General features: G+C 65.3%; 51 protein-coding genes and 1 pseudogene (1 of these 52 cut by a window edge). 28 read left to right on the plus strand and 24 right to left on the minus strand.

The window, feature by feature from the left end; translation table 11 throughout:
• Positions 1-123: 123 nt before the first annotated feature.
• From C4S71_RS13245 to C4S71_RS13270, 6 genes and pseudogenes are all read right to left on the minus strand, one after another.
• A complete protein-coding gene (locus C4S71_RS13245) occupies positions 124-1,122 on the minus strand; it encodes a PRC-barrel domain-containing protein (RefSeq protein WP_103969450.1) in 999 nt (332 codons plus the stop codon).
• Between the two features lie 242 nt (positions 1,123-1,364).
• A complete protein-coding gene (locus C4S71_RS13250) occupies positions 1,365-1,712 on the minus strand; it encodes a hypothetical protein (protein WP_103969451.1) in 348 nt (115 codons plus the stop codon).
• 13 nt (positions 1,713-1,725) lie between these two features.
• Positions 1,726-3,120, minus strand: a complete 1,395-nt coding sequence (locus C4S71_RS13255) for an NAD(P)/FAD-dependent oxidoreductase (RefSeq protein ID WP_103969452.1) — start codon at positions 3,118-3,120, stop codon at positions 1,726-1,728.
• A gap of 132 nt (positions 3,121-3,252) precedes the next feature.
• Positions 3,253-3,495 (minus strand): annotated as a pseudogene (locus C4S71_RS13260) (isocitrate/isopropylmalate family dehydrogenase); the annotation flags it as partial.
• A gap of 25 nt (positions 3,496-3,520) precedes the next feature.
• Positions 3,521-4,222, minus strand: a complete 702-nt coding sequence (locus tag C4S71_RS13265; protein WP_103969453.1) for a GntR family transcriptional regulator — start codon at positions 4,220-4,222, stop codon at positions 3,521-3,523.
• A gap of 102 nt (positions 4,223-4,324) precedes the next feature.
• Positions 4,325-6,058: an IlvD/Edd family dehydratase gene (locus tag C4S71_RS13270; protein WP_235014377.1), complete on the minus strand. Its 1,734-nt coding sequence runs from the start codon at positions 6,056-6,058 to the stop codon at positions 4,325-4,327.
• Between the two features lie 155 nt (positions 6,059-6,213).
• On the opposite strand from C4S71_RS13270, the gene C4S71_RS13275 reads away from it, so the two are divergent.
• From C4S71_RS13275 to C4S71_RS13305, 7 genes are all read left to right on the plus strand, one after another.
• On the plus strand, positions 6,214-7,185 hold the full coding sequence (locus C4S71_RS13275) for a tripartite tricarboxylate transporter substrate binding protein (protein WP_235014380.1): 972 nt from the start codon (positions 6,214-6,216) through the stop codon (positions 7,183-7,185).
• 30 nt (positions 7,186-7,215) lie between these two features.
• A complete protein-coding gene (locus C4S71_RS13280; protein WP_103969455.1) occupies positions 7,216-7,683 on the plus strand; it encodes a hypothetical protein in 468 nt (155 codons plus the stop codon).
• A 27-nt stretch (positions 7,684-7,710) separates the two neighbouring features.
• Positions 7,711-9,213 carry a tripartite tricarboxylate transporter permease gene (locus C4S71_RS13285; RefSeq protein WP_103969456.1) on the plus strand — a complete coding sequence of 501 codons (1,503 nt, stop codon included), beginning with the start codon at positions 7,711-7,713 and terminating at the stop codon, positions 9,211-9,213.
• A gap of 31 nt (positions 9,214-9,244) precedes the next feature.
• Entirely contained in the window at positions 9,245-10,366 is a 1,122-nt protein-coding gene (locus tag C4S71_RS13290) for a mandelate racemase/muconate lactonizing enzyme family protein (protein ID WP_103969457.1), read from the plus strand.
• Between the two features lie 24 nt (positions 10,367-10,390).
• Positions 10,391-11,308 (plus strand): dihydrodipicolinate synthase family protein, encoded by a 918-nt coding sequence (locus C4S71_RS13295; RefSeq protein ID WP_103969458.1) that lies wholly within the window; start codon positions 10,391-10,393, stop codon positions 11,306-11,308.
• 305 nt (positions 11,309-11,613) lie between these two features.
• Positions 11,614-12,015 (plus strand): UxaA family hydrolase, encoded by a 402-nt coding sequence (locus tag C4S71_RS22610; protein ID WP_200825296.1) that lies wholly within the window; start codon positions 11,614-11,616, stop codon positions 12,013-12,015.
• A gap of 55 nt (positions 12,016-12,070) precedes the next feature.
• Positions 12,071-13,051, plus strand: coding sequence for a 2-hydroxyacid dehydrogenase (locus tag C4S71_RS13305; RefSeq protein ID WP_103969459.1), 981 nt, complete (start codon positions 12,071-12,073; stop codon positions 13,049-13,051).
• Positions 13,052-13,446: 395 nt separating this feature from the next.
• Here the strand turns inward: C4S71_RS13305 and C4S71_RS13310 are convergent, their stop codons facing one another.
• Both C4S71_RS13310 and C4S71_RS13315 read right to left on the minus strand, forming a co-directional pair.
• A complete protein-coding gene (locus tag C4S71_RS13310) occupies positions 13,447-14,520 on the minus strand; it encodes a tartrate dehydrogenase (RefSeq protein ID WP_103969460.1) in 1,074 nt (357 codons plus the stop codon).
• A 24-nt stretch (positions 14,521-14,544) separates the two neighbouring features.
• A complete protein-coding gene (locus C4S71_RS13315; RefSeq protein WP_103969461.1) occupies positions 14,545-15,426 on the minus strand; it encodes an alpha/beta fold hydrolase in 882 nt (293 codons plus the stop codon).
• 104 nt (positions 15,427-15,530) lie between these two features.
• Here C4S71_RS13315 and C4S71_RS13320 point away from each other — a divergent pair, with 104 nt between their 5' ends.
• Entirely contained in the window at positions 15,531-16,508 is a 978-nt protein-coding gene (locus C4S71_RS13320) for a LysR family transcriptional regulator (protein ID WP_086511785.1), read from the plus strand.
• Here the strand turns inward: C4S71_RS13320 and C4S71_RS13325 are convergent.
• Positions 16,462-17,151: a TVP38/TMEM64 family protein gene (locus C4S71_RS13325; protein ID WP_103969462.1), complete on the minus strand. Its 690-nt coding sequence runs from the start codon at positions 17,149-17,151 to the stop codon at positions 16,462-16,464. The two genes, C4S71_RS13320 and C4S71_RS13325, sit on opposite strands and share 47 nt — an antisense overlap.
• Positions 17,152-17,228: 77 nt before the next feature.
• The gene (locus C4S71_RS13330; protein WP_086511783.1) at positions 17,229-18,257 is read right to left on the minus strand and encodes a LacI family DNA-binding transcriptional regulator; all 1,029 of its coding nucleotides are present in this window, start codon (positions 18,255-18,257) and stop codon (positions 17,229-17,231) included.
• A gap of 68 nt (positions 18,258-18,325) precedes the next feature.
• On the opposite strand from C4S71_RS13330, the gene ltnD reads away from it, so the two are divergent.
• The 10 genes from ltnD to C4S71_RS13380 all read left to right on the plus strand — a co-directional run bounded on the left by ltnD (position 18,326) and on the right by C4S71_RS13380 (position 28,653).
• The gene (gene ltnD, locus C4S71_RS13335) at positions 18,326-19,378 is read left to right on the plus strand and encodes an L-threonate dehydrogenase (protein ID WP_103969463.1); all 1,053 of its coding nucleotides are present in this window, start codon (positions 18,326-18,328) and stop codon (positions 19,376-19,378) included.
• 1 nt (position 19,379) lies between these two features.
• On the plus strand, positions 19,380-20,675 hold the full coding sequence (otnK, locus tag C4S71_RS13340; RefSeq protein WP_103969464.1) for a 3-oxo-tetronate kinase: 1,296 nt from the start codon (positions 19,380-19,382) through the stop codon (positions 20,673-20,675).
• Positions 20,672-21,319, plus strand: coding sequence for a 3-oxo-tetronate 4-phosphate decarboxylase (gene otnC / locus C4S71_RS13345; protein WP_103969465.1), 648 nt, complete (start codon positions 20,672-20,674; stop codon positions 21,317-21,319). Before otnK ends, otnC begins: the two co-directional genes overlap by 4 nt.
• 36 nt (positions 21,320-21,355) lie before the next feature.
• The gene (otnI, locus tag C4S71_RS13350) at positions 21,356-22,153 is read left to right on the plus strand and encodes a 2-oxo-tetronate isomerase (protein WP_103969466.1); all 798 of its coding nucleotides are present in this window, start codon (positions 21,356-21,358) and stop codon (positions 22,151-22,153) included.
• 78 nt (positions 22,154-22,231) lie between these two features.
• On the plus strand, positions 22,232-23,197 hold the full coding sequence (gene denD, locus C4S71_RS13355) for a D-erythronate dehydrogenase (protein WP_086511778.1): 966 nt from the start codon (positions 22,232-22,234) through the stop codon (positions 23,195-23,197).
• Positions 23,198-23,267: 70 nt separating this feature from the next.
• Positions 23,268-24,266 carry a TRAP transporter substrate-binding protein gene (locus tag C4S71_RS13360; protein WP_086511777.1) on the plus strand — a complete coding sequence of 333 codons (999 nt, stop codon included), beginning with the start codon at positions 23,268-23,270 and terminating at the stop codon, positions 24,264-24,266.
• A gap of 116 nt (positions 24,267-24,382) precedes the next feature.
• Positions 24,383-24,964, plus strand: coding sequence for a TRAP transporter small permease (locus tag C4S71_RS13365; RefSeq protein WP_103969467.1), 582 nt, complete (start codon positions 24,383-24,385; stop codon positions 24,962-24,964).
• Entirely contained in the window at positions 24,961-26,235 is a 1,275-nt protein-coding gene (locus C4S71_RS13370) for a TRAP transporter large permease (protein ID WP_086511775.1), read from the plus strand. The genes C4S71_RS13365 and C4S71_RS13370 overlap by 4 nt, the downstream gene beginning before the upstream one ends.
• A 40-nt stretch (positions 26,236-26,275) precedes the next feature.
• The gene (locus C4S71_RS13375; RefSeq protein ID WP_103969468.1) at positions 26,276-27,736 is read left to right on the plus strand and encodes an aldehyde dehydrogenase family protein; all 1,461 of its coding nucleotides are present in this window, start codon (positions 26,276-26,278) and stop codon (positions 27,734-27,736) included.
• 29 nt (positions 27,737-27,765) lie between these two features.
• A complete protein-coding gene (locus C4S71_RS13380) occupies positions 27,766-28,653 on the plus strand; it encodes an NAD(P)-dependent oxidoreductase (RefSeq protein WP_103969469.1) in 888 nt (295 codons plus the stop codon).
• Here C4S71_RS13380 and C4S71_RS13385 read toward each other — a convergent pair.
• The gene (locus tag C4S71_RS13385) at positions 28,650-29,465 is read right to left on the minus strand and encodes a M90 family metallopeptidase (protein WP_103969470.1); all 816 of its coding nucleotides are present in this window, start codon (positions 29,463-29,465) and stop codon (positions 28,650-28,652) included. The genes C4S71_RS13380 and C4S71_RS13385 overlap by 4 nt on opposite strands.
• 4 nt (positions 29,466-29,469) lie before the next feature.
• Entirely contained in the window at positions 29,470-31,041 is a 1,572-nt protein-coding gene (locus C4S71_RS13390) for a bifunctional GNAT family N-acetyltransferase/carbon-nitrogen hydrolase family protein (RefSeq protein ID WP_010626918.1), read from the minus strand.
• A gap of 278 nt (positions 31,042-31,319) precedes the next feature.
• Between C4S71_RS13390 and C4S71_RS13395 the strand changes: the two genes are divergently transcribed.
• The 5 genes from C4S71_RS13395 to C4S71_RS13415 all read left to right on the plus strand — a co-directional run bounded on the left by C4S71_RS13395 (position 31,320) and on the right by C4S71_RS13415 (position 36,668).
• On the plus strand, positions 31,320-32,516 hold the full coding sequence (locus tag C4S71_RS13395) for an ABC transporter ATP-binding protein (protein ID WP_235014422.1): 1,197 nt from the start codon (positions 31,320-31,322) through the stop codon (positions 32,514-32,516).
• On the plus strand, positions 32,513-33,847 hold the full coding sequence (locus C4S71_RS13400) for an ABC transporter substrate-binding protein (protein WP_234239489.1): 1,335 nt from the start codon (positions 32,513-32,515) through the stop codon (positions 33,845-33,847). The genes C4S71_RS13395 and C4S71_RS13400 overlap by 4 nt, the downstream gene beginning before the upstream one ends.
• Positions 33,848-34,112: 265 nt before the next feature.
• Positions 34,113-35,000, plus strand: coding sequence for a carbohydrate ABC transporter permease (locus C4S71_RS13405; protein ID WP_191223641.1), 888 nt, complete (start codon positions 34,113-34,115; stop codon positions 34,998-35,000).
• Between the two features lie 8 nt (positions 35,001-35,008).
• On the plus strand, positions 35,009-35,851 hold the full coding sequence (locus C4S71_RS13410; protein ID WP_086511768.1) for a carbohydrate ABC transporter permease: 843 nt from the start codon (positions 35,009-35,011) through the stop codon (positions 35,849-35,851).
• A gap of 49 nt (positions 35,852-35,900) precedes the next feature.
• Positions 35,901-36,668 carry a MauE/DoxX family redox-associated membrane protein gene (locus C4S71_RS13415; RefSeq protein WP_103969472.1) on the plus strand — a complete coding sequence of 256 codons (768 nt, stop codon included), beginning with the start codon at positions 35,901-35,903 and terminating at the stop codon, positions 36,666-36,668.
• A gap of 2 nt (positions 36,669-36,670) precedes the next feature.
• Here the strand turns inward: C4S71_RS13415 and C4S71_RS13420 are convergent, their stop codons facing one another.
• From C4S71_RS13420 to C4S71_RS13430, 3 genes are all read right to left on the minus strand, one after another.
• Positions 36,671-37,948, minus strand: coding sequence for a GGDEF domain-containing protein (locus C4S71_RS13420; protein ID WP_235014383.1), 1,278 nt, complete (start codon positions 37,946-37,948; stop codon positions 36,671-36,673).
• 82 nt (positions 37,949-38,030) lie between these two features.
• Positions 38,031-38,600 carry a gamma-glutamylcyclotransferase gene (locus tag C4S71_RS13425; RefSeq protein WP_103969474.1) on the minus strand — a complete coding sequence of 190 codons (570 nt, stop codon included), beginning with the start codon at positions 38,598-38,600 and terminating at the stop codon, positions 38,031-38,033.
• A complete protein-coding gene (locus C4S71_RS13430; RefSeq protein ID WP_103969475.1) occupies positions 38,597-39,496 on the minus strand; it encodes a DMT family transporter in 900 nt (299 codons plus the stop codon). Before C4S71_RS13430 ends, C4S71_RS13425 begins: the two co-directional genes overlap by 4 nt.
• A 193-nt stretch (positions 39,497-39,689) precedes the next feature.
• On the opposite strand from C4S71_RS13430, the gene C4S71_RS13435 reads away from it, so the two are divergent.
• Positions 39,690-40,118 (plus strand): hypothetical protein, encoded by a 429-nt coding sequence (locus C4S71_RS13435; RefSeq protein ID WP_140162564.1) that lies wholly within the window; start codon positions 39,690-39,692, stop codon positions 40,116-40,118.
• Between the two features lie 88 nt (positions 40,119-40,206).
• On the opposite strand, the gene betT is transcribed toward C4S71_RS13435, so the two are convergent.
• The 3 genes from betT to betC are packed head-to-tail and all read right to left on the minus strand — an operon-like array spanning position 40,207 to position 45,471.
• Complete coding sequence (gene betT, locus C4S71_RS13440) at positions 40,207-42,261, minus strand: choline BCCT transporter BetT (protein ID WP_086511762.1); 2,055 nt, start codon at positions 42,259-42,261, stop codon at positions 40,207-40,209.
• 10 nt (positions 42,262-42,271) lie between these two features.
• A complete protein-coding gene (locus C4S71_RS13445; protein WP_103969476.1) occupies positions 42,272-43,924 on the minus strand; it encodes a SulP family inorganic anion transporter in 1,653 nt (550 codons plus the stop codon).
• 5 nt (positions 43,925-43,929) lie between these two features.
• Positions 43,930-45,471 (minus strand): choline-sulfatase, encoded by a 1,542-nt coding sequence (gene betC, locus C4S71_RS13450; RefSeq protein ID WP_103969477.1) that lies wholly within the window; start codon positions 45,469-45,471, stop codon positions 43,930-43,932.
• Between the two features lie 116 nt (positions 45,472-45,587).
• On the opposite strand from betC, the gene C4S71_RS13455 reads away from it, so the two are divergent.
• On the plus strand, positions 45,588-46,499 hold the full coding sequence (locus C4S71_RS13455; protein WP_103969478.1) for a choline sulfate utilization transcriptional regulator: 912 nt from the start codon (positions 45,588-45,590) through the stop codon (positions 46,497-46,499).
• Between the two features lie 98 nt (positions 46,500-46,597).
• Here C4S71_RS13455 and C4S71_RS13460 read toward each other — a convergent pair whose 3' ends face one another.
• Positions 46,598-46,849 (minus strand): hypothetical protein, encoded by a 252-nt coding sequence (locus C4S71_RS13460; protein WP_103969479.1) that lies wholly within the window; start codon positions 46,847-46,849, stop codon positions 46,598-46,600.
• Positions 46,850-47,146: 297 nt separating this feature from the next.
• On the opposite strand from C4S71_RS13460, the gene C4S71_RS13465 reads away from it, so the two are divergent.
• Entirely contained in the window at positions 47,147-48,751 is a 1,605-nt protein-coding gene (locus C4S71_RS13465; protein ID WP_234239485.1) for a BCCT family transporter, read from the plus strand.
• Positions 48,752-48,835: 84 nt separating this feature from the next.
• On the opposite strand, the gene C4S71_RS13470 is transcribed toward C4S71_RS13465, so the two are convergent.
• The 4 genes from C4S71_RS13470 to glcD all read right to left on the minus strand — a co-directional run bounded on the left by C4S71_RS13470 (position 48,836) and on the right by glcD (position 53,305).
• A complete protein-coding gene (locus C4S71_RS13470; RefSeq protein ID WP_103969481.1) occupies positions 48,836-49,237 on the minus strand; it encodes a GlcG/HbpS family heme-binding protein in 402 nt (133 codons plus the stop codon).
• 201 nt (positions 49,238-49,438) lie between these two features.
• Entirely contained in the window at positions 49,439-50,686 is a 1,248-nt protein-coding gene (gene glcF, locus C4S71_RS13475; RefSeq protein ID WP_103969482.1) for a glycolate oxidase subunit GlcF, read from the minus strand.
• 19 nt (positions 50,687-50,705) lie between these two features.
• A complete protein-coding gene (glcE, locus tag C4S71_RS13480) occupies positions 50,706-51,797 on the minus strand; it encodes a glycolate oxidase subunit GlcE (RefSeq protein WP_103969483.1) in 1,092 nt (363 codons plus the stop codon).
• 2 nt (positions 51,798-51,799) lie between these two features.
• Positions 51,800-53,305 (minus strand): glycolate oxidase subunit GlcD, encoded by a 1,506-nt coding sequence (gene glcD / locus C4S71_RS13485; protein WP_086511792.1) that lies wholly within the window; start codon positions 53,303-53,305, stop codon positions 51,800-51,802.
• A 206-nt stretch (positions 53,306-53,511) separates the two neighbouring features.
• On the opposite strand from glcD, the gene glcC reads away from it, so the two are divergent.
• Together glcC and C4S71_RS13495 are read left to right on the plus strand one after the other, a co-directional pair.
• Positions 53,512-54,288: a transcriptional regulator GlcC gene (gene glcC / locus C4S71_RS13490; protein WP_086511793.1), complete on the plus strand. Its 777-nt coding sequence runs from the start codon at positions 53,512-53,514 to the stop codon at positions 54,286-54,288.
• A 111-nt stretch (positions 54,289-54,399) separates the two neighbouring features.
• Positions 54,400-55,053, plus strand: a complete 654-nt coding sequence (locus C4S71_RS13495; RefSeq protein WP_103969484.1) for a GntR family transcriptional regulator — start codon at positions 54,400-54,402, stop codon at positions 55,051-55,053.
• Positions 55,054-55,137: 84 nt separating this feature from the next.
• Here C4S71_RS13495 and C4S71_RS13500 read toward each other — a convergent pair whose 3' ends face one another.
• Positions 55,138-55,675, minus strand: partial view of an amidohydrolase family protein gene (locus C4S71_RS13500; protein ID WP_103969485.1) — the 3' portion only. The gene runs 374 nt beyond the window's last position; 538 of the gene's 912 nt are visible here — the last part of the coding sequence; its start codon lies beyond the right edge, outside the window; it ends in the stop codon at positions 55,138-55,140.

Raw genomic sequence — 55,675 nt, forward strand, 5'->3', positions numbered from 1 at the left:
GGGCTTAGCCGTTCTTCATGAACCGCCGTATACCGAACGGTACGTACGGTGGTGTGGGAGGGCGCCGGGGGTGACCCCGGCCCCTACCCGATTGCCGTTGGTGGCTGATGCCGGGCGGTCGGATCAGTTCAGGTTCTGCTCGCCTTCGCCCAGATTGTCGTCACCGTCCAGCTCCTCGAGGTTGTCCTGGTCGAAATCATCGACGGAGCGCTCACCGCTCTGCGATTGCAGGATTATCTCGCCTTCGGAGCGAATCTCCAGGTTGTCGATCGGGTAGGCCGCCTCGTCGCCGCCGAAGCCGAGGAAGCCGCCCTCGCTGACGATGACGTAGGTCTGGTCGGTCTGGGTATCGCGCACCACTCTCTCGACGTCACCCACTTCGTCGCCGTCCTGGGTGACGATGTCGCGGCCTTCGAGATCGCTTACCTGCATGTCCATCTGCTGGCCGACCTGATCCTGTGCGGCCTGATCCTGGCCATCCTGGTCGTCATCGAACATGCCGTCCTGGTCGCGCTCTTCGTCGGTGGCCTCGTCGTCCTGCTGGCGGATCTCGGCGCTGGCGTCCTCGGCCTCCTCGACCTGAACGTCCGCTTCGCCCTCCTGCTCGACGGTCACATCCGGCTCGGCCTGATCGACTTCGACGTCGGGCTCGGGCTGCTCGATGGTCACGTCGGGCGATTGCTGCTCTACGGTGACTTCAGGCGGCTCCTGCTCGACCTCGATCTCGGCCGGCTCCTGGTCGACCTCGACGTCGGTCTCGCCCGGACTGGCCTCTACCTGGGTATCCCCATCCAGGCCGTTGTCATCATCGGCATCGTCGGCAATGCCAATCTCTTCTTCCTCGTCCTCGAACTCTTCGTTGTCGAACTCGTCATTCTCGAATTCGTTGTCGTCAGCGTATGGCTGCTGGCCCTGGCCATGTGGATCGAAGCCGGTCTCGCCCGGTTCGCCCGCCTGCTCTTCGTCGAACTGCTCCTGACTCTGGGCGTCCTCATCGGTCATCTGCTGCGGTTCGCCCAAATGATGCTGAGGATCCTCGTCCTGGACGTCCTGAGCAAGGACGCCGTGGCTGAGCCCGGTGCTCAGGGCGCCTACTGCAATGGCAATTGCTGTCCTTTTCATGCCCTTCCTCCTTTCGTTGCGCGTTGCCCTTTCGAGCTTGCACTCATCAGGCTAGACGAGGGATCGGCAACCAAGGCCAGGGCTTACCGGGAAGTAACTAAAACAAAGCGAGAAGTTACGCGGGAGGGTTTTCGTTTCCGATAGCCCCGGCCGGACGATGTCCGGCTGGGGCAGGGAGAGCCGCGGTGCTTGTTGGGCAACCCGGCCAGGCTGCCAACCGACTTGCTTTTTCGCGGGGAAAGTCAGGCGTGTCTTGGCGACTTGCCCCGCAGCAGGTAGCTGAGCGGATGCAGCAGTAGCCAGGCAATCACCGTCAGTCCGATGAGCGCGCCGAGGAGTGCGACCCAGTCGAACACGCTGGTGACATAAGCCAAACGTGATTGGGTGAAGAGCGGAATCCACCATAGGCCGGAAAGGCCCACCGCAATCGCGGCCAGGTTGGCAGCCGGGCAGCGGTAGCCGAGAATGCGATAGCCGCGCAGGTGGGCCAGCCCTTGCACGGCCACCAGCAGCGCCGCGCCGGCTGCCATCAGCCACAGGAAGGGGGCCAGGGCGTACCACAGAATGGTCAGAGCGCCAGTTACGGTCATGTCGGTAATCTCCTTAGGCCTGGCCTTCCAGCACCGCGTAGTAGGCGGGCTGCAGCATGCGGTCCTTCATCACCCAGGCGACCCAGGATTCATCCTTGGGATCGATGAAGGGGAAGGAGGGCAGGAAAGCGAAGTCGTTGTCGTAGCCGAATTCCACCAGCATCGCCTTGCCGATGCCGGTGATCATTGGGCAAGAGGTATAGCCGTTGTGGCGGCGCGACAGCGCCTGACCTTGCATCTGCGCGATCAGGTTGGCTTCGACCACTGGAGCCTGGGCCTTGACGCTGGCGGCAGTCTTGTTGATCGGGGCGCCGATCACATCGCCGATGCCGAATACCTCCGGATACCGTTTGTGCTGCAGGGTGTGAATGTCCACCTCCAGCCACTCGCCGCGGAAGGGGCCGTCCTGGGCGATCAGGTCGCTGGCCTTGACGAAGTCCGGCGCGCTCATGGGCGGGACGACGTGGATGAAATCGTAGCTCGCGACTACCTTGCGTTCGCCCTCGCGGGAGAACTCCTCTTCGCGCAATTCGTGGTGCGAGGTGAACTCGCTCTCCGGCCCGACGAAGGTGAACTCCGCCTCACGCGCCTGCGGGTCGATGGCGGAGAGCCGATAGTGGTGGCGACGGGTCACCCCCTGATCGTCGAAGCGCTGTTTGACGAAGTCGTTGATGTAGGGCTGGGTGAAGAGCGCCGCCCCGGGGGCCATGAACTCCACCTGGAAGGCATCGCGCCGCCCGCTCGCCTCTAGGCGGGAGAGGGTGGTGAAGGTCATCTTGAGCGGAGCCCCGGCGCACTTCACCGGGGTGGGGGCCGCGGTAAAGATGCCCTTGCCGCTGCCCTGGGCGATCCAGGCGTCGATGGCATCCCGGGTGCGAGCGGCCCCCTCGATGCTGGCATAGACGCTGCCGATGCCGTGGCTGCCGACCAGCTCGGGCGTCATACCGTCGATCAGCTGGTAATTGAGCTGCAGTCCGGTGGCGACGATCAGATAATCGTAGTCGAGCCATGAGCCGTCTCCCAGCTCGACCCGGCGATTGGAGGCATCGATGCCGGCGGCGGGCTGGCGCACCCAGTCGACGCCGTTCGGTACGAAGCGGGCGTTCGGCCGCATGGTCTTGTCGGGATTCCAGACCCCCGAGGCCACCAGGGTCCAACCCGGCTGGTAGTGGTGAACCTCACGGGGTTCGACCAGGCTGATACGAGCACCGTCGAGGCGGCGCGACAGCCGGTTGGCCATGGCCATGCCGCCAGCGCCGCCACCGAGGATGACGATGCGGGCCTGGGTGGATAGGGGACGGGCCTGGAGGCCCGATGAATAGAGCAGCCCGGCTGCCCCGGCGCCAGCGCCATATTTCAGGAACTGGCGGCGATCCAGGCATGAAGGGTCGGAATCGTGTCGGGACATGAGAGGCGAGTCTCCTGCGGGATAGGTCTGCTGTGACTGTTGTTGTTATAAGCTTATAACCTATATCTTTTCCGCAGGGTTCGCCTCTGGATTCTTTTGCTACCTTGATGCAGGTCAATAAAGTGGTTTGTCCTAGCCGGCAACCCGCTCGGCAATGGCCTGACCCAGGGTCTGGGTGGTGCCCTGGCCGCGAATGTCCGGTGTCAGCACGGCCGGGTCGGCTTCCGTCAGTACCGCCTCGAAGGCGTCGACGATGGCGTCGGCGGCCTCCTTGTGGCCCAGGTGCTCCAGCATCAGGGCGCCGGACCAGATCTGGCCGATGGGGTTGGCGATGCCCTTGCCGGCGATGTCCGGAGCGCTGCCGTGGACCGCTTGAATATGTTATGGAGGCTGATAAATTTTATACTTCTCCAACGCGCAACTGATACATTCTGATGTAACTTTCCTTCGATGGTAGAATATGTTGGCGACAGAGTTCCCGCAGGGCTTGCCTGTCCTGCTGCTTTATCGCTTCAATAATGGCGATGTGCTCATCCCTAGCTCGCTTGAGACTTTCGAAGTCTGAGATGGCGGCGAATCGAATGGCATGAGCTTTCTTTGCGAAGTCGTTTATGGTTTCCGTCAGATACCTGTTGCCCGTGGCTGCGAAGAGTACTTGGTGAAAGGCAATGTTGAGCCTGAAGATGCTTCGCATATCTTGTTTGCCTACCGCCTGGGAGTGCTGGACCTGTATCTCTTCCAAGCGTTCCATAAGGGCCTCTGGCGCAGGCAGGGGCAATGCATCGATTGCGGCGAGCTCTAACAACTCACGCATGGCGTAAAGGTCTTCCACTTCTTGAGGGGTGTAGACTTTCACGAATGCGCCCCGGTTCTTGATGCGCTCGACTAAGCCGATGTCCTCGAGTTGGAACAGGGCTTGGCGAACCACATGGCGTTTGCCGCCGAACCGCTCTAACAGATCCTCTTCGACCAACCTCTCCTTGGGGTTCAGGCGACCAAGGACGATATCCTCCTCAATCGCGGCAACGATGTCTTCCACGCTTGGGGGGGCGGCTGGGGGGGCGGCCGGGACATAGTGTTCGCTGTGTTGAGTATTGGCCATGCTTCGCATCCTAGCCGAGTGGTTTCGATCGCATCATCGTGACTGGCGCTCATGCCCGTCAAGCGCCAGCCATGTTACCTAAGTTCAGACACCAAGAAAGCGTCAGCTTCTCCTTGGAATCTTGCGGGTGGACTCGGGGCGGCAGTAGCGGAAGTCGCAACCTTCTTCAGCTTGAAGGATTTGTTCCAGGAACAGGCGCCGGTAGCCGCCCGTCTGAGGAGGAGCTTCCACCGGCTTCAATGCTTGGCGCCGCCTAGCCAATTCGTCCTCTTCCACCAAGAGTTTCAGGCTTCGGGCACCCACGTCCAACTGGATTATATCGCCGGTATGTACCAAGGCCAGGGGACCATGGACGGCTGCTTCCGGTGAGACATGTAGAACGATGGTGCCCGCTGCCGTCCCACTCATGCGACCGTCAGAAATGCGGACCATGTCTTTAACTCCTTGCGCTGCAAGCTTCTTTGGAATGGGAATGTAGCCCGCTTCAGGCATGCCAGGTGCCCCCTTGGGCCCGATGTTCTGCAGCACCAGTACATCATCGGCTTTGACGTCCAGCTCAGGGTCGTCGATACGCATGGCCAGGTCCTCCACAGAGGAGAACACTACGGCGCGTCCGGCATGCTTCATGAGCTCGGGAGAGGCGGCCGATTGCTTGATGATGGCGCCACGAGGGGCGAGGTTGCCTTCCAGTACGGCGATGCCGCCTTGGGCATAGATGGGGTTGTCGCGTGGCCTGACCACTTGCTGGCTTATGATACGTGTCGAGGCCTCAAGGTTTTCACCCAGCGTCTTGCCATTGATGGTCATGGCATCAAGATGTAGAAGAGAGCGAATTTCGTGCAGTAGCGCCGCCAAGCCACCGGCGTGATGGAGATGCTCCATGTAATGTTCGCCGGAGGGTTTGAGGTTGACCAGTACCGGGGTTTCCTGGCTCATGCGATCAAAAGCGCTAAGGTCTATATCGATGCCCAGCCGCCCGGCGATAGCGGTGAGGTGGATCAGGGCATTGGTTGAACCACCTAGGGCCAGCAATACGCGTAGTGCGTTTTCCAGGGCCGACTCGGTCATGATGCTTGCCGGCGCGATATTTTCCACTGCGATACGTACGGCCTCGGCGCCGGTGTGTTCGGCAATTCTCCGGCGATCGGCATATACCGCTGGGGCTGTGGCACTACCCGGCAGCATCATGCCCATGGCCTCCGCCAGGCAGGCCATGGTACTGGCAGTGCCCATCACCGAGCAGGTCCCTACAGTCGGAACCAGCTTGTCATTGACCTCGACGATTTCCTGATCGTCAATCTCCTGACCTCGATAGGCAGCCCAGTAACGACGACAGTCTGTACAGGCGCCGACTCGGGTTCCACGGTGCGAGCCGCTGAGCATGGGACCAGTCACTAACTGGATGGACGGTATGCCGGCACTGGCGGCAGCCATGAGCTGTGCAGGCACGGTCTTGTCGCAGCCGCTGATCAGCACGACTGCATCCATGGGCTGGGCTCGGATCATCTCTTCCGTATCCAACGCCATCAAATTTCGTAGATACATGCTGGTGGGGTGGGAGAAGGATTCGTGCAGCGAAATGGTAGGAAAGTCGATGGGCAGGCCGCCGGCGAGCATGACACCGCGCTTCACACTCTCTACCAAGGCATCCACGTTGCCATGGCATGCGTTGTATCCACTGTAGGTGTTGGCAATCCCGATTACGGGGCGAGAAAGAGCATCGTCCGTATATCCCATTCCCTTAATAAAGGCTTTGCGCAAGAAAAGTGAGAAGCCTTCATCGCCGTAGTTGGTAAGCCTTCCTGACATCCCCTTCGGATCGTTGTTCGGTTTCAAGATGGATCTCCTTGGTCCTTACGTTGGTAGAATTAGACTTTAGTCTGATTGGCAACAATATTATTGACAATCTTGTTGCCAAGGTACTAGGTTTTGCAAGGTATGCCAAACAAAACATGTGATGCCTTACAAAACCATAAGCAAAGGTAGTGATAATGAAAAATCCGCTCATGCCCGTTTCGATTTCTCTATTCACGATCATGTCTGCATTTTCTGTTGTTGCGAGTGCAGAATATTCCGTTACTGACGAGATTAGAGTCCTGCAGGGATTCCAGGCAGGTGGTGGAAGTGATGCTCTCGCGCAGTTGGCGCATCCCTATCTGAGGGAAATCCTAGGGGTCAATTTTGTTAATGAGTACATACCGGGAGCCGCCGGGGCGATCGCCTGGAATCGATTGGCCCACCAATCGCCTAAAGATGGTTCGGTCATTAGCATTACTAATACGCCAATGTTGATGACCAATTACATTATCAATGAGGCCGTGTCCTATAATATCGATCAGCTTACTCCTATCGCCAATGTTATTACCGACCCAGGTATTATCGTCGTGCATCCCGATAGCCCCTATCAAACTGTTGATGATTTGTTTCAAGCGGCTAAAGAGAACCCTGGACGAATTACGATAGGCAATTCGGGGGTAGGGGGGGATGATTATTTTTCCACGATCATGGTGGAGAACGCGGTTGGCGTTAAGTTCGAAAAAGTTCCGTTCTCCGGTGATGGCCCCTCCGCAACGGCCGCCATGGGCGGGCAGATCGACGCCAGTTTCAACAACGTGGGGATTGTTTACGGCCATATACAAGCCGAGAGCCTGCGCCCTTTGGCTGTGTTTGCCGAAGACCGCTTGCCGATGCTGCCCGATGTGCCAACGCTCAAGGAAATTGGCTATGAGGTAGTTAACGGATCATCCCGGGGCTATAGTGCACCGTCCGGCATTCCTGACCAGGCTCGCGATGAATTGATAGCGGCTTTCGAGGAGTTAGCTAGAAATGAGGAGTTTCTTCAGGAGGCGGAACGGCGTGCTTTCTACATCGACATTGTGACTGGTGACGATTACATGGACATGATGAGGCGCATGGAAGAAACATTCATCGATATTTGGGCGGAAGTGCAAGATGACGTCTGACGAAACGTCACTGATGCGGAGGTTGATGATATGAATGTGAGTCGCCTGGCATTGGGTGTCTTCGGTTTTTTTTTGGGAGTTTTTTTCTTTTTGAATAACATGGGGTATCCAACAAGGGCGGCTCAAATGCCATTGATATTTGCAACGACGGTGGGGTTGCTATCACTGGGCTTGATTGTTCAAGAAGTCGTGGTTTACAAAAGGATGGTCCGTATTTCTCCTGCAGAATCCGCCTTGTCTTGGTGGAAGCCGCAACGGATGAGTAAAGGTTTTTTCAGGGCCTCTCTAGTTTACTTTTTTGCGCTTCTGTATGTCTACAGCATTAGTCTTGTAGGCTACTTCATAGGCACGGCGGTATTCCTGGGGGGGGCTTTGTTTATCATTCGGGGTGTAAGCGTCAAGTATGCGTTTGTCGGTGTCGCTTGCTTGCTGATCGTCATCGGGTTGGTGTTCTTTCGTTTTTTAGGACTCAATATGCCGGCATTGCCTTCCTTATAACATCAATGTTGAAAGATGGAGTGAGTCATGGATACAGGCATGTTGCTTGCTGGAATAACAAATGTTCTGTCATGGGGCAACTTGCTGCTTATTATCGGTGGCACCTTGCTTGGCATGTTCGTAGGCGCCATGCCTGGCCTTTCCGCCACCATGGCCTTGGCGTTGCTGCTGCCGATTACCTTCAGCATGGACCCGGGGGCCGGGTTGAGCATGCTGGCTTCCTTGTACGTAGGAGCATCCTATGGGGGATCGATCGCAGCCATCTTGTTGAATACCCCCGGGACGCCGGCTGCTGCCGCCACCGTGCTTGACGGCTACCCCCTCTCCCAACAGGGCAAGGCCGGAAAGGCGCTGGGCATTTCACTGTTCGCTTCCTTCTGTGGTGGGCTCATGAGCGGACTGGCGTTGCTCGTGGCGGCTCCCTTGCTGGGTATTCTGGTGTTGAAGTTCGGTCCGGTCGAACTGTTCGCCGTCGCCGTGCTGGGCATCACCATCATTGGGTCTCTTTCGCAAGGCTCGGTAGTGTCCGGCCTGCTATCGGGAGGAATCGGTCTGCTGGTGAGCACGGTGGGCATGGATCTGATCACCGGAACGCCGAGGATGACGTTTGGTCAGATGAACTTATTCTCGGGAATCAGCTTTACGGTGGCGCTCATCGGCCTGTTCTCCATTCCCCAGGCATTGCTCTTGATCGAAAAGAACGGACCAAACGTCAAGAAGGTAGCCAACAAGATTACCGACCGACTCCTGCCAAAGGCAAAGGAGATCGTGTCGCTGATGCCTAATATCTTCCGTTCGGGAGTGATAGGCATCGTCACGGGGCTGATCCCCGGCACTGGCGGTGATACAGCCAGCTGGTTCGCCTATAACGAGGCCAAGCGTTTTGCCAAGGATAAAAGTCGTTTTGGCAAGGGGGACGTTGCCGGCCTTGCCGCACCGGAGTCGGCCAATAACTCGGTGGTGGGCGGTTCGCTGATTCCGACCATAGCCCTTGGCATCCCGGGAAGCTCCTCCACCGCCATCCTGCTGGGGGCATTGATGGTCCATGGAATATTGCCAGGTCCCAATCTGCTGACCGAGCACGGTGAAGTGACCTATACCCTTATCTGGGCCGTCATCTTGGCTAACTTTGCCTTACTGGTGGTCGGTCTCATGTTCACCCGTCTCTGTGTCAGCGTGACGAAGGTGCCTGACGGTTTCGTGGCATGCGCCATCATCGTGCTGTGCGTGGTCGGTTCCTTCGCCATCAACAATAGCTTTTTTGATGTGGGCCTAATGTTTGCCTTTGGCCTGTTCGGCTACTGGATGATCAAGGCAGGTATGTCACCCGCCCCGATGGTGGTTGGCCTGATTCTCGGGCCGGTCATGGAAACCAGTTTCCAACAGTCGATGCTGATTGGCGGCGGTAGCTTCCTGATCTTCGTCAAGAGCCCGATAGCGTTCGGATTGCTGCTGCTGGCGCTATTTTCCATCCTCCAGGCCACTCCCCTGCTGAGCGCTACGTTGTCCCGTTTCAGGAAAGCCGCTTGATTACAATGCCAAATCACGAGAGCGATGCACTATGACTACCATCATTGACGTCAAGGCGCGCACGGTTAGCGTGCCGCTGGACAACCCGACGAGCTTCTCCAACCGCCGCGTGCTCAAGCGCGATTACGCCCTGGTCGAGGTCACCGGAGACGACGGCTACAAGGGGATCGGCTTCTGCTACGGAGGCAGCAACGCCGGTCACCTGGTCGTTCATGCCGTGCGTGACCTCCTCAAGCCGTTGCTGGTCGGCCAGGATACCCATCGCGTGGAAGGACTGTGGCGCGAGATGTATCAGGAAGCGCTATTGCATGGTCGCACCGGCTCGGTGATGCGTGCCATCAGTATCCTCGATACGGCGCTGTGGGACCGTAACGCGCATGCCGCCAACTTGCCCCTTTATAAACTGCTTGGGGCCAACGAGACCGAGAGCGTGCCGGCATATGCCAGCGGCGGCTACTATCTGGACGGCAAGACACCACAGCACCTGGCCGACGAGATGCGCGGTTACGTGGAGCAGGGCTTCTCGGCGGTGAAACTTAAGGTCGGCCGAGAGGGTCTTGCAGCGGAAGAGGCGCGCCTGGCCGCTGTGCGCGAGGCGATCGGCCCCCAGGTGCTGGTGATGATGGACGCCAACAACGCCTGGCGCGATCTGCCCTCGGCGCTCGCCTTCATGCGCATGGCCGAGCCCTATGACCCGTACTGGATCGAGGAGCCGTTCAGCCCCGACGACATCGACAACCATCGTCGCCTGGCCGAGCGCACCCCGGTGCCGGTGGCGACCGGCGAGATCGAGGCCGGGCGTTGGCGCTTCAAGGAGCTGCTCGACAAGGAGGCGGCGATGATCCTGCAAACGGACGCCGCCGTGTGCGGCGGGATCACCGAGTTCCGGCGCATCGTCGCCACCGCTGCTAGCTACGGAGTCGAGGTCTGCCCGCACTGGTTCCACGACCTGCACGTGCATTTGGTGGCCGCAGCGCCCAACGCACCTTTCGTCGAGTACTTCGCCGACGATCAGGTGCTCAATTTCCGCCGCCTGATCGACACGCAGCTCGAGTTCGTCGACGGCCGCCTGAGATTGCCGACCATGCCAGGGCTAGGTTTCGGCTTCGACGCCGAGGCGCTCGAGCGATATGCCGCTGATGACTGGCAGTAACCATCACAACAACGAGGACGCTATATGAACCCGCCCCGCACAGGCCGTGTATGGTCGCCGGTCGTCACTCCCTTCGCCGATGACCTGGCCGCCGACCTCCGGCGCTTCACCGCGCACTGCCGCTGGCTGCTCGACAACGATGTCGGCCTGGCCGTCTTCGGCACTAACTCCGAGGCCAATTCGATGACCGTGGGCGAGAAGCGCGCGCTCATCGATACCCTGGCCGAGGCTGGCATCACCGGTGAGCAGCTGATGCCCGGCACTGGCAGCTGCGCCATCGGCGATGCGGTCGAACTCACCCGCCACGCCGTCGACAACGGCTGCGCCGGGGTGCTGATGCTGCCGCCGTTCTACTACAAGGGCGTGTCCGACGAAGGGCTCTATCGCTACTTCGCGGAGGTCATCGAGCGCGTCGCGTCGCCGTCGCTCAAGGTCTACCTCTACCACATCCCGCCGGTCTCCCAGGTACCGCTGACACTGGATCTGATCGAACGCCTGCACAGGACCTATCCCGATACCATCGCCGGCATCAAGGATAGCTCCGGGGAGTGGAGCAATACCCAGGCGCTGATCGAGGCCTTCGGCGGGGAGATCGACGTCTTTGCCGGCAGCGAGCATTTCCTGCTCAATACCCTGCGCGCCGGTGGTGTGGGGTGCATCAGCGCCACGGCCAACGTCAATCCCGGGCCGATTGCCTCGCTCGCCCACACCTGGCAGGAGGCCGATGCCGATACGCGCCAGGCGGAGCTTACCGCGCTGCGTCGTGAATTCGAGCGCTTCCCCATGATCCCGGCGCTCAAGGCGGCTACCGCCCTGTATGCCAATGATGCGGCCTGGCGCCGGGTACGCCCGCCGCTGGTCGAGCTCGATGACGCCCAGTGCCAGGCGCTCAAGCAGGCGCTCGACGCCCGGGGCTTCGCCATGCCCGGCCGTGCCGGCTGACATCCGGCCGGCTTTCATCGCCATTCCGCCCCGTCCGGCGACTCCGCCCGGGGCCTTCGCCAGAGAGACTGACATGACGACCCTAGTCCAGGCCGCCGAAAAGCGTGTCGCTGGCCCCATCATTCTCCTGCATCCCGACGACAACGTGGTGGTTGCCTGCCAGGAAGTGGGCATCGGTACCTTCCTGCCCAGCGAAGGCGTGACTAGTCGCGCCCAGGTGCCAGCCGGCTACAAGCTGGCGACCCGCGCCATTCGTCAGGGCGAGCCGATCCTTAAGTACAGCGTGACCATCGGCTTCGCCTCCCGTGACATCAAGCCGGGCGACATGGTGCATAGCCACAACATGGCCTTCGAGGAGGTCGACCGCGCTTATCGCCACGCCGGGCTACGACCCGGTATCGATTACCGGACAGATCGCAGGAGGTGTCAACCTGATCTCCTTCACCACCGGACGCGGTTCGATGTGCGGTGCCAAGCCGACGCCGAGCCTCAAGCTGGCAACCAACACGCCCATGTACGAGCGGCTGCGCGACGACATGGGCCTCAACTGCGGCGAGATCCTCGAAGGCAAGTGCGATATCGAAACCATGGGACAGCGCATCTTCGAGCTGATGCTGGCCACCGCCTCGGGGCAACGCTCGAAGAGCGAACTGCTGGGGCTCGGCGACAACGAGTTCGTGCCGTGGCACATCGGCATCCTGAGTTGAACGAGGCGAGTCGAGCAGTGTTGGTCGGGCGGTGTTGGTGAACAAGGAGGGTGCCATGCGCAAACGGGTCGTGGCGGTGCGTCGTCTGCATGAAACGCATCTCGCGCAGCTCGAGCGCGAGTTCGAGGTCGATTACTTCCCCGATCTCGGCGAGGAGAACCAGGCTGCTTTTGGCGAGGCACTGAGCCGCGCCCATGGGCTGGTCGGCGGCAAGCTGTCCATCACGCCGGAGATACTGGACGAGGCGCCGAATCTCAAGATCATCGCCACCATCTCGGTCGGCTACGACAACTTCCCCGTCGAGGCGATGACGCGGCGTGGCATCCTGCTGTGCAACACGCCCGACGTGCTGACGGAGACGACCGCCGACACTGGCTTCGCCCTGATCATGGCCGCGGCCCGGCGGGTGCCGGAATTGGACCGTTTCGTGCGCCGAGGTGAGTGGCAGACGCATATTGGCGAGTCGCATTTCGGCCGCGACGTGCACGGCAAGACCCTGGGACTGGTCGGTCTGGGGCGGATCGGCGCCGCCGTGGCACGTCGCGGCGCGCTCGGCTTCGGCATGCCGATCCGATACAGTAACGCCTCGCTCAAGCCCGTGCTGGGGGTAGAGCTAGGCGCGCGGCGCTGCTCGCTCGATGAATTGCTCGAGACCTCGGACTTCGTCTGCGTGACGGTGCCGCTCACGGCCGAGACGCGCCACCTGATCGATCGCGACGCCTTCCGGCGCATGAAGCCCTCGGCGATCTTCGTCAACGTCGCCCGCGGGCCGGTGGTCGACGAGATGGCCCTGGTCCAGGCGCTACAAGAGGGCTGGATCGCCGGTGCCGGGCTCGATGTCTACGAGTGCGAGCCGTTATCGGCGGATTCGCCGCTGCTGCAGTTGGCGCAGGTCGTCACGCTGCCGCATATCGGCTCGGCTACCCACGAGACGCGCGCTGCCATGGCGCAGCGCGCCGTGGACAACCTGATCCTGGCGCTCAAGGGCGAGCGGCCGATCGATGTGGTCAACGAGGAAGCCTGGGGGGCGAGCTGATTCATGCGCCGGCGGTATCGGGAAAGGACATACAGCGAACAAGACGACTGGCGAGGATATACAATCTCCACGATTTCGAGTGCCGCGAGGCACCATCTTACTCAACCCATTTTCGAGTATGTAGTGTGATGTTTTTAGACATCAAGCACTAGTTGAACGAGAGTTTCAGCGCCTAATCGCCACTGTCTATTGTCCGGTGCACGTCTCGTCTTTATCGGCGTTCATTCAATGATATCTTGGTCTATGCTGGGGAAGTGGGTGTCGCCCAAGTCGTGGACCTACTCCAAAAGAAGTGGCACGCAAACATGATGCTATTGGGCGTCACCTGTTATGGATGCGCTTGGACAGAAGCATTTGCTCCTGTCCAAGCGCATTCGTATTGACCCCAGCTAGGATCAATTCGCAACCCGCTCAGCAATGGCTTTGCCCAGGGTCTGAGTGGTGCCCTGGCCGCGAATGTCCGGCGTCAGCACCGCTGGGTCGGCCTCCGTCAGCACGGCTTCGAAGGCATCGACGATAGCCTTGGCAGCCTCCTTGTGGCCCAAGTGCTCCAGCATCAGGGCGCCGGACCAGATCTGGCCGATGGGGTTGGCGATGCCCTTGCCGGCGATGTCCGGAGCGCTGCCGTGGACCGGCTCGAACAGGCTGGGGAACTTGCCCTCGGGGTTGATGTTGGCCGAGGGTGCCACGCCGATGGTGCCGGTGCAGGCCGGGCCCAGGTCGGAGAGGATGTCGCCGAACAGGTTGCTGGCCACCACCACGTCGAACCAGTCGGGGTGCATGACGAAGTTGGCGGTGAGGATGTCGATGTGGAACTTGTCGACGCTGACCTCGGGGTAGTTGCCCGACATGGCCACGACCCGCTCGTCCCACCACGGCATGGTGATGGCGATGCCGTTGGATTTGGTGGCCGAGGTGAGCTTCTTCCGCGGCCGGCTCTGGGCCAGCTCGAAGGCGAACTTGAGCACCCGGTCGGTGCCGTGGCGGGTCATCACCGTCTCCTGGATCACCACCTCGCGCTCGGTGCCCTCGAACATCTTGCCGCCGACGCTGGAGTATTCGCCCTCGGTGTTCTCGCGCACCACGTAGAAGTCGATGTCGCCGGGCTTGCGGTCGGCCAGCGGGCTCTTGATGCCCGGCAGCAGCTTGCACGGGCGCAGGTTGATGTACTGGTCGAACTGGCGGCGGAACTGCAGCAGCGAGCCCCACAGCGAGACGTGGTCCGGCACCGTGTCGGGCCAGCCCACCGCGCCGTAGAAGATGGCGTCGAAGTCCTTGAGCTGCTCGAACCAGTCGTCGGGCATCATCTTGCCGTGCTTGGCGTAGTAGTCGCAGCAGGCGAAGTCGAAGTGCTCGAAGGCCAGGTCGATGTCGAAGCGCTTGGCAACGGCTTCGAGCACGCGCAGGCCTTCCGGCATCACTTCGTTGCCGATGCCGTCGCCGGGAATGACAGCGATACGATGGGTCATGGTGGGGTCCTCGGGTGGTGTTGGTCAGGCGTGGGTCATGAAACGGTTGATACGGTCGAGCAGGGCCTCTGGCGCCTCCTCGGGGATGTAATGGCCGCAGGGCAGTGCCTCGCCCTCGACCCGTTCGGCCACGGCGCGCCATTCCGCCAGTGGATCGAAGCAACGCTCGATGATGCCGTGCTTGCCCCACAGCACGCTGACTGGGCAGGCGATACGGCGTCCCGCTTCACGGTCGGCGCGGTCGTGTTCCAGGTCGATGGCGTTGCTGGCGCGATAGTCCTCGCACAGGGCATGGGCGGCGCCGGGCTGGGCCAGGCAGCGCTGGTACTCGGCGATGGCTGCCGGATCGAAGGCGTCGAGGCTGGCATGCCGCCCGCCCATGGTGCGGGTGATGTAGTCGTTGGGTGAAGCCTCGATCAGGGTTTCCGGCAGCGGCGAGGGCTGGATCAGAAAGAACCAGTGGAAGTAGGCGGTGGCGAAGGTACGGTCGGTTTGCTCGTACATGGCAAGCGTGGGGGCAATATCGAGCAGCATCAGCTTGTCTACTCTGTCCGGATGATCCATGACCAGGCGGTGGGCGACACGCCCGCCGCGGTCGTGGCCGCACAGCAAGAAGCGCTCGAAGCCCAGCTCACGCATCACTGCGACCTGATCCTCGGCCATGGCGCGCTTGCTGTAGTTGGCGTGGTCCGGCTCGCCGGGTGGCTTGGACGAATCGCCATAGCCACGTAGATCGGTGGCCACCACCGTGAAGCGGCTTGCCAGCGGTTCGGCCAGACGGTGCCAGATCACATGGCTCTGGGGGTGACCGTGGAGAAGCAGCAGCGGCGGTCCAGAGCCGCCGATGCGGCCATGGATGTTGATGTCGCCGCAGGCGATGTCGAACGTGCGGAATCCCTCGAACATGAGTGCTTCCTCCGAATCTTTGGCTGTCCCCAGTCTAGCCCTTGGCTTGGTGGGAATAATCAGGCTATATGGAAATGTATTGTTGACTGAAAGTGGAGAGTCGCATGGCTCAGCTCGACGACCTGGTTTTCTTCCGCCAGTTGGCCCTGGCGGGCAGCCTGACGGCCACGGCGCGGGAGCTGGGCCTGTCGCTGTCGGCGGTGAGCAAGCGCCTCAAGCAGCTCGAGGCGCGCCTGGGCGTCGAGCTGGCCAGCCGCACCACCCGGCGCCTGACGCTGACGGCGGAAGGGGAGCGCTATCTCACCCGCGGCTCGGCGATCCTCGAAGAGCTCTCCGAGCTGGAAGAGGCGCTGGGCGAACAGCAGGCGGCGCTCTCGGGGCCGCTCAAGGTGAACGCCACCTTCGGCTTCGGCCGCCGCCACGTGGCGCCGCTGCTGTCGGCGTTCTGTACCCTCAATCCCGGCGTCGAAGGGGTGCTGGAGCTCACCAACTATCCGTTGAGCCTTGGCGAGCAGGGCTTCGATGTCGGTATTCGCGTCGGTGAGCCGCCCGATTCGCGCCTGGTGGCGCGACGCATCCTGACCAATCGACGGGTGCTGTGTGCCGCCCCCGACTACCTGGCACACATGGCAGCGCTGACGACACCGGCGGATCTTGCCGCGCATCCCTGCCTGATACTGCGCGAGAACGACAGCGACTACGCCGTGTGGCGCTTTCAGCACCGCGACGACCCGCTGCGCGAGCAGGCGGTCAAGATAGCGGGTCCGCTGGCCAGCAACGACGGCGAAGTGATCGTGCAGATGGCGCTCGATGGCCACGGCGTGGCGCTGCGCTCCTGGTGGGACGTGCATGAACACCTGGCCAGCGGCTCGCTGGTCGAGCTGCTGCCGCAGTGGCGGGGCATCTCGGCCGACTTCCATGCCGTCTATCAGCAGCGCCGGCACGTGCCGGCACGCCTGCGTGCCTTCGTGGCGTTTCTCGAGGAGCGGATGCCCGAGCGGGTGCCGCCGATGCCCGATGCTGGGCCCTCGGCAATCAGGCGCGGCGGCGCCGTCGCTGACGGGCATCCGCATAGCGCTTGAGTCCGTAGAGCAGTGCCAGGGCGAGCACGATGCCGGCGGCGGCCCAGGCCAGCTCGCGGCGGTCCTCGGCGGTCAGCAGGGTGCCGAGCTGGCTGCTCAGCAGGATGATACCGGCCAACCCCGGGGTGGCGCCGATGAAGGTGCCCAGCATGTAGTCGCGAAAGCGGATGTGAAAGGCCCCGGCCAGCAGGTTGGTGAGGGTGAAAGGTGCCAGGGGCAGCAGGTTGAGCACGGTCATGGTGCGTACCCCGTGCCCGGCCAGATAGCGCGACATGTTGATGAGGCGCGTGCCGCCGTAGTACAGCAGGGCATCGCGCCCGAGCCTGCGGCCCAGCCAGTAGGTCGCGATCGAGCCGACCAGCGTGCCGATCAGCGAATAGAAGAACCCCCACCACGGGCCGAACAGCAGGCCCGCCAGTACCACCAGCACGCTCAGCGGGAACAGGGTCAGCGAGGCGGCGAGAAAGGCTGCCACCACCACCACGCCGGCCCAGGGCGTATCGCGCCAGGCCAGCGAGCCTTGCAGCAGGGCGAAGAGGGTGTTGGCGTCGAACAGGTCGTGCGCGGCCAGCCAGCGCCATAACAAGCCCAGCAGGGCGAGAGCCACCAGGGCGGCGAGGACGAGAAGCACCTTGCGGGACATGCGGGCTGCCTGCACGGAAACGTGGCTTCAGCATAGGCTGCCCCTTCTGCATTGACCAAATGGTGACGGCGTGCGGTTCAGGTGCTCTCGCCCACCAGCAGCTCGAAGCCCACGTCGTGCTGTCGGCGTAGCACACGCTGGCCCTCGAGGCGGCGAATCACCTCCGTGGCGGCGAGTTCGCCCATGGCGTGGCGCGGGGAGCGAATGGTGGTCAGGCGCGGGGTCACGTGCTGGCCGATGGGCAGTCCGTTGAACCCGGCGATGGCTATCCTTTGCGGCACCGCGAGGCCCAGGCGCTGGGCGTGGAGCAGGGCGCCGGTGGCCAGGTCGTCGTTGGCGAAGTGGATCGCCCCGATGTCGGGATGCTCGGCGAGCGCCCGTTCCAGCCCGGCGGCGCCGGCGTCGAGCCCGCCCCGTTCGAGTTCGAGCAGCGGTGCGGTGAGGCCGGCCTGCTCGAATATCTCGCGATGGCCCTCGTAGCGCATCCCGGCGCGATAGTCGCCGGCCAGCCGTGCGCCGATGAAGAGCGTCTGGCGATGGCCCCGCTCGAGCAGGTGGCGCGCCATGCAGCGGCCGGCTTCGGTATGGTCCAACCCCACGTTGAGATCCCGCGCCTCGCCCAGCTCCATGACCTCCATGATCGGCTTGTCGCAGTTGGCGAGCAGGGTGCGGCAGGCCTCGTTGTGGCGCAGCCCCGCGGTGACCAGCGCCGAGCAGGACCAGCCGAGGAAGGTGCGAATCAGCTGGTATTCCCGCTCCAGGTCGTACTCGGTATTGCCCAGCAGGATCTGGTAGCCCTGGGCCTCGAAGGTTTCCTGCAGCCCCTGGATCACCTCGATGAACACGCTGTTGGCCAGCGAAGGCACGATGACGGCAATGAAGCGCGAGCGGGCCGATGCCAGGCTGCCGGCCACCAGGTTGGGCACGTAGCCCAGGCGCTCCACGGCCTCGAGAACCCGCGCACGGGTGAGTTCGTTGACCTGATCGGGGCGATTCAGTGCGCGCGAAGCGGTGATGGCCGAGACGCCGGCAGCGTCGGCTACCTCTTTGAGCGTGGGCTGCTCGGTGCTGCGTCGTCGACGCGAGTTGTGCGCATCGTTAGACAATGGTCGTATCCTCCTGGCCGCCCCTTGCTGCGAATCGGTGAATCTACTACAACGATGTTAGCGCTAACATGATAGCGCTAACATATCGGATTCGGCCAGCACTGAAAAGACACCGGAAGTTGCGGTCGTCGAGCGGATGGAGTGGGCAGAACGGTAGCGCGAACAGGCACATAGGCAAACAGGGGAGAGCGGCGGTGAGCGACGGTACGACTCCAAGAGTGGGCGTCATCGGCCTGGGCGCCATGGGGCTGGGTACGGCGACGGCGCTGCACGAACGTGGCCTGACGGTGGTCGGCTGCGACGTCGCCGAATCGGCCTGCCGCGCCTTCGAGGCGACCGGCGGACGCTGCGCGGCGACGCCCGCCGAGCTGGCCGCGCAGTGCGACGTGGTGCTGGTCGTGGTAGTCAATGCCGCCCAGGTCGAGCAGGTGCTGTTCGGCGAGAGCGGGCTCGCCCACGCTCTGGCGCCGGGTGCGCTGGTGATCCAGTGCGCCACCGTGGCGCCGAGTCTGGCCGAGCGGCTGGGCGCCCGGCTGGCCGAGCGTGGCCTGCTGATGCTCGACGCGCCAATCAGCGGCGGGGCGGCCAAGGCGCGGGCAGGGCGGCTCTCGGTGATGGCATCCGGCAGCGCCGAGGCCTTCGACAAGGCCGGCCCGGTGCTCGATGCCATGGCCGAGATCGTGCATCGGCTGGGCGATTCGCCGGGCATCGGCTCCAGCATGAAGCTGGTCAATCAGTTGCTGGCCGGCGTGCATATCGCCGCCGCCGCCGAAGCCGTGGCGCTGGGCATTCGTATGGGGCTGGAGCCGCGCCGCGTGTACGAGGTGATCACCCAATCCGCCGGCAACTCCTGGATGTTCGAGAACCGCGTGCCGCACGTTCTCGAGGGCGACTACACCCCGCTCTCGGCGGTGGACATCTTCGTCAAGGACCTCAACATCGTCCACGAGACCGGCCGCGAGCTGGCCATGCCCACGCCCGTCGCCGCCAGCGCACTGCAGCAGTTCACCGCCGCCAAGGGTGCCGGTTTCGGCCGCGAGGACGACTCGGCGGTGATCAAGGTCTACCAGCGCCTCTCGGGCATTGCCCTGCCCGAGGCGGCCAACGACGAGGGAGCTTGAGATGGCGATCGTGCTGGGCGCCATTGCCGACGACTTCACCGGCGCCACCGACCTGGCCAACAATCTGGTGCGCGGCGGCATGCGCTGCGTGCAGCTGATCGGCGTGCCCGAGCGCCCCCTGGCCGAGCTGGTCGAGGACGTGGAGCGGATCGATGCGGTGGTGGTGGCGCTGAAGTCGCGCTCCTGTCCGGCCGACGAGGCCATACGCGATTCGCTGGCGGCGCTGGAGTGGCTGCGCACCGAGGGCGCGCGTCAGCTCTTCTTCAAGTACTGCTCCACCTTCGACTCCACCGAGGCCGGCAACATCGGCCCGGTCGGCGAGGCGCTGCTGGAGCGTCTCGGCGCACCGCTGAGCGTCATGGTGCCGGCCTTTCCGGCCAACGGTCGCACCGTCTATCAGGGCTACCTCTTCGTCGGCGACAGGCTGCTCAACGAGAGTGGCATGCAGCATCACCCGCTCAATCCGATGCACGACGCCGACCTGGTCCGCGTGCTGGCGCGTCAGAGCCGCCACCCGGTAGGGCTGCTGCCGTGGCCGACGCTGGCCCAGGGTGCCGAGGCCGCCCGGGCACGGCTCGACGAACTGGCCGACCAGGGCGTGCGGCAGGTGATCTGCGACACCCTCGACGAGCGCGACCTGGCCGTGCTGGCCGAGGCGACGGCCGACCTGCCGCTGGTGACCGGCGGCTCGGGGCTGGGCCAGACGCTGCCCGCCGCGTACCGCCGGCGCGGCTGGCTGGGCGAGGGCGCGGCGGCGGGGTCGCTGCAACCGGCATCGGGCAGCGCCCTGGTGCTGTCGGGTAGCTGCTCGCGGGCCACCCTGGCCCAGGTCGATGTCTTTCTCACGCGCTTTCCTGGTTTTCCCCTCGATCCGGTTTCATTGGCCGAAGGGCCCGATCATCTGGAGCGGGCGCTGGCCTTCGCTCGCCGTCACCTGGCCGGTGGCCGTCCGGTGCTGATCTATGCCTCGGCCGATGCTGAGCAGGTGCGTCGGGTGCAGCAGATGCTGGGACGCGAACGGGCCGGTGAGCTGGTGGAGAAGGCGCTGGGCGAACTCGCTCGACGGCTGGTCGACGAGGGCGTGGGACGCCTGGTGGTGGCGGGCGGCGAGAGCTCCGGTGCCGTGGTGTCGGCGCTGGGTCTACGCGCCCTGCGCATCGGCGAGCAGATCGACCCCGGCGTGCCCTGGACCCAGGCCATGCTTGCCGGCCGCCAGGCGCCGCTGTCGCTGGCGCTGAAGTCGGGCAACTTCGGCGGCGAGGACTTCTTTCTGCGTGCTTTCGAGGTGCTGCCATGAGCGTCCACGACGCGAATCGCCTGCGCGAGCAGATCGCCACGCTCGGCAAGTCGCTGTTCGATCGCGGCCTGACCATGGGGTCAAGTGGCAACATCAGCGTGCGCCTGGACGACGGCGGCTGGCTGATGACGCCGACCAATGTCTGCCTGGGCCGGCTCGATCCGGCACGGATCTCGCGCCTCGACTGCGACGGTCGCCTGCTCGACGGCGACGCCCCGACCAAGGAGCACTTCCTGCACATGGCGATGTACGCCGAGCGTCCCCGCGCCGGCGCTATCGTGCACCTGCATTCGACCCATTCGGTGGCGGTCTCCTGCCTGCCCGACGTCGACCCCTGCGACTGCATCCCGCCGCTCACCGCCTACTACGTGATGCGGGTGGGGCGCCTGCCCCTGGTGCCCTATCACGTGCCGGGAGACCCGGCGCTGGGCGATGCCGTGCGTGGCCTGGCCGGCAAGCACAGCGCCGTGCTGCTGGCCAACCATGGCCCGGTGGTGGCGGGCAGGAACCTGGAGGCGGCGGTCTACGCCACCGAGGAGCTGGAGGAGACTGCCAAGCTCTATCTGCTGCTGCGCGGCCACAATCCGCGCGGGCTGACACCCGAGCAGGTCGCCGAGCTCGAAGCCCGCTTTCCACGTGACTGACGCCGCCACACGACCCAAGAACACGAGACGCGAAACATGATTCGACTGGCCGCCAACCTCAGCATGCTGTTCACCGAACACGACTTCCTCGACCGCTTCCGAGCAGCGTCGGCGGCAGGTTTTCGCGGCGTGGAGTACCTGTTTCCCTATGCCTACGCATCCGAGGAGCTGGCCGCTGCGCTGAGGGAGGCCGGCGTCGAACAGGTGCTGTTCAACATGCCGCCGGGCGACTGGGAGGCCGGTGAGCGTGGTCTGGCCAGCCTGCCCGGGCGCGAGGCGGAGTTTCGCGATGGCGTGGTCGAGGCGTTGCGCTACGCCGAAGCCCTCAGCTGCCCCCGGGTGCACGCCATGGCCGGGCTGCTGCCGGTTGGCGCCGATGCCGAGACGCGGGCGCGCCATCACGCCACCTACGTGAGCAATCTGCGCTTCGCCGCCGCCGAGGCGGCCAAGGTGGGATGCCAGGTGCTGATCGAGCCGATCAACACCCGCGACATGCCGGGCTACTTCCTCTCACGCCAGGCCCAGGCCATGGCGGTGCTCGAGCAGGTCGGGGCCAACGGCAGCCTGCGTCTGCAGTTCGACCTCTATCACTGCCAGATCATGGAGGGCGACCTGATCCGTCATCTGGAGCGGCAGTTCACCGCCATCGCCCATGTCCAGATCGCCGGCGTACCGGAGCGCCACGAACCGGACGTCGGCGAGGTGCACTATCCCGCCTTGTTCGAGCGGCTGGAACGGCTCGGCTATCGGGGTTGGATCGGCTGCGAGTACCGCCCGGCGGCGGGCACCCGGGAAGGGCTGAGCTGGGGGCGCGACTACGGGCTCACGGTCTGAGCGCAGCGACAAGAACAAGCCGCACGACAAAACACAGCGACAAAACACAGCGACAACGACAACAACAGGATGCCAGACATGCACATCGTCATTACCGGCGGCGCCGGTTTCCTCGGCCAGCGACTTGCCGCGCGCCTGCTGGCGCGGGGCGAGCTGAGAGGTGAGGCCGTTCAGCGCCTGACGCTGGTCGATCAGCTCGAGCCGCCGTGCCCGCCCAGCGACACGGTCGATGTCGAAGGGCTGGCGCTGGACATCACCGAGCCCGGCGCGCTGGACTCGGTGCTCGATGCGCGCCCGCACGTCGTCTATCACCTGGCCGCGGTGGTCAGCAGCGCCGCCGAGGCCGATCTGGATCTCGGCATGGAGGTCAACTTCGATGCCACCCGGGCACTGCTGGAGGGCTGCCGCGAGCGGGGGCTGGCCAATACCCGTCTGATCATGGCCAGCTCGGTGGCCGCCTACGGTGGCGAGCTGCCCGCGGTGCTCGACGACATGACCGCGCTGCAGCCGCAGAACTCCTACGGCACCCAGAAGGCGATGTGCGAGCTGTTGATCAACGACTACAGCCGACGCGGCCTGATCGACGGCTGCGTGCTGCGCCTGCCGACCATCATCGTGCGTCCGGGGCGACCCAACGCCGCCGCCTCGAGCTTCGCTTCCAGCATCCTGCGCGAGCCGCTCAACGACGAGGAGGCCATCTGTCCCGTGGCTCCGTCCCTGGAACTGTTCGTGATGTCGCCGGCCAAGGTGATCGAGGCGCTGGTGCACGGCGCCGAGGTGCCGGGTGAGGCGCTGGCGCCGTTTCGCGCCTTCATGCTGCCGGGCATCACGGTCAGCGTGGCCGAGATGCTCGATACCCTGCGTCAGGTGGCGGGTGACGAGGCGCTGGCGCGGGTGCGCCACGAACCCGATCCGCGTATCGAGGCGATCGTCGCCAGCTGGCCGGCACGCTTCGAGACCCGCCGGGCGCAGGCGCTGGGCTTCGCCGGCGACCGCAACCTGCACGATATCGTCATGGCGTTCCTCGAGGAGCGCAGCCGATAGCGAGCACAAAGCCGCGGCCGACAGGCCGCCGACAACCACCGAGGTGTTTTACGACGAAGAGGTCACAACAATGAAAACGCAGTTCGTACGCCACGCCCTCACCGCTGCCATCGGCGGCATCACCGCCGCCGCTCTGGTCGCCAATGCCCAGGCCGCCCAGGAGGTAAGCCTGGGTCACACCCTCTCTTCCACCTCCCACTATGCGGTGGGTGCCCGGGCCTTCAAGGAGACCCTGGAAGCGCTCAGCGACGGCGCCTTCACGGTCACCGAATACGCCTCCGGCGCGCTGGGCGGCGAGCGCGAGATGATCGAAGGCCTGCAGATCGGCACCGTAGACGTGGTCATCACTTCTACCGGCCCGCTCGGCAACTTCGTGCCGGAGACCTACGTGCTCGACCTGCCGTTCCTGTTCGAGAGCTACGATCAGGCGCGCTGCGTGCTCGACAGCGAGCTCGGCGACGAGCTGCTGGAGAAGATGGGCCAGCACGACCTGGTCGGCCTGGCCTGGTCGGAGAACGGCTTCCGTCACCTCACCAACAGCCGTCGCGAAGTGACCAGCCCCAGCGATGCCGAAGGGCTGCGGGTGCGCACCATGGAGAACGAGGTGCACCAGGAGGCGTTCCGTCAGTTGGGCGCAAGGCCCACCCCGATGGCCTTCCCGGAGCTCTTCACGGCGCTGCAGCAGGGCGTGGTGGACGGTCAGGAGAACCCCATCACGGTGATCGTCGCCACCAACTTCTGGGAAGTGCAGGATCATCTCTCGCTCACTGGGCACGTCTATTCGCCCGCCGCCGTGCTGGGTTCGCCGCTGCTGCTCGATGGGCTCAGCGACGAGGAGCGCGAGTGGTTCCACGAAGCCGCCCGCGCCTCGGCCGAGGCGACCCGCGGCGAGGTATCGCGGCTCGAGGAGGAGGGCGTGGCCCTGCTGCGCGACAACGGCATGACGGTCAACACCGAGATCGACATCGGCCCCTTCCAGCAGGCGGTCGAGCCGGCCTACGAGATCTTCACCCGCCAGCACGGCAGCGAGATGCTGGAGAGGATCCAGGAGAAGGCGGCCAGCTGCTGAGCAGAGCGTGAACGCCTGTGCGGCGTCGCCGCGCCGCGCGGGCCTTCTCTAACGCTGAGTTTCCCAACTGCGCTCCCGGTGTATAGCGGGAGCGCGTCGGCAGGAATCGTGAGCCCATGGTGGATCTCTTTCTTCGTTTCGAACGTCAGCTGACGCGCCTGGCCATGGTCGTCGCCGTCGTCATGCTGGTGGTATCGGTGTCGTTCAGCTTCTATCAGGTGCTGACCCGCTTCGTCTTCAATGCGCCCTCCACCTGGACCGAGGTGGCGGCGCGCACGGCGATGATCTGGTGCGTGTTCATGGCCGCGGCCGCGACCTTTCGCGGTGGCTACATGATGGCCGTGGAGGCGATCTACAAGGTGGTGCCGCAGCGCCTACTGCTGGTGCTCGAGATCGCCATCGTGCTGTGCTGCCTGCTGGTGCTGGCGGTGCTGGTCCACTACGGCATCCTCATGACCCGGCGCGTCGCCAACCAGACCATGTCGGGCATGAACATCTCCATGGCCTACGCCTATGCCGCCATTCCCATCGGCGCCGGCTTCGCCATCGTCTCGGTGATCGCCCGGCTGCTGGCCCAGCTGACCGGCCGCGAGGCGGTGGGGCCCGACCTGGGCGAGGCCGAGGTGGAGATGCACGACCTGCGCCGTGCCATGCCCGAGACCGCCGAGGACGTCGAGCGCGGAGGGCCGCGCTCATGAACCTGGTCATCGGTCTGTCATTGATCATCCTGTTCGCCTTCGGCGTGCCGATCGCCGTGTCGATCATGCTGGCCTCGATCATCGGCATCGAGTTCTTCACCCGGCTGCCGCTGCTGCTGGTGCCGCAGCAGATGTTCATCGGCATCGACAAGTTCCCGCTGATGGCGATCCCGTTCTTCATTCTCGCCGGCAATCTGATGGCCGCCGGCGGCATTTCCCAGCGCCTGGTGGACCTGGCCAAATCCATCGTCGGCGGCGTGCAGGGCGGGCTGGCGATGACCTGCGTACTGACCTGCATGATGTTCGCCGCGGTGTCCGGCTCCAGCGTGGCGACCACCTTCGCCATCGGCGCCATCCTGATTCCGGCCATGGTGCGCCATGGCTACCCCAAGCCGCTGGCGGCCTCGATCCAGGCCTCGTCGGCGGAGCTCGGGGTGCTGATCCCGCCATCGATCCCGCTGATCCTGTTCGGTGTGAGCACCGACACCTCCATCGGCCAGCTGTTTTTGGCCGGGGTGGGGCCGGGCCTGCTCATCGGCACCGCCTTGATCCTGTTCCTCTATTTGTTCTGCAAGGTGCGTGGCTTCGGCCTGGAGGACCACAAGGACAGCACCAGCTTCGTGATCTCGTTCAAGCGCGCCTGGGCGGCACTGCTGATGCCGGTGGTGGTGATCGGCGGGATCTACGGCGGCGTATTCACCCCCACCGAGGCTTCGGCGGTGGCAGTGTTCTACGCCCTGCTGGTGGGCGGGCTCTACTACCGTGAGCTCAAGGTCGCCGACCTGTGGCCGATCCTGCGCCAGAGCGTGATCTCCACCGCCGCGGTGATGCTGATCATCGCTGCGGCCTCGCTGTTCAGCTTCCTGATCAGCCGGACGGGCCTGCCGGGCCATATCGCCGGCTGGGTGACCGGTGTGTTCGACAGCCCCATGACCTTCCTGCTGGCGGTCAACGTGCTGCTGCTGATCGTCGGCATGTTCATCGAGACTTCCGCCGCCATCCTGGTGCTGGCGCCGATCCTGACGCCCATTGCCATCCAGTTCGGCGTCCATCCGGTGCACTTCGGTCTGATCATGGTGGTCAACCTGGCGCTGGGCATGATCACGCCGCCGCTGGGGGTGAACCTGTTCGCCGCCTGCGCGGTGGCCAAGATCTCCATCGATCAGATGCTGCCCTGGCTGGTGCGCTTCGTGCTGGTGGTGCTGGCCTGCCTGGTGGCGATCACCTACATGCCGTGGATCTCGCTGGGTCTGGTGAGACTGGTCTACTGAGAAACGACCTCAAGGACAAAGACAACGACAAGGAGGATGTATGACCGTTCTACCCGTGATACCGCCCCGACACGCCCTGATCGGTGGCGAATGGGTGCCGACCCAGGCGCTGCTCGACGTGCAGACGCCCTCCAGCGGCCGGACCATCGCCCAGATCGCCCGCTGTCAGGCCGAGGAGGTGATGGTGGCCGTCGACGCCGCGCGCCGCGCCTTCGCCGGCAGCCTTGGCGAGTGGGCACGCTGGAGCGCGAAGCGCCGCGGCGAGTGGCTGCTGCAGTTCGGCGACGCCATCGACGCCGACCACGCCAACCTGGCGGCGCTGGAGTGCGCCGATACCGGCAAGCCGATGAGCCAGGCCGAGGCCGACATTCGCGCCTGCGCGCGCTACTTCCGCTTCTACGGCGGCGGTGCCGACAAGCTGCATGGCGAGACGCTGCCCTTCGACGAAGGCTTCACCGTGCTCACCCTGCGCGAGCCCTATGGGGTGTGCGCACAGATCATCCCCTGGAACTATCCGGCACAGATCTTCGGACGCTGCGTGGCGGCGGCGCTGGCCACCGGCAACAGCGTGGTGCTCAAGCCAGCCGAAGACGCCTGCCTGAGCGTGCTGCGCCTGGCCGAACTGGCCTGCGAGGCGGGCCTGCCGCCCGGCGTGCTCAACGTGGTGCCGGGGCTGGGGCGCGAAGCGGGCGCGGCGTTGGCTGCGCACCCGGCCATCGATCATCTCTCCTTCACCGGCTCGCCCGAGACCGGCACTCAGGTGGCCCAGGCCGCCGCGGCGCACCATGTGCCGGTGACCCTGGAGCTGGGCGGCAAGTCGCCGCAGATCGTCTTCGCCGACGCCGACATGGACGTCGCGCTGGATGCCGTGGTGCGCGCCATCATCCAGAACGCCGGCCAGACCTGCTCGGCCGGCAGTCGCCTGCTGGTGGAGGCGAGCTGCGCCGAGGCGGTGCTGGGCGAGCTGGTCGAGCGCTTCTCGGCGCTGCGCTGCGATGCCGGCGAAGCCAACGCCGACTGCGGCCCCTTGATCAATGCGCGCCAGAAGGCCGGCCTGGAGGCACGCCTGGAAGCCGCCCAGGCCGACGGTGTGCGCGTGGCGGCGAAGGGGGCATTGGCCGCCGGAGCCCCCGAGGGCGGCCATTTCGTGGTGCCCCACCTGCTCACCGACATCCCCGCTGGCCATGCCGTGCTGCGCGAGGAGCTGTTCGGCCCGGTGCTGGCGGTACAGGTCTTCCGCGACGAGACCGAGGCGCTGCGCCTGGCCAACGCCACCGACTTCGGCCTCTGTGCCGGTGTGTGGACCCGCGACGGCGGCCGTCAGCTGCGTCTGGCCAAGGGCATCCGCAGCGGTCAGGTTTTTATCAACAACTACGGCGCCGGGGGTGGCATCGAGCTGCCGTTCGGTGGCGTGGGGCGCTCCGGGCACGGCCGCGAGAAAGGCTTCGAGGGGCTGCGCAGCTACACTCGGCTGAAGACCGTGGCGATCAAGCACGGCTGAGCCGCTCATTCGTAAGCTAGGAGAAGGTCATGAAAGAGACACGCCGGGTCGGCCTGATCGGGGTCGGCCTGATGGGGCACGGCATTGCCGCCAACATTCTGCGCGGTGGCCATGCGCTCTGCTTTCTGGATCATCCGGGCAACCAGCCGGTGGAAGACCTGCTCGGCGCCGGTGGGGTGGCCAAGGGCAGCGGACGCGAGGTGGCCGAGGCCGCCGAGGTGGTGATCCTCTGCGTCACCGGCTCGCCCCAGGTGGAAGCGGTGCTGTTCGAACCGGGCGGGGTGCTCGAGGGGCTGGCGCCCGGCACGCTGGTGATCGACTGCTCCACGGCGCTGCCGAGCTCCACCGAACGAGTTGCCGCCCGGGTGGAGGCCGCCGGCGGGCGCTTCATGGACGCCGCCATGACCCGCACGCCCAAGGAGGCCGAGGAGGGGCGGCTGAACCTGATCGTCGGCGCGCCCGAGGCGCTGTTCGCCGAGGTGCGACCGCTGCTCGAATGCTTCGCCGAGAACATCGCCCACGCCGGGCCGGTGGGGGCGGGGCATACCCTGAAGCTGCTGCACAACTTCGTCTCGCTGGGCTTCACCGCGGTGCTGGCCGAAGCCGCGGCGGCGTCGCGCCGGGCCGGCATCGACGATGCGGCGCTGCTCGACGTGCTGGGCAAGGGCGGCGGCGGGGGCGTGGTGCTGGAGCGGCTGCGCCCCTACCTCGAAGCCGGCGACCCTTCGGGATTTCGCTTCAGCGTAGCCAACGCGCTCAAGGACATCGGCTACTACCGCACCATGACCGAGGACCTCGCCGCCGAGGGCGGAGTGGCCGAAGCGGTACTGGCACTCTATCGCCAGGCCAGCGATGCCGGCCATGCCGATAAAGCGGTGCCGGAGCTGGTCGGGTTGCTGGAGCAGGGCAGAGTCTAGGCTTCCTCGAGCTCGAGCGGTGGAAGACGCTTCAACGGGTCCTGACGGAAGTAGCGGGTGAGCAGGTCATAGAGCTCAGGGTAGGCGCCGCTGAGCACGTCCGGGGCGGAGAAGAAGGCCTCGCAGCATACGGCGAAGCACTCGCCGGGGTGGGTGGCGGCGTAGTCGTCGATGGGCGGCTCTTCGCCGCGCTCCAGGTGCGTCTGCAGGTCGTCCCACACCGCGGTGAAGACGCGGTGCCACTCCTTGGGGTCCATATCCCGGGGCAGCGGCGGGAAGCCGTCGACGTCGAGCGAATTGCCCATGTCGAGCTTGTGGGCCAGCTCGTGTATCACCACGTTGAAGCCGCTGAAGTCGCCGCTCTCCATCAGGTCGGGGAAGGCCAGCACCACCGGCCCTTGGGCCGAGGTCTCGCCGGCGCGCTCGTCCTCGTAGGCGTGCATCACGCCGAACTCGTCCATTTCCTCCACCTGACGGTGAAAGGCTTCCGGCAGGATCAGGATCTCGTGGAAGCCGCTGAACGCCTCGTCATGGTCGTCGTCCGACCAGCCCAGCGTCAGCAGGCAGGCCTGGGCCGCCAGGGCGAGCTGGGCGGGCTCGTCGAAAGTGGTGTGGGCGGCCAGATCGGGATGCATGCTGGTGCGCTTGGCATGCAGGAAGTGCCAGGCGCGCCGGCCCAGGCGCTCGGCCTCCTCGTCGCCGAGAAAGGTCAACAGCGGCAGGCGCGAGCGGGCCTCGGCCCAGGCTGCCTCGGGAAATGGATGACGGGCCTCGAAGCGCTCGGCCCGCCAGCGGCGCAGGCGGCGAAACATGGCGTCAGCTCTCTTCCTGGCGTGAGCCGGACTTCCACGACCAGTCGCGCCAGCGCAGGTCGAACAGATCCTTGCGCCGGTCCTTGAGATTGGTCACCGAGCCCTCGGCGCGCACCACGGTGAGCCGGGTGAGGTCGAGGTCGGAGAAGATCACCATCTCGGTATTGGGCGTGGTCTCGGAGAGCACCGCGTCGTGGGGAAAGGCGAAGTCCGAGGGCGTGAACACCGACGACTGGGCGTACTGGATGTCCAGGTTGCGGATCGACGGTACGTTGCCCACGCTGCCGCACAGCACCACGTAGCACTCGTTCTCGATGGCCCGCGCCTGGGCGCAGTGGCGCACCCGCAGGTAGCCGTTCTTGGTGTCGGTCCAGAACGGTACGAACAGGATGTCCATGTCCTGATCGGCCAGCAGCCGGCCGAGTTCGGGGAACTCCACGTCATAGCAGATCAGGATGCCGACACGACCGGCATCGGTCTCGAACACGCGCAGCTCGTCGCCGCCCTCGATCACCCACTCGCGGCGCTCCTGGGGCGTGATGTGCAGCTTGGATTGCTTCTCGACGTCGCCGTCGCGATGGCACAGGTAGCTGACGTTGTAGAGCCGGTCGTCCTCGCCCACCTCGATCATCGAGCCGGCAATGATGTTGATGTTGTAGGAGACCGCCATGCGCGAGATTTCGGTCTTGAACTGCTCGGTGAAGCCGGCCAGGTAGCGGATGGCGGCGAGCTGGTCCTGCTGGGTGGCGCGATCCTGCAGGCCCATCACCGGGGCATTGAACAGCTCCGGGAACACCGCGAAATCGCTCTGATAGCTGGAGATGGCATCGACGAAATACTCCACCTGCTGCAGTACCGACTCCACCGAGGCGCACTCGCGCATCTGCCACTGCACGGCGCCCACGCGCACCTGGGTGGGGCGGTTCTCCAGCACCCGCTCGGCGGGCTCGTAGAGGATGTTGTTCCACTCCAGCAGGGTGGCGTAACCCTGGGACTTTTCGTCCTCGGGCAGGTACTTGCGCAGCAGTCGCTTGACCTGGAAATCGTTGGCCAGCTGGAAGGAGAGAATCGGGTCGTAGATCTCCTTGCGCGCCACCCGCTCGATGTACTCGGCGGGCGAGAGTTCCTCGGCGTGCTCGTGATACTGGGGAATGCGCCCGCCGGCCAGGATCGAGCGCAGGTTGAGCGAGCGGCACAGCTCCTTGCGCGCCTCGTAGAGGCGACGGCCCAGGCGGTAGCCGCGGTAATCGGGGTGGATCAGTACGTCCAGCCCGTACATGGCGTCGCCTTCGGGGTCGTTCAAGATGATCTCGCGGTTGCCCACCAGGTCGTCGTACTTGTGCGGGTTGGAGAACTCGTCGTAGTCGACCCGCACGGTGAGCGCCACGCCCACCAGCCGTTCGTCATCCTCGATGGCGATCTGGCCGTCGGGGAACTCCTGGATCAGCCGGTCGATGGAGTGCTGCGGCCAGGCGCCGCCGATGTCGTCGTAGACGGCATCCATCAGCTGCTTGAGCTGAGGGTAATCGTCCTGCGTCAGGTTGCGGAGATTGAGGTGCAGGTCTTCAAGGGACATTGCGCTCGGTTCCTGATCAGGGGAAAGCCAGCAGTCTAGCATGCCGGGCTCGCTGCCTCCGTAACATGGCCGAGTCGTCACCGTGTCATGGCGCTGTCATCGAAAGTCGTCAGCATGGCCGCACTTCGTCGAATTAGCGGCTACGCTGAGTTTCGGGAGAGTCGATGACAGCCATGCCACGCCTTCACGGGCAACGCGGAAGCAGTATGAACCCAGACAACAATAATCAGGGGCAGGAACAGAGCCCGCAGCGCCAGCCATCCGGCTCGCACGTCCCCATGCGAGATCACCAGCGCATCCGGCTCGAGGCCGTGAGCAAGCGCTGGGGCGATACCGCTGCCGTCGACGCCATCGGCTTCGACGTGGCGCCGGGGGAGTTCGTCATCCTGCTCGGCCCCTCGGGCTGCGGCAAGTCGACCACGCTGCGCATGATCGCCGGGCTCGAACAGGCCACTGCCGGTCGCATCGAGATCGGCGGGCGCGACGTTACCCATCTGCCGCCGGGCGACCGCGGCATCAGCATGGTGTTCCAGTCCTACGCGCTATTTCCCCACCTGAGCGTGGCCGACAACATCGTCTTCGGCCTGCGTAGCCGCAAGGTGCCCAAGGCCGAGCGCCGCGAGCGGCTGGCGCGGGTGGCCCAACTGGTCGATCTCGAAGCCTATCTCGAGCGCAAGCCGGCCCAGCTCTCCGGCGGCCAGCGCCAGCGGGTCGCGCTGGCCCGGGCGATCATCTCCGAACACCCCATCTGCCTGATGGACGAGCCGCTGTCCAACCTCGACGCCCGCCTGCGCGGCGAGATGCGTCGCGAGATCAAGGCGCTGCAGCAGCGGCTCGGCATGACGGTGATCTACGTCACCCACGACCAGGTCGAGGCGATGAGCATGGGCGACCGGGTGATCCTGATGCAGGACGGCCGCATCATGCAGGATGCCACCCCGAGCGAACTCTACGAGCGCCCGGCCAGCGCCTTCGCCGCCGGCTTCATCGGCAGCCCGGCGATGAACCTGGTGACGCTTTCCGCTGCCGCGGACGGCGCGGTGATCGACGGCGAGCCCCGCTGCAGCGTGGCACCCCACGAGGCCCAGGGACACTGGCTGGGCCTGCGCCCGGAGGAGATCCGCCTGCTGCCGGCCGACGCTCCCGGTGTGCCCGCCGAGGTGATCGATGCCGAATACCTCGGTGCCGACAGCATCGTGCGGCTCAAGGTCGGCAGCCAGCAGCTGCGCGCCCGCCTCGACGGCAGGCCGTCGCTCGCTGCCGGTTCGCCCTGTCGGCTGCAGTGGCGGCGCGAGACGGCGCACTTCTTCGATGCAAACGATGGACAGCGGCTGGCGATAACGGGGCACGACCTGGCCGCACCGCCCGGGCGCCATCGCTTCGAGCCGGGCCTTGCCGGCGCTTCGACCCAAGACCGCGAGGCGCGAGCCTCGTCCTATCCCGCAGGGAACGACTCTTCAGGAGTGAAACGATGAACGCACGCTTCTCTCTAGCAGGTGGCTGTCCAGCCGGTGGCAGTCTCGTCAAGGGCGGCAGGCTGGGTGCCGCGGCGGTGGCCGGGCTGTTGGCCGCCGGTTCGCTGAGCGCTCAGGCCCAGACCGAGCTGACCATGTACTACCCGGTGGCCGTGGGCGGCGCCCTGACCGACGTGATCGACGGTCTGGTGGCCGAATTCGAGAACGAGCATCCGGATATTTCAGTGAATGCCATCTACGCCGGCAACTATGACGACACCCGGGTACGGGCGATGTCGGCCATCGAGGCGGGCAATGCGCCGCAGCTGTCGGTGCTGTTCTCCATCGACCTGTTCGACCTGCTGGAGCAGGACGCCATCGTCTCCTTCGACTCGGTGATCGAAACCGACGAGGAGCGTGAGTGGCTCGATGGCTTCTACCCCGGGCTGATGGAGAACGGCCAGATCGACGGTCAGACCTACGGCATTCCCTTCCAGCGCTCCACCATCGTGCTCTACTGGAACAAGGACGCCTTCGAGGCGGCCGGGCTCGACCCCGAGACGCCACCCGAGAACTGGGAGGAGATGGCGGAGATGGCCGCCGCGGTGCGCGAGGCCAGCAACGGCCAGCAGTGGGGCGTGATGGTGCCCTCCACCGGCTATCCCTACTGGATGTTCCAGGCCTTCGCCTTCCAGAACGGCCACCGGCTGATGAACGAAGAGGGCACCGAGGTCTACTTCGACGACCCCGCCGCCATCGAGGCGCTGGAGTACTGGGTCTCACTCTCCCAGGAGCACCAGGCCATGCCCGACGGCACCATCGAGTGGGGCACGCTGCGCCAGAACTTCATCGAGCAGGCCACCGCCATGATGTGGCACACCACCGGCAACCTCACCGCGGTGCGCAACGAGGCCGGCTTCGACTTCGGCGTGGCGATGTTGCCCATGAACACCCAGCGCGGCAGCCCCACCGGCGGCGGCAACTTCTACCTGTTCAAGGACAGCACCGAGGAGGAGCAGCGCGCGGCGATGACCTTCATTCGCTGGATGACCGACCCCGAGCGCGCCGCGGCCTGGTCGATCGAGACCGGCTACATGGGCGTGAGTCCGGCCTCCTACGAGACCGAGGCGCTGCGCAACTACGTCGAGGAGTTCGCGCCGGCGGCGGTGGCCCGCGACCAGCTCGAGCACGCCACCGCGGAGCTGGCCACCTACCAGGGCGGACGGGTGCGCCGGGCGCTGGACAACGCCGTGCAGGCGGCACTGACCGGCCAGATGTCGCCGGAGGAAGCTCTCAAGCAGGCCCAGGCGGAGGCTGACGCGGCGTTGCGCCGCTACGCACGCTCTCGCTGAGGAAACACTGACAAATGGCTGCGGGAGCGAATTGCTGACTCAGCCATTAGAAGTAAAGGGCGCCGGGGGCAAGGTCGAAGAGGAGGTCATTTGCCATGGGTGAGGAGCATTGCTCCGAACGGGCTGGCCATGGATGGCCAGCACCGGCCCTGCAAGCGGAGCAGGATGCGAGAGCGCCGCAGGGCAAATGTAGCGTCCAGGGAAGGATTCACAGCGCCTCCTCGTAGGCTTTGCCGCCGGATAGCCCCGATCCCCGGGAAGGGCCATGATGATCCAGAATGCCGACCGACGTATGCAGATCTACGGTGCGCTGTTGCTGCTGCCGGCGGCGGTGCTGCTCGGCACCTTCGCCTATCTGCCCACCGTGGCGACGTTGATCAACAGCTTCTTCCTGCCCGGCTTTCGCGGCGCGCCGCCGGAGTTCGTCGGGCTGGAGAACTACGCCATGCTGGTGGAGGACCGCACCTTCTGGCGGGTGGCGCGCAACAACCTGATCTATGCCCTCGGCACCATTCCCACTTCCATCGCCCTGGCGCTGGGCATGGCGCTGTTCGTCAATGCCCGCCTGCCGGGGCGCGGCTTCGTGCGTATGGCCTATTTCACCCCGACCATCCTGCCGATGATCGCCGCGGCCAACATCTGGATGTTCTTCTATGCACCGCAGATCGGCCTGTTCAACAAGCTGCTCGGCGCGCTGGGGCTCTCCGGGGTCAACTGGCTGGGCGACCCCAGCGTGGCGCTGACCTCGGTGATCGTGATGACGGTATGGAAGGAGGCCGGCTTCTTCATGATCTTCTACCTGGCGGCGCTGCAGAGCATCCCGCCGGAGCTGAAGGAGGCCTCGGACCTGGAGGGCACCAGCCGCTGGAGCTTCTTCTGGCGGGTGACCTTCCCACTCTTGATGCCGACCACGCTGTTCGTGCTGATCAATGCCCTGATCAACGCCGTGCGGGTGGTCGATCACCTGTTCATCCTGACCAAGGGCGGGCCCAACAACGCCACCAACCTGCTGCTCTACTACGTCTACGAGAATGCCTTCTCGTTCTTCGACCGCACCTATGCCGCCACCATCACCGTGGTGATCCTGCTGGTGCTGGCGGTGGTGGCCACGCTCAAGTTCACCGTGATCGACCGCAGGACGCACTATCAATGAACCGCGCAATGAACCGAGCCATCAGCCCCGCCGCCAGCCGCTTCGCCCTGCGCGTGCCGAGTCTCGAGACCACGGCCGCCTGGCTGCTGGCCATCATCTGGATCTTTCCGCTGCTCTACGCCATCTGGGCCGCCTTCCATCCGCCGGCCTACATGGTGCGCTTCGATCTGTTCGCTCCGATCACGCTGGACAACTTCGCCAACGCCTGGGCCCAGGCGCCGTTTGCCCGCTATTACCTCAACACCTTCCTGCTGGTCACCGGGGTGGTGCTGGCGCAGTTCGTGGTCTGCACCCTGGCAGCCTTCGCCTTCGCCCGCTTTCCCATTCCCGGGCGCGACGTGCTGTTCATGCTGGTGCTGATCCAGCTGTTCGTGTTCCCCGAGGTGCTGATCGTGGAGAACTACCGTATCGCCAGTGGGCTGGGGCTGGTCGACACCATCACCGGCATCGGCCTGCCTTACGTGGCCAGCGCCTTCGGCATCTTCCTGCTGCGCCAGACCTTCAAGACCATCCCCCGCGAGCTGGAGGAGGCCGCCCGGGTGGAGGGCTGCGGCTGGATGGCGATCCTGCTCAAGGTCTACGTGCCCCTGGCCAAGCCCACCTACCTGGCCTACGGCCTGGTCTCGATCAGCCATCACTGGAACAACTTCCTGTGGCCGTTGGTGGTCACCAACTCGGTGGAGAGCCGCCCGCTCACCGTGGGGCTCGGCATCTTCTCGGCGCCGGAAACCGGCGTCAACTGGGCCACCGTCAGCGCCGCCACGCTGCTCAGCATCGCGCCGCTGCTGGTCGCCTTCCTGCTGTTCCAGCGCCAGTTCGTGCAGTCGTTCTTGCGGGCGGGGATTCGCTGACGGCTCCATTGACTACCCTTGGGGGTGAATGCACCCAAGGAGAGATGCCATGGCTCAAGGACAGTCAGTGGGGCAGGGCAAGCAGGCCAAGCTATACCGCATGGTCATGCAAGAGCACCTGTGCCCCTTCGGCCTGAAGAGCAAGGACCTGCTGGAGCGCAAGGGCTTCGAGGTGGAGGATCACCATCTGACCACGCGGGAGGAGACGGAGGCGTTCAAGGAAGAGCAGGGCGTCGATACCACGCCCCAGGCCTTCATCGATGGCCAGCGTATCGGCGGCTACGACGAGCTGCGCGAGCATTTCGGGCTGGATTCGCCGGGCGAGGATGAGACCACCTACCAGCCGGTGATCGCGCTGTTCGCCACGGCGCTGCTGATGGGCTTCGCCGTGAGCTGGGCCGCAACCGGCTCGCTGGTGAGCGCGAGAATGCCGGAGTACTTCGTGGCCATTGCCATGACCCTGCTGGGGCTGCAGAAGCTCAAGGACGTGGAGAGCTTCAGCACCATGTTTCTCAATTACGACCTGCTGGCTCAGCGCCAGGTGCGTTATGGCTACGTCTATCCCTATGCCGAGACGCTGGCAGGCATTCTGATGCTGGCCGGGGCGCTGGTGTGGCTGGCCGCTCCCGTGGCGCTGTTCATCGGCACGGTGGGCGCCGTCTCGGTGTTCAAGGCGGTCTACATCGACAAGCGAGAACTCAAGTGCGCCTGCGTGGGTGGCGACAGCAAGGTGCCGCTCGGCTTCGTGTCGCTCACCGAGAATCTGATCATGATCGCCATGGGGCTATGGATGCCGCTGCGCATGTACCTCCTGTAGCCTCAGCGCTTCGTCTCGGCATCGGGTGCCGGCAGTGGCTCGGCATGAGGCATGTTCCGCTGCGCCTGTGTCGAGGGGCCGCCTTCCTGTAGCTGCGCCAGTACGCAGCGGTTACGCCCTTCGCGCTTGGCCTGATAGAGCGCTTCGTCGGCTAGCGACAGCAGCGTCGAGGGCGGCATGGCTGAGGTGGGGCGGGCCACGGCAACACCGATGCTGATCGTGACCACCGCTGAGTGGGGTACGCCTGCGTTGGGTATGGCCAGGGCTTCGATGCCCTGACGAATACGCTCGGCGGCCTGGAACGCCGAGGAGGCCGAGGCGTCGGGCATCAGCACGACGAATTCCTCGCCGCCATAGCGCACCACCAGGTCGAGCTCGTGGCGCACATGGTGCTGTATCTCCTGCGCAACCTGGCGCAGGCAGACGTCTCCCTCGAGATGACCATAGCGGTCGTTGTAGTTCTTGAAGCAGTCGATATCGAGAACCAGCATGCCGAGCATCGTTCGCTCGGCAATGGCCTCGTTCCAGCGCTGCGCCAACACCTCGTCGAAATGGCGACGATTGGCCACCCCGGTCAAGGGGTCGGTGGTCGAGATCCTGGCCAGGGTCTGGTTGTCCTGCAGCGTGGCTTCGTTGCCGAGTCGTTCACGCAGCAGCAGCAGATAGGCCTGGCGCTCGCTGAACTCCAGTCGGTAGTTGGCCAGCAGCGTGAAGACGGCACTCGAGGCAAAGACGACCAATGTGTTGATCTTCACGGCATTGTCGGTATGCCCATAGGGAATCACGAAGCTCGTCATGATGACGGCGCAGAGCAGCGATGAGGCCAGGGCGAAGCCGAAGCGCAACGAGAAGACGATGTTCCCCACCAACAGGATCAAGCCGAACGAGAAGGTATCGAGAAACGAGTAGGGGGAATCCGAGAGGTAGAAGTTCACGCTGGAGAGCAGCATGGCGATGACGATGGTGGCCGCCATGGTCGCCTCGCGCAGGATCGGCGAGAGTCCGCGGTAGACGGCGTAGAGGGCCGCCAGGCCCAAGGGCGTCATCAGGCCGAAACGCAGCCAGGCCGCGGTCAGCAGGGATTCGGGCCTGATAACATAGTCATTGAAGATGTACAGGTTGTAGATGACCAGCGCCAATAGGCCGGCGATCACCAAGAGACGGCTGCGCCGGGCGGAGGTGTCGGCCTCGAAGCGGGCCTCTACCGCAGGGCTGAAGCGCAGGCGATACCAGGGCCTGAGCAGGTCGGCCTCTACGGCGCTCAATAAGGTGTCTTTCACGGCCGGTCCCCCATCGCTGGCACCGTTCTCGATCATGGTGCTCTGGAAGGGATATCGGCCGCTCGTTACCTAACTTAACTTATTATGCCTCTGTTATGCCTCTTACACGCGCTGCCAGCCCGAAGACGTGCCGGTCCTCGGCGCCGAGCTCTTCCAGAGCATCGGCCAGATGCAGAAGGTAGTCGCGGTTGGCGCCGCTGGGGCCGTGAGCGGCGGCGATCTGGTGGGCCATCTCGTCGAGGGGGGCGGCGCCGAGAAAGGCGGCATTGTCCGCCGTGGCCAGATAGATCAGCCCCTCGGCATGGTCGCCCTCGGCGAAATGCAGCGTCACCCGCTCGCGTAGGTAACCGTTCTTCTCGCGCACGTCGAGCGGGCCGAGTACCTCGGCATCGATGCGATAAGCCATGCCCTGGCAGATCGCACCGGGCGACTCGATCAGCGTTGCCACGCGGCCCGGCGCCTCCGGCGTGCCGCGATGATCGTGAGAGCCCTGCCAGAAGCGTCGCGCCCAGCCTTCGATATGGGCGGGGCGGCGTTCGTGGAAGGGAAATTCGGCCTTCCAGATCAGCGAGCCGTAGCCGAACAGCCACAGCGTCTGGTCGGCGTCGAAGAAGTTCCTTTCCCGGTTGAGTCGTGTGGTATCGAGCGTCATGGGCTGCGGGCGGCTCTGCGGACGAGCGGTTGGGTCAGGGTCTGGGCCATGAGTACCCCGGCCAGCACCAGCACGCCACCGACCAGATGGAACAGGGCAATGCGTTCGCCGAGGTAGGCCATGGCGATCAGCGCGCTGAACAGCGGCATCAGGTTGATGAAGATGCTGGCCTGGCTGGCGCCGATCTGGCGGATGGCGCGCATCCACAGATAGGTGGTGATGATGGAGGCGGGGATGCCGGCATACAGAATCAACCAGACGTTGTGGCCGTCCACCGGGGTCATCGGCCCCATCAGGTAGGGCGGCAGCAGGAACAGCACGGCGAACACCACCTGGGCGTAGAGCAGCACCCAGGGCGGCAGGTCCAGCGGCCAGCGCTTGAGCATCACCCCGTAGAGCGCGTAGCAGGTCGCCGCCACCACCATCAGCAGGTCGCCGAGCGCCACTTCCAGTTCCAGCAGCGAGAGCGGGTCGCCACGACCGAGCAGTACCAGCACGCCGAACAGGGCGACGAGCCCGCCGACGGTGCCGCCGAGGCTGGGTGCTTCGCGCAGGATCAGTGCACTGAGCAACACCGTGAGCAGCGGCACCATGGCGGCCAGGATGCCCATGTTGGTGGCCGAGGTGGTCTCGGCGGCCACGTAGGCCAGTCCCTGCCACAGCCCCATGCCGAGCAGGCCCAGGATGGCGAGCTTGGCCCATTCGCGGCGGATGGTTTGGCGATGACGCCAGGCGGCCGGCAGCAGGAAGGGCGTGAGCACCAGCAGCGCCAGCAACCAGCGCAGGAAGGCGATGCTGCTGGGGGCGATGGCGCCTACGGTGAGCTGATTGATGGTCATGTTGCCCGACCAGATCAGCACGGCACCCAGCGGGGGCAGGAAATAGAGCAGCGGCATGGTGCCTCTCGACATGGTGTGGCCCCGCGGTGCAGGGGCTCGCGAAAGCCACATGATATCGGTCTGGTGCCTGGGTGCAAATCATGAGGAAGCTAACCGGTTGCCAGGCGTCGGGCTGGCGTTCGCTGGGTTTGGTCTACCCTGATAAGGGCGAATTATGCCAATACACACAACGCTAACGTCGAGGTGAACCATGGAGCATCGACACTACGGATGGATGGCACTGTGTACCGCACTGGGGCTGATCGTCTTCGCCGGCCACGTGCAGGCCGAATCGCACGGCGACGACCCTGCCCTCGAGGACGCCGTCGCCTATGCGGGCCGCTGGGCGACCGAGCCGGCCCTGTGTGCGCGAGACGAGGAGGAGGATCAAGCCATCACGCTTGGTCCATCGCACTTCGAGGGGGGCGGGGCCTCGTGTGACATGGAGGTCGCGGAAGAGGGCGACAACGTCTGGGAGGCCCAGCTCGATTGTCCGGCCGACGACATGGCCACGGACGAGCGGATCCGCATGTCGCTCGAAGCGGGAGACGAGGCGGAAGATGACGTACTGACGCTGACCTACCTCGATCGCGAGGACTTCGAGGTCACCCTGATGCGCTGCCCCGGGCCCGGCGAGTGACCGACGCCCACGCTGTGCACGGACTTGAACGCAGCGAGCCCCACCGAGGTGGGGCTCATTTCGTCATGGCGTGTGGACCAAGGGCCGACTAGCCTGCGGGCTCGGCCTCAGCGTGGGTATCTCCGCGGCTGGGTCTGCTGGGGATGTTGGCCAGGTACCCTTCCGCGCTGGCATGGGCCAGGAAGCGCAAGTGGCGCTGATACTCGTTGAGCGCGTCATGCACGACCTGGAGCCGGGTATAGCCGTTCAGGTCCTGCCCCAGGCCGCCTTCGGCCAGATGAACGTCGAGCCGCAGATAGTAGTCGTCATCCGCGGGCAGGAAGCTCGGTGGCCGCATGCGCTGCGGGCGTATCGCGTAGATGAAGCTGGGGGCGCCTTCGAAGTCGACCTGCAGGGTGGGACAGAGCAGTTGGGTGCCCTCCACCTGCCGTTCGGTGACGCTGGCCTGTTGGCCGCGGCGGGTGAGCTCCTCGGCCAGCTCGAGCAGCGCCGGGCGAATGGCGTGGCGCAGCGTGGCCTCGGCGCCGTTCTGCGTCGTGCCATCCAGGGTGCGGTCGAGACGCTCGCGCCAATCGCTGTTGGCGGCGGCGCTGGCCACCACCTGGTGACGGACGTCGGCCTTGCCGGTCTCGACCTTCAGCGAGCGGTACATGCTGAACATGGTCAGGAAGATGATCGCCGAGAACGGCAGGGCGGCGATCACCACCGCGCTCTGCAGGGTGCGCAGGCCGCCGGCGACCAGCAGGGCCAGGGTGATCAGTCCGATGATGGCCGACCAGAAGATGCGCAGCCGGGCGGGGGCGTCGTGGTTCACGTCGCGTAGCACGTAGGTGAAATTGGACAGCACCAGCGCGCCGGAATCGGCCGAAGTGACGAAGAACACGATGCTCAGCATCAGCACCAGCGAGGCGGTGACGCCGACCATGGGCAGCTGCTCGAGGAAGGTGTAGATGGTGGCCGGGGGGCGGTTCACGGCCTGGTCGCCGAGTACCACCAGGCCCTGTTCGACCATGTCGATGCCGCTGTTGCCGAACACGGACATCATGAGCATCACGAAGATGAGCGGGATGAACAGGGCGCCGGCGACGAACTCGCGGATGGTGCGGCCGCGTGAGATGCGTGCCAGGAACAGACCGACGAACGGCGCCCAGGCGATCCACCAGCCCCAGAAGAACACCGTCCAGCCGCTGAACCAGCCCTGCGCTTCGGGAGCATAGGCGTAGGTATCGAAGCTCTTGCCTGTCAGTGCCACCAGGTAGTCGCCGGTATTCATGACCAGGGCGTTGAGCAGTCGGAGCGTATCGCCCTGCAGCAGCACGAACAGCACCAGACCCGCCACCAGCAGCAGGTTGAGCTCGGACAGCCGGCGTATGCCGCGCTTCACGCCGCTCACCACCGACAGCGTGGCTAGGGTCACCACCAGCAGGATCAGCCCGATCTGCGCAGGCAGCCCCTCGGGTATGCCGAACAGGTAGGTCAGCCCGTAGTTCATCTGCATCACGCCGATCCCCAGCGCGGTGGCGATGCCGAACACCGTGGCCAGTACCGCGGCGATGTCCACGGCATCGCCGATGGGGCCGTAGATACGCTTGCCCAGCAGCGGATAGAGCGTCGAGCGGATCGCCAGCGGCAGGCGATGGCGGTAGCTGAAATAGGCCAGCGCCATGCCCATCAGCACGTAGAGCCCCCAGCCCGAGATGCCCCAGTGCAAGAAGGTCTGCACGATGGCCTGCCGCTGCGCCTCGGCGGTGCTGCCTTCGCCGAGGGGCGGGTTCAGGTAGTGGGTCAGCGGTTCGGAAACCACGAAGAAGAGGATGGCGCCGCCCAGCCCGGCGGCGAACAGCATCGCCGACCACGACAGCAGCGAGAACTCCGGCCGCGAGTGGTCGGGACCCAGGCGGATCTTGCCGAAGCGCGAGAAGCCGATCAGCACCACGAAGAGCAGATAGGCGACGACCGCCAGCATGTAGTACCAGCCGAAGGTGTTGCCGATCCAGTCCAGCCCGGCATTGAAGAAGGCCGTGGCGTGGTCGGTGAAGGTGATGGCATAGATCAGGAAGAGCAATATGCCGGCCACCGAGCCGTGGAACACGGCCGGGTTGAGTCGATTGACCGACTCGCCGTCGGGATGCGGATGTGTCATGGGGAAAGCCTCATATTGTTATTGCCATTGGCTTGTGGTGGGGCCGGTCGTTCTCGTCAGCGACGAGGCCGGCGCGTTGCAAGCAGGCCAGGACGTCGGGCTTGGTCCCGGCCAGGTACAGCCTCCCGCCCCGAGCCCGGCAGCGACGGGCCTGGTGCTGGAGCAGATGGATACCGCTGAGGTCGATGAAGTTGATGCCCGCGGCCAGCACCACCAGGTTCGGCCGGTCGTGCGACTCGAGCTGCCGGGCAACCGACTCGCAGGCGCCGAAGAACAGCGAGCCGTCGATCCGCACGACGCTGCAGCCTGGCTCCGTCAGGGCCTGCTGAAGCTCCGCGGGGGCTTGGGATAGCGCACAGACGACCACCGGTGGGCGGGTGGTGCGGCGCAGGTAGACGACAAGCGAAGCCAGTACGCCGAAGTAGATGGCGAACTCCAGCGCTAGCAGCAAGGTACTGAAAAAGGTGATCAGCAGGATTGCCGTTTCCGAGCGGCTGATCTTCAGAGTCTCGCGAATGCTGTTTCGGTCGACCAGCTTGGCGGCAACCAGCAGCAGCAGGCCGGCCATGGCCGACATCGGCACGTGGTGCAGCAGAGGGGCGGCAACCAGCAGTATCGGTATCAGGAACGCCGCGGATAGCACCGCCGCCAGCGGTGAGCGGGCTCCGGCGCTGGCGTTGAGCCCCGAGCGGGTGAACGAGCCCGACGAGACGTAGGCGGAGAAGCAGGCACCGCCGATGTTGGAGAGCCCCTGGCCGATGAATTCCTGGTTGCTGTTCAACCTTTCGCCCGAGCGTGCGGCGAAGGCCCGCGCGATCGCAGCGGCCTCGACCAGGCCCAGCAGCCCCAGGGCGATGGCGCCGGGCGTCAGCAGACGCAGGGTGTCGGTGGAAACGTCGGGCAGCGCGAGCGGCGGCAGGCCTGCCGGCACCTCGGCGATGCGCAGGATCTCGCTATGCGTCGGGTCGAGCCAGGCGGCCAGCAGCGACGCCGCCACCAGCGACAGCAGCATGCCCGGCCAGCGTGGCAGCCAGCGCTGGAACGCCAGGCAGAGGGTGAGCGTGGTGGCGGCGATCAGCACGGCATCGGGGCGGATGTCGCCGACCCGGGCGAACAGCTGGGGCCAGAGGTCGATGAAGCCGCCGCTCGCCATGGGAGCCAGTCCCAGCGCATGGGGGAGCTGGCTGGTGGCGATGATCAGCGCCGCGCCGGCGGTGAACCCGGTCACCACCGAATGCGAGACGAGATCGACCAGCACCCCGAGCCGCGCCAGGCCCAGCAGCAGCTGGAAGACCCCGGCCAGCAAGGTCAGGGTCAGCACCAGGGCGATGAATTCGCCGCTGCCCGCCTCGGCGAAGGGCTGCAAGGTGGCGAACAGCGCGATCGACAGGGCCGCCGTCGGCCCGCTGACCATCTGCCGCGAGGAGCCGAACAGGGCCGCCAGCACCGTCGGGACGATGGCGGTATACAGGCCGTACTCGGGCGGCAGCCCGGCCAGCAGGGCATAGGCCACCCCCTGGGGCACGACCAGCACCGCACCGGTCAAGCCGGCGACGGCATCGGCGCGCAGCGAGCGCGACGTCTGCTGCGGCAGCCAGTCGAGAAACGGCAGCCAGCGCTTGGGTCTGGCCGGATGCCGACCAACGTCGGTCGCGGTTCCCATCACGGCTATTCGACGCTGGCGGCCGGGAAGCGCGCGCGCCGCTCGAGATCGTCCAGGTCGATGGTATTGCGCATGTACTGGGTGCTGGCGTCGAACGTCGGCTGGTGATCCCAGGGCGTGACCCTGCCCTTCATCAGCGCACGGGAGACCAGCTTGCGCCGCCGCTGGCTGGCGATCACCTCGGCGTGCAGCCGTGCATAGTCCCAGCGGCTGGCGACCTCGTCGCGGAACTGCTTGCACAGGTCCAGATAGGCGGGTTCCTGCGCCAGGTTGTGGAGCTCCAGCGGGTCGGCCTCGAGGTCGAACAGCTGGTCCGGGTCCGGCGCGCTGTGCACGAACTTGTAGCGCCCGCGGCGGATCATCAGCAGCGGCGCGATGGCGCCTTCGCCGAGGTACTCGCCGATCACCTCGTCGTGACCGCCACTGCCGGTCAGGTGCGGCAGCAGGCTGCGGCCGTCGATGGGTACGGCGTATTCCGGCGCGACACCGCCATGGGCGAGTTCGGCAAAGGTCGGCAGCAGGTCCATGGTCGATACCGACTCGCGCACCCGGCCCGGGGTGAAGCGGCCCGGGGCGTGAACGATCATCGGCACCCGCGCCGAGCCCTCGAACCAGCTCATCTTGTACCAGAGACCACGCTCGCCGAGCATGTCGCCGTGATCGCCGGAGAAGACGATGATGGTGTCCTGGTCGAGTCCGGTCTCCTCGAGGACTTTCAGTACGGCGCCGAGCTGGTCGTCGACATAGCTGATCGCTCCATAGTAGGCGTGGCGCGCGTTGCGGATCTGTGCGTCGCTGAGGGTGTCCTCGTCGAGCTGGTAGACATGGCGTAGACGCTTGGAGTGCGGGTCCATCAGTTCGCGCGAGTAGGGCACACGCGGCATGTCGATGGCGTCGTGGTCGTAGCGGTCCCAATACTCCTGCGGGATGGTGTAGGGGTCGTGGGGATGGGTCAGCGACACGGTCAGGCAGAAGGGGCGTTGCTCGCCGCCACCCACCGCACTGTTGCGGGCATAGTCGTAGAGGAAACGCTTGGCGCGGAAGACCACCTCGTCGTCGAAATCGAGCTGGTTGGAGCGCACGCAGGGGCCCGCCTGAGTGACCGAGGACATGTTGTGGTAGTAGCTCGGCCGCTCGTCGAAGTTTTCCCAGTCGACGAACCAGCCGAAGTCCGCCGGATAGATGTCGGTGGTCAGGCGCTCCTCGAAGCCGTGGAGCTGGTCGGGGCCGCAGAAGTGCATCTTGCCCGACAGGGCGGTGAGGTAGCCGGCATCGCGCAGGTAGTGGGCGTAAGTGGGAATGTCGGCGGCAAAGTCGGCGGCATTGTCGTAGGCGCCGATGCGCGACGGCAGCTGGCCGGCCATCAGCGTGAAGCGCGAGGGGGCACAGAGCGGGCTGTTGCAGTAGGCCGAGTCGAATACCACGCCTTGTGCCGCCAGGCGTGACAGGTTGGGGGTCTTGACCAGCGGATGGCCGTAGATGGGTAGCGCCGAGGCCGTCATTTGATCGGCCATCAGGAACAGGATATTGGGTCGCTTGTCGGTCATGGGGCTTCTCTTGTGGGGCTGACGCTGGTGTAGTAACTGGCTTTTGCGACAGTCTCCCTGCTAATCTCAGCCCCTGTAAACTCGCTGAATTTTTATGGGAATCATTAGGTGAGCTAATGTCGTGGATGGCTAGGTCGGCGTCGCTCAACGGCCTGCGGGTGTTCGAGACGGCGGCCCGACACCTGAGTTTCACTGCGGCGGCACGTGAGCTGCGCTCGACGCAGTCGGCGGTCAGTCAGCAGGTTCGGGCGCTGGAAGAGCAACTGGGTCTGCCCTTGTTCGAGCGGATCTACCGGGGCGTGAAGTTGACCGAGGCGGGACATACGCTGTTCGTCAGCGTGCAGGAGAGCTTTGCGGGTATCGATCGCACCATCGAGCGGCTTCAGCACAGGCACCGTCACCCTCACGTCAACATCCTGACCGACTTCTCCTTCGCCGCGTATTGGTTGATGCCGCGGCTGCCGAGCTTCCGCGAGCGCTACCCGCACGTGGACGTGCGCATCGTGACCAACCAGGGCGTGCTCGACTGGCGCACCCAGGAGGTGGACGTCGCCATCGTGTTCTGCGACGAGCGGGCGCTCGCCGGCGGCGTGCCGCTGCTGTTCCACGAAGATGTCTTTCCGGTCTGCAGCCCCGGTTTTCTGCAGCAGCATGGGCCGATCGAGAGCATCGAGGCGCTCAGCCGGGCGCCGCTGCTTACTCTGACCGCCGACCAGGGACAGCGCTGGCTGGACTGGCCGAGCTACTTCCGGCAATTGGGCGGCATCGCCTATCACGAGTCGTCGGAGCTGACGTTCAACAACTACACGCTGCTGATTCAGGCGGCGATCGCCGGGCAGGGCATCGCCATGGGCTGGAGCGGCCTGGTCGACGACCTGCTGGATAAAGGCATGCTGATCGGCCTGAGCGACATGAGGCTGCGCTCGGCACGCGGCTATGGCGTGGTCGATGCGCGCCCGGATGCACCGGGTGAGGCGAAGCGGGCGCTATGGGAGTGGATCCTGGAGTGCGCAGCCAGGCAGACATAGGCCGGCAGGCGACGCCGGGGCGGTACGGAAGTCAATGCAGCGGTCGGGTAATGCAGAAGTGAGTGCCGGGCGCCGAGAAGAGGCGCCCGGCACAGCGTTCAGACGCCGAGTATCTCCTTGGCCTCGTTCAGCGCCTCTTCGGACTGGGCGTGGTCGCCATCGTTGTGGTACTGCTCGCCCTGTTCACGCAACTCGCGCACCCGCGCGAGTTCGTCCTCGCTGAGCTGGGCGACCTTGGCGTCGTCCGCCAGCGCTTCGTCTATTTCGGACATGAGCATGGGGCACTGGCCGGCCCAGGCGGGCGCCATGAAGGCCATCAGCACCATGGCGGCAAAGAGCTTCTTGATCATCGTGGGTTCCTCCCGTCGGGCGCAGCCCCGTCATTGCATTCGGCCGGCCCTGCAATTTGTCGATATCCCGCTATCGTCCGGGCGCCACCTCAGGCCGGTGACGCACCGTGTTCTGGTCTGGCGCTGTCAGTATAGATGGCCGCTGCGCTTCCTACCGAGACGATGAAACGGCAATCGACAGGAGCTTGTGACAGGAGGGTAGGGTCAATAGGGTGTATAATAAATTCTTATTTATTTTGGGTAAAAGGGAAGAATATCGTTATGGGTAGTCCAGGCGATCCAGCATCGACCAGCGACATGCATACGGATTACACCGTGGGTCAGGACAACATCGAGGGGCGGCTGGGACCTATCGGCTTCGACATCCACAACCGGGTATTCGCCGTCTCGGCGCTCGCCTCCGTCGTCTTCATCATTCTCACCCTGCTGTTCCCGGAAAGAGCGGGTGCCATCTTCCAGGCCATCGTCGGCTTCGCCACCGGCACCCTCGACTGGTACTTCATGCTGGTGGTGGATTTCTTCATCCTGTTCTGTATCGCCCTCGTCCTGCTGCCCTACGGCTCGGTGCGCCTGGGCGGGCCCGATGCCCGTCCGGATTACGGCTATCTCTCCTGGTTCGCGATGCTGTTTTCCGCCGGTATCGGGATTGGCCTGCTGTTCTTCGGCGTGCTGGAGCCGGTCTATCACGCCAACGTCTCCCTGCCGCTGGGCATCCCTTCGCCGTTCGGCGCCGACGGCGAGCTAGACCCGGCGGCCATCCCCGAAGCGACGGCCCTGGGCCTGGCCGGCACCTACCTGCATTGGGGCATTCACGGTTGGGCGGTCTACGTGGTGATGGCGCTGGCACTGGCCATCTTCACCTACAACAAGGGCTTGCCGTTCTCCATCCGTTCGGCCTTCTTTCCGATCCTGGGCGAGCGGGTGTGGGGCTGGTGGGGGCACGTGATCGACATCCTGGCGGTGTTCTCCACGCTGTTCGGGCTGGCCACCTCGCTGGGGCTGGGCGCGCAGCAGGCCAATGCGGGGATGAACTTCGTCTTCGGCCTCGAGGTCAGCGCCACGGCCCAGGTGATCATCATCCTGCTGGTCACGGCGGTGGCCCTGGTGTCGGTGTGGCGGGGGCTGGAGGGCGGGGTGAAGAAGCTCTCCGAGTTCAACATGATCATGGCGGTGCTGTTCTTCTTCTTCGTGCTGCTGGCCGGGCCGACGCTGGTGGCGCTGAGCGGCTTCTGGACGGGGCTTGCGACCTACGTGACGGAGTTCGTGCCGCTGTCGGCTCCCTTCGGACGCGAGGATGACGCCTATCGTCAGGACTGGACGATCTTCTACTGGGCCTGGTGGGTGAGCTGGGCGCCGTTCGTGGGCATGTTCATCGCCCGGGTCTCGCGTGGACGCACGGTGCGCGAGTTCGTCATCTGCGTGCTGCTGATCCCCAGCCTGTTCATCTTCATCTGGATGGGGGTGTTCGGCAGCGTCGCTCTCGATCAGCTCTATGCCGCGCCGGAGACCAGCCTGGTCAAGGAGTACGTGATCGACAGCTACCGCCCCGAGCTGTCGCTGTTCGGCATGCTCAACGAGCTGCCGCTGACCGCGCTGATGTCGACCGTCGGCATCGTGCTGGCCTTGATCTTCTTCGTCACCTCGTCGGATTCCGGCTCGCTGGTGATCGATACCATCACCGCCGGCGGCAAGATCGATGCGCCCCGGCCGCAGCGGATGTTCTGGGCCGTGGTAGAGGGACTGGTCGCCATCGTGCTGCTGCTCGGCGGTGGTCTTGCCGCGCTGCAGGCGGGGGTGACGGCCACGGCGATTCCGTTCTCCATCGTGATGCTGCTGATGTGCTACACCATCATCAAGGCGTTGAACGGCGAGCTGCGCCACCGGCGCCCCGGCAGGGCGTGAACCCGCGCCGCGGTTGCCCATGAAAAAGGCCGGCCGCGGCTCCCTGTCGATCAGGGTGCCGCGGCCGGCCCGTTCGGCTTCGCCTCAGGCGACGGCGGCGATGCCGGCCTTGGCGATCTGTACGTCCTGGTCGGGCTTGACGCCCGATACCCCGACGGTACCCGCGACCTCACCGTCGACCAGCACCGGAACACCGCCGGTGAGCAGACCTGAAAGGGGGGCGGAGAGGAAGGCGTTGCGCCCGCCGTTGATCATCTCCTCGAAGACTTGGGTCTCCTTGCGGCCGAGAGCGGCGCTACGCGCTTTCTGTGTGGCGACATCCGGCGTCATCGGCGCGGCACCGTCGAGGCGGCGCAGGCCGAGCAGGTGGCCGCCGTCGTCGGCCACGGCGATGGTCACCGCCCAGCCGTTGGCTTCGGCTTCTTTCTGGGCCGCGTCGAGGATGGCGTTGACGTCGGTCAGGGTAAGTACGGGTTTGGTCTTCATGGGGCTCTCCTTTTGAAATAAAGAACATTGGCGATGCGGAGCTAGCAGCTCTCCCGGTGAAGCACGGGGCTGTTCCGGCGACAGGCCTGCGAGGAGGCGCTGTGAACCCATCCCTGGGCGCTACCGATGCCATCCATGGCATCGGACCTCCTCTTCGGCCTGTCCCCGGCGCCCCTCGCCTTGGGCGACTATTCGCAGAGGCTAGCTGCTTAGGGGCGTTGGCAGGGCCTCATCGACAATCTCTATCCAATGCCTGACCGGCGTGCGCCCCGCGCCGTTGAGGTGCGTCTGGCAGCCGATGTTGGCGGTCACGATGGTTTCCGGGGTGCCGGCCTCGAGGGCGTTGAGCTTGTTGTCGCGCAGTTGGGTGGCCAGCTCCGGCTGGGTGATCGAGTAGGTGCCCGCCGAGCCGCAGCACAGGTGGGCGTCCTGGACCGGCGTGAGGGTGAAGCCGAGCTTGACCAGCACGCCCTCCACCGCGCCGCCGAGCTTCTGCGCGTGCTGCAGGGTGCAGGGGCAGTGGAACGCCAGCCGGCGGCCCTCGTTGACCTCGAGGCTCGCCAGCTCCTCGTCGCGCAGCACCTCGACCAGGTCCTTGGCCAGCTCGCTCACGCGCCTGGCCTTGTCGGCGTAGGCGGGGTCGTCCTTGAGGATGTCGCGGTACTCCTTGACGAAGGCGCCGCAGCCGCTGGCGGTCTGCACGATGGCTTCCGCGCCGGCCTCGATATGCGGCCACCAGGCGTCGATGTTGGCCCGCGCGCGGGCGCGGCCGTCGTCCTGGGCGTTGAGGTGGAAGTCGACGGCGCCGCAGCAGCCCGCTTCGGCCACCGGCGTGAGGCCGATGCCCAGACGGTCGAGCACCCGCGCCGTGGCGGCATTGGTGTTGGGCGAGAGCCCCGGCTGCACGCAGCCTTCGAGGATCAGCATCTGGCGTGCGTGGCGCTTGTGGTCGGGGCGCGTGCCGGCATCCACCGGCTTGGGCGGCAGCTTGTCCTTGAGCTTGCCGGGCACCAGCGGCTTGAAGGTCTGGCCCAGCTTGAGCAGCGCCTGGAAGCGCTTCGGCTCCACCAGGGCCTTACGCAGGGCGTAGCGCTGGGCGCGCTCGGCGGTGCTGCGCGGCACCCGACGCTCGATCTCGGCGCGGCCGATGTCGAGCAGCTTGTGGTACTCCACGCCCGAGGGGCAGGTGGTCTCGCAGTTGCGACAGGTCAGGCAGCGGTCCAGGTGCAGGCGGGTCTGCTCGGTGACGTTTTCGCTGTCGTCCGGGTTTTCCAGCATCTGCTTCATCAGGTAGATGCGCCCGCGCGGCCCGTCGCGCTCGTCGCCCAGCAGCTGGTAGGTGGGGCAGGTGGCGTTGCAGAAGCCGCAGTGCACGCAGCTGCGCAGGACGCGGTCGGCCTCCTGGATGTGCGGCTGCTTGAGGGCTTCCTCGGTGAAATGCGTCTGCATGTCGAAAATCCTGTGCGTCTCAGAGCGCCGCGTAGAGCCGGCCGGGATTGAAGATGCCCTTGGGGTCGAGCTGAGCCTTGAGGTTGCGGTGATACTTCATCAGCACCTCGGGCAGCGGCGTGAAGGGCTCCACGTCGGCCGGGCGCGGGCCATAGCAGGTGGCGTGACCGCCGGCGGCCTGACAGGTGCGGCGCAGGGTCTCGGCATCGAGCTCGGCGCGCAGCCAGCGCTGGGCGCCGGCCCAGTCGTGAATCATCAGCCGCTCGTCGACGTCGGGCAGTTCCAGCGCCGGCGTGCGGTGGGGCAGCGAGAGCCGCCACAGAGGCGCCCGACCTTCGCTGAAGAAGGGCAGGCGCTGGTCGCGCAGGGCGGTCCAGAAGCCGTTGTCGAGGTCGTCGCCGCCGATGCGTGCGCGGGTGGCGGCCACCGAACTCGGCCCGCCCTCCAGGCGCAGGTGCAGGGCGCCGTCGAGCCAGGCGGCGGCGCTGATCGGCAGTGGCTCGCGACCCCACTCGGCCAGGCGCAGGCGGGCCTCGTCGAGAGAGAGCTCCAGGTGCAGGCTTTGGGTGGCGCCGGGAATGGGCAGCACCTTGAACGAGACCTCGGTGATCAGCCCCAGGCCGCCCTGGGCGCCCACCATCAGCCGCGACAGGTCGTAGCCGGCGACGTTCTTCATCACCTCGCCACCGAAGCGCTGTTCGATGCCTTCGTGATTGATCACCCGCGTGCCGAGCACGAAGTCGCGCACGCTGCCGGCCCAGGGGCGGCGCGGGCCGGAAAGGCCGGTGGCGACCATGCCGCCCACGGTGCTGGCAATGCCGTAGCGGGGCGGCTCGAAGGGTAGCATCTGGCCCTGTTCGGCCAGCGCCGCCTCGAGTTCGGCCAGCGGGGTGCCGGCACGCACCGAGACCACCAGCTCCACCGGATCGTAGAAGCTGATGCCGCGGTGCTCGTGGGTGGAGAGTTCGCTGCCCTCCACCTCGCGGCCGTAGAAATAGCGGGTGTCGCCACCGATGATGCGCAGCGGCGTACCCTCGGCACTGGCCTGGCGAATGCGCTCGGCCAGGTCGGCGCTGGCGTCATGATCCCTGGGAGTCGTTGCGTTGGTCATGGTCACTCCTGTCCGCCCTGCTGCGCGCCGGGGGCGGTGTCGGCCGCCGCGCTCTTGATGGTGCGGAACTCCGAACAGCGTGCCGGGGTGGGGATGTTCTTGCCCGGGTTGAGCAGGTCGTGCGGGTCGAAGGCGGCCTTGGCGGCGCGGAAGGTGGCCAGTTCGTCGGGGCGGAACTGGGCGCACATCTGATTGATCTTCTCGCGGCCGACGCCGTGTTCGCCGGTGATGGTGCCGCCCACCTCGACGCACAGCTCGAGGATCTCGCCGCCCAGCGCCTCGGCCACGGCCAGCTCGCCCTCGCGGTTGGCATCGAACAGGATCAGCGGATGCATGTTGCCGTCGCCGGCGTGGAAGACGTTGGCCACCTTCAGGCCGTAGCGCTCGGAGAGGTCGCTGATGCCCTTGAGCACCCGTGCCAGCTCGCGTCGCGGGATGGTGCCGTCCATGCAGTAGTAGTCGGGCGACATGCGCCCCACCGCGGGGAAGGCGTTCTTGCGCCCGGCCCAGAACCTGGCGCGCTCGGCGTCGTCGCGGGCCTGGCGGATGCCGGTGGCGCCGGCCTTCTCCAGCACCTGGCGCACGGTCTCGCAGTCGTCGTCGACGTCGGCCTCGACGCCGTCGAGCTCGCACAGCAGGATCGCCTCGGCGTCCACCGGGTAGCCGGCGCCGATGAAGTCCTCGGCGGCGATGATGGCGAGCTTGTCCATCATCTCCAGGCCGCCGGGAATGATACCGGCGGCGATGATGGCGCCGACCGCGTTGCCGGCCTTCTCCACGTCGTCGAAGCTGGCCATCAGCACCTTGGCCACCTCGGGCTTGGGCAGCAGCTTGACGGTGATCTCGGTGACCACGCCGAGCATGCCCTCGGAGCCGTTGAACAGCGCCAGCAGGTCGAAGCCGGGGGCGTCCAGCGCATCGCTGCCCAGCGTCATGCGCTCGCCCTCGATGGTGAGCACCTCGACCTTGATCACGTTGTGCACGGTGAGACCGTACTTGAGGCAGTGCACGCCGCCGGCGTTCTCGGCCACGTTGCCGCCGATGGAGCAGGCGATCTGCGACGAGGGGTCCGGGGCGTAGTAGAGGCCGTAGGGCGAGGCCGCCTCGGAGATGGCCAGGTTGCGCACGCCGGGCTCGACCCGGGCGATGCGCGCCTCGGGGTCGATCTCGAGAATGCGCGAGAAGCGCGACATCACCAGCAGCACGCCGTGGGTGAGCGGCAGCGCGCCGGCGGAGAGCCCCGTGCCGGCGCCGCGGGTGACCACCGGCACGCCGAGGCGATGGCACTCCACCAGCAGGCGCTGGACCTGGTCGAGGGAGTCGGGCAGCGCCACCAGCAGCGGCAGGGTGCGGTAGACGGAGAGGCCGTCGCACTCGAAGGGACGCATGTCCTCTTCACGGTGCAGCAGGGTCATGCCCGGGATGGCCTTCAGCAGCGCGTCGCGGATGCCGGCCCTGTCCATCTCGGGGGCCGGGCCGTCGAGCCGTTCGTCATAGAGGATGTTCATGAGTGCCTCTCTGCGAGTCATGCGGCAGGGGGTTCGTACGCCAAGCGCCCAATGTGCGCTCTGGTACGCCCCCTGTCCAGCCTGCGGTCTACTGGTATGACCAGTTGTTCGGCGCTATATTGGAAATTATTTTCATGATACAGCATGGCAGCTACGGCGCTTAAGCGCCAGGTTAGCAAGCATGCCTGTGAACCCTGGGAGAACCAATGCAGCAGGAACATGAGCGCGTCTCAGCGACGCTGACGCCCGATGCGGTGGCGGAACGCCTGGAGCGGATGATTCTCGACGGCGTGTTCCGCCCCGGGCAACTGCTGCCTTCGGAGCGACGCCTGTGCGAGCGCCTCGGCGTGTCGCGCACCTCGCTGCGCGAAGGGCTGCGCGTGCTGCGCAGCAAGGGCATCATCGTCACTCGTCAGGGGCGGGGCTCGGTGGTGGCCGAACTGGTGGCCGGTCGCGATGACAGCCCGCTGATGCATCTCTTCCGCGACCACCCGCGCACTCTATACGACCTGCTGGAGGTGCGTTCGTTGCTGGAAGGGGAGTCGGCCCGCCTGGCGGCCGAGCGGGCCACGCCGGCGGATCGGGTGCTGATCCAGCGTCGCTACGAGGCGATGGCGGAATACGTCGAGGCGGGTCAGGCGATAGACGTGGAGCGGCTGGCCCACCTCGACCACGCCTTTCACCTGGCGATCTGTCAGGCCTCGCACAACCCGGTGCTGGTGCATACGCTGCAGTCGCTGACCGATCTGCTGCTCAGCTCCGTGTTCGCCTCGGTGAAGAACCTCTATCATCGTGAGAGGCCGCGAGCCATGATCAATCGTCAGCATGCGCGGCTCTATCGGGCCGTGATGGAGGGCAAGCCTCAGGCTGCCCGGCGTGCTGCGCTCGATCACCTCCACGGCATCGAGGCGCAGCTGCGCGAGATCGAGGCCGAGGATCAGCGCCTGGAGCGCTCGGCCATGCGTCTCGACGAGTGGGGCTGAGAGTGGCGGGCTGAGAGGAGGGTTGAGTGGCGGGCTGAGAGCGTCGCCTCAATTGACGCTCCTTTTTTTTGAATGCATAATTAGATTTATTCGTTATAGAAGTGAAGTCCAATGGACAAGATCAGGCAGAGTACGCTCCACGGTGAGGTGGCGGAAAGGGTGCGCGATCTGATCGCGCAGGGCGTGTTGGCCCCCGGCAGCCGGGTTCCCGAAAAACAGCTGTGCGAACAGTTCGGCGTCTCCCGTACCCCTTTGCGCGAGGCACTCAAGGTGCTGGCTCACGAAGGCTTCGTCGAGCTGCTGCCCAATCGGGGCGCGCGGGTCGCCAAACTGACCCGCACCACGTTGAAGAACACCTTCGAAGTGATGCAGAGCCTCGAGGCCCTGGCGGGCGAGCTGGCCGGAGCGCGGATCTCCGACGCGGAGCTGGCCAACATCGAGGCGCTGCACTATCAGATGCTGGCGCACTACAAGAGCGGCAACATGCAGGAGTACCTGCTGGCCAATCAGCAGATTCACGAAGCCATCGTGGTCGCCTCGCAGAACGACGTGCTCATCGACGTCTACAAGAACCTCAACCATCGCGTGCGCCGGGTGCGGTTCACCGCCGAGCTCAGCAGCGACTACTGGTCTCAGGCCGTGAGCGAGCACGAAGCGATGATCGAGGCGCTGAGAAAGCGTGACGGCAAGGAGCTGGGCAGCATCCTGAGCTGCCACCTGCGCAACAAGGTCGAGGTCTCGGCGCTGGAGGAGATGGCCGAGTAACGCCAGATGGCCCCCATCCGTTCCACACAGTACGCAGATGCCACCCCCAGGGGTGGCATCTTCGTTTGATGCTCCGTTTGTTGCTCATTGCCCCAGCGGCATGCGATAGAAACGCACCGCGTTGTCGTGGAACAGCCGGTGGCGCTCCTGGGGCGTGAAGCCTTCGGTGATGCGCAGGAAGCCCGAGAAGATCGTCTCGAAGCTCGCCACCAAGCTGTCGACGGGGAAGTTGCTGGCGAACATGCAGCGTTCGACGCCGAAGACCTCGATGGTGTCGAGCACAACACGGCGATTGGCCTCGACGCTCCAGGGCTGTCCCGGCACGCCGATGCCGGAGATCTTCACCGCCACGTTGGGCTGGGCGGCCACTCGCTCCATCGCCCGGCGCCAGCCGGCGAGCCCGGCTTCGCTGCGGTCCGCCGGCAGGCCGGTGTGGTTGATGACGATCTGGGTTTCGGGATAAGACGCCGCCAGCTCGGCGGCCTCCTCGAAGTGCCACCAGGGCGTCTGCAGGTCGAAGGAGAGGTCATGGGCTGCAAGCTGGGCGAAACCCCGCCGCCAGGCCGGGTCGCCCATCGAGCCGGGGGCGCCGGGGAACACCTTGTCGGGCGAGCTTGCGGCG

It is taken from the genome of Billgrantia desiderata (assembly GCF_900108215.1).
Lineage (GTDB): Bacteria > Pseudomonadota > Gammaproteobacteria > Pseudomonadales > Halomonadaceae > Halomonas > Halomonas desiderata.

What these genes read in the sequence shown, in the direction of transcription:
- C4S71_RS13425 (WP_103969474.1), bottom strand. Translation starts at nt 38,600, where the DNA reads ATGACGCTCGATACCACACGACTCAACCGGGAAAGGAACTTCTTCGAC.
- C4S71_RS13460 (WP_103969479.1), bottom strand. Translation starts at nt 46,849, where the DNA reads ATGATCAAGAAGCTCTTTGCCGCCATGGTGCTGATGGCCTTCATGGCG.
- C4S71_RS13400 (WP_234239489.1), top strand. Translation starts at nt 32,513, where the DNA reads ATGAACGCACGCTTCTCTCTAGCAGGTGGCTGTCCAGCCGGTGGCAGT.
- C4S71_RS13325 (WP_103969462.1), bottom strand. Translation starts at nt 17,151, where the DNA reads ATGTCCCGCAAGGTGCTTCTCGTCCTCGCCGCCCTGGTGGCTCTCGCC.
- C4S71_RS13250 (WP_103969451.1), bottom strand. Translation starts at nt 1,712, where the DNA reads ATGACCGTAACTGGCGCTCTGACCATTCTGTGGTACGCCCTGGCCCCC.
- C4S71_RS13470 (WP_103969481.1), bottom strand. Translation starts at nt 49,237, where the DNA reads ATGAAGACCAAACCCGTACTTACCCTGACCGACGTCAACGCCATCCTC.
- C4S71_RS13405 (WP_191223641.1), top strand. Translation starts at nt 34,113, where the DNA reads ATGATGATCCAGAATGCCGACCGACGTATGCAGATCTACGGTGCGCTG.
- glcD (WP_086511792.1), bottom strand. Translation starts at nt 53,305, where the DNA reads ATGAACATCCTCTATGACGAACGGCTCGACGGCCCGGCCCCCGAGATG.
- C4S71_RS13380 (WP_103969469.1), top strand. Translation starts at nt 27,766, where the DNA reads ATGAAAGAGACACGCCGGGTCGGCCTGATCGGGGTCGGCCTGATGGGG.
- otnI (WP_103969466.1), top strand. Translation starts at nt 21,356, where the DNA reads ATGATTCGACTGGCCGCCAACCTCAGCATGCTGTTCACCGAACACGAC.
- glcE (WP_103969483.1), bottom strand. Translation starts at nt 51,797, where the DNA reads ATGACCAACGCAACGACTCCCAGGGATCATGACGCCAGCGCCGACCTG.
- C4S71_RS13455 (WP_103969478.1), top strand. Translation starts at nt 45,588, where the DNA reads ATGTCGTGGATGGCTAGGTCGGCGTCGCTCAACGGCCTGCGGGTGTTC.
- C4S71_RS13465 (WP_234239485.1), top strand. Translation starts at nt 47,147, where the DNA reads ATGCATACGGATTACACCGTGGGTCAGGACAACATCGAGGGGCGGCTG.
- denD (WP_086511778.1), top strand. Translation starts at nt 22,232, where the DNA reads ATGCACATCGTCATTACCGGCGGCGCCGGTTTCCTCGGCCAGCGACTT.
- C4S71_RS13395 (WP_235014422.1), top strand. Translation starts at nt 31,320, where the DNA reads ATGCGAGATCACCAGCGCATCCGGCTCGAGGCCGTGAGCAAGCGCTGG.
- C4S71_RS13255 (WP_103969452.1), bottom strand. Translation starts at nt 3,120, where the DNA reads ATGTCCCGACACGATTCCGACCCTTCATGCCTGGATCGCCGCCAGTTC.
- C4S71_RS13430 (WP_103969475.1), bottom strand. Translation starts at nt 39,496, where the DNA reads ATGCCGCTGCTCTATTTCCTGCCCCCGCTGGGTGCCGTGCTGATCTGG.
- betC (WP_103969477.1), bottom strand. Translation starts at nt 45,471, where the DNA reads ATGACCGACAAGCGACCCAATATCCTGTTCCTGATGGCCGATCAAATG.
- C4S71_RS13290 (WP_103969457.1), top strand. Translation starts at nt 9,245, where the DNA reads ATGACTACCATCATTGACGTCAAGGCGCGCACGGTTAGCGTGCCGCTG.
- C4S71_RS13320 (WP_086511785.1), top strand. Translation starts at nt 15,531, where the DNA reads ATGGCTCAGCTCGACGACCTGGTTTTCTTCCGCCAGTTGGCCCTGGCG.
- C4S71_RS13315 (WP_103969461.1), bottom strand. Translation starts at nt 15,426, where the DNA reads ATGTTCGAGGGATTCCGCACGTTCGACATCGCCTGCGGCGACATCAAC.
- C4S71_RS13305 (WP_103969459.1), top strand. Translation starts at nt 12,071, where the DNA reads ATGCGCAAACGGGTCGTGGCGGTGCGTCGTCTGCATGAAACGCATCTC.
- otnK (WP_103969464.1), top strand. Translation starts at nt 19,380, where the DNA reads ATGGCGATCGTGCTGGGCGCCATTGCCGACGACTTCACCGGCGCCACC.
- C4S71_RS13310 (WP_103969460.1), bottom strand. Translation starts at nt 14,520, where the DNA reads ATGACCCATCGTATCGCTGTCATTCCCGGCGACGGCATCGGCAACGAA.
- C4S71_RS13445 (WP_103969476.1), bottom strand. Translation starts at nt 43,924, where the DNA reads ATGGGAACCGCGACCGACGTTGGTCGGCATCCGGCCAGACCCAAGCGC.
- otnC (WP_103969465.1), top strand. Translation starts at nt 20,672, where the DNA reads ATGAGCGTCCACGACGCGAATCGCCTGCGCGAGCAGATCGCCACGCTC.
- C4S71_RS13285 (WP_103969456.1), top strand. Translation starts at nt 7,711, where the DNA reads ATGGATACAGGCATGTTGCTTGCTGGAATAACAAATGTTCTGTCATGG.
- C4S71_RS13265 (WP_103969453.1), bottom strand. Translation starts at nt 4,222, where the DNA reads ATGGCCAATACTCAACACAGCGAACACTATGTCCCGGCCGCCCCCCCA.
- C4S71_RS13495 (WP_103969484.1), top strand. Translation starts at nt 54,400, where the DNA reads ATGGACAAGATCAGGCAGAGTACGCTCCACGGTGAGGTGGCGGAAAGG.
- C4S71_RS13385 (WP_103969470.1), bottom strand. Translation starts at nt 29,465, where the DNA reads ATGTTTCGCCGCCTGCGCCGCTGGCGGGCCGAGCGCTTCGAGGCCCGT.
- betT (WP_086511762.1), bottom strand. Translation starts at nt 42,261, where the DNA reads ATGACACATCCGCATCCCGACGGCGAGTCGGTCAATCGACTCAACCCG.
- ltnD (WP_103969463.1), top strand. Translation starts at nt 18,326, where the DNA reads ATGATAGCGCTAACATATCGGATTCGGCCAGCACTGAAAAGACACCGG.
- C4S71_RS13390 (WP_010626918.1), bottom strand. Translation starts at nt 31,041, where the DNA reads ATGTCCCTTGAAGACCTGCACCTCAATCTCCGCAACCTGACGCAGGAC.
- C4S71_RS13295 (WP_103969458.1), top strand. Translation starts at nt 10,391, where the DNA reads ATGAACCCGCCCCGCACAGGCCGTGTATGGTCGCCGGTCGTCACTCCC.
- C4S71_RS13275 (WP_235014380.1), top strand. Translation starts at nt 6,214, where the DNA reads ATGAAAAATCCGCTCATGCCCGTTTCGATTTCTCTATTCACGATCATG.
- C4S71_RS13280 (WP_103969455.1), top strand. Translation starts at nt 7,216, where the DNA reads ATGAATGTGAGTCGCCTGGCATTGGGTGTCTTCGGTTTTTTTTTGGGA.
- C4S71_RS13375 (WP_103969468.1), top strand. Translation starts at nt 26,276, where the DNA reads ATGACCGTTCTACCCGTGATACCGCCCCGACACGCCCTGATCGGTGGC.
- C4S71_RS13415 (WP_103969472.1), top strand. Translation starts at nt 35,901, where the DNA reads ATGGCTCAAGGACAGTCAGTGGGGCAGGGCAAGCAGGCCAAGCTATAC.
- C4S71_RS13435 (WP_140162564.1), top strand. Translation starts at nt 39,690, where the DNA reads ATGGAGCATCGACACTACGGATGGATGGCACTGTGTACCGCACTGGGG.
- C4S71_RS13360 (WP_086511777.1), top strand. Translation starts at nt 23,268, where the DNA reads ATGAAAACGCAGTTCGTACGCCACGCCCTCACCGCTGCCATCGGCGGC.
- C4S71_RS13365 (WP_103969467.1), top strand. Translation starts at nt 24,383, where the DNA reads ATGGTGGATCTCTTTCTTCGTTTCGAACGTCAGCTGACGCGCCTGGCC.
- C4S71_RS13370 (WP_086511775.1), top strand. Translation starts at nt 24,961, where the DNA reads ATGAACCTGGTCATCGGTCTGTCATTGATCATCCTGTTCGCCTTCGGC.
- glcC (WP_086511793.1), top strand. Translation starts at nt 53,512, where the DNA reads ATGCAGCAGGAACATGAGCGCGTCTCAGCGACGCTGACGCCCGATGCG.
- C4S71_RS13410 (WP_086511768.1), top strand. Translation starts at nt 35,009, where the DNA reads ATGAACCGAGCCATCAGCCCCGCCGCCAGCCGCTTCGCCCTGCGCGTG.
- C4S71_RS13245 (WP_103969450.1), bottom strand. Translation starts at nt 1,122, where the DNA reads ATGAAAAGGACAGCAATTGCCATTGCAGTAGGCGCCCTGAGCACCGGG.
- glcF (WP_103969482.1), bottom strand. Translation starts at nt 50,686, where the DNA reads ATGCAGACGCATTTCACCGAGGAAGCCCTCAAGCAGCCGCACATCCAG.